This window comes from Paenibacillus rigui (assembly GCF_002234615.1).
GTDB lineage: Bacteria > Bacillota > Bacilli > Paenibacillales > NBRC-103111 > Paenibacillus_S > Paenibacillus_S rigui.
In genome coordinates, this window is sequence record NZ_NMQW01000047.1 from 1 (window position 1) to 57,671 (window position 57,671).

General features: G+C 49.9%; 48 protein-coding genes (1 of these 48 running past the window's edge). 34 read left to right on the forward strand and 14 right to left on the reverse strand.

Translation table 11 applies throughout. From position 1 onward, the window contains the following. The first annotated feature begins 132 nt into the window (after positions 1–132). The 8 genes from CF651_RS25630 (at position 133) to CF651_RS25665 (ending at position 9,965) form a co-directional block, all read left to right on the forward strand. A complete protein-coding gene (locus CF651_RS25630; protein ID WP_094017723.1) occupies positions 133–1,890 on the forward strand; it encodes a hypothetical protein in 1,758 nt (585 codons plus the stop codon). 42 nt (positions 1,891–1,932) lie between these two features. After that, complete coding sequence (locus tag CF651_RS25635) at positions 1,933–3,051, forward strand: oligogalacturonate lyase family protein (protein WP_094017724.1); 1,119 nt, start codon at positions 1,933–1,935, stop codon at positions 3,049–3,051. Between the two features lie 220 nt (positions 3,052–3,271). Then, the gene (locus tag CF651_RS25640) at positions 3,272–4,759 is read left to right on the forward strand and encodes an FAD-dependent oxidoreductase (protein ID WP_245856157.1); all 1,488 of its coding nucleotides are present in this window, start codon (positions 3,272–3,274) and stop codon (positions 4,757–4,759) included. Between the two features lie 66 nt (positions 4,760–4,825). After that, positions 4,826–5,422 carry a TetR/AcrR family transcriptional regulator gene (locus CF651_RS25645; RefSeq protein WP_094017725.1) on the forward strand — a complete coding sequence of 199 codons (597 nt, stop codon included), beginning with the start codon at positions 4,826–4,828 and terminating at the stop codon, positions 5,420–5,422. A 190-nt stretch (positions 5,423–5,612) separates the two neighbouring features. After that, positions 5,613–7,007 (forward strand): amino acid permease, encoded by a 1,395-nt coding sequence (locus tag CF651_RS25650; protein ID WP_094017726.1) that lies wholly within the window; start codon positions 5,613–5,615, stop codon positions 7,005–7,007. Positions 7,008–7,337: 330 nt separating this feature from the next. Further along, complete coding sequence (locus CF651_RS25655) at positions 7,338–8,030, forward strand: response regulator transcription factor (protein ID WP_094017727.1); 693 nt, start codon at positions 7,338–7,340, stop codon at positions 8,028–8,030. Then, the gene (locus tag CF651_RS25660; protein ID WP_245856158.1) at positions 8,023–9,582 is read left to right on the forward strand and encodes a sensor histidine kinase; all 1,560 of its coding nucleotides are present in this window, start codon (positions 8,023–8,025) and stop codon (positions 9,580–9,582) included. Before CF651_RS25655 ends, CF651_RS25660 begins: the two co-directional genes overlap by 8 nt. Before the next feature lie 14 nt (positions 9,583–9,596). Beyond that, on the forward strand, positions 9,597–9,965 hold the full coding sequence (locus tag CF651_RS25665) for a hypothetical protein (RefSeq protein ID WP_094017728.1): 369 nt from the start codon (positions 9,597–9,599) through the stop codon (positions 9,963–9,965). Positions 9,966–10,046: 81 nt separating this feature from the next. Here the strand turns inward: CF651_RS25665 and CF651_RS25670 are convergent, their stop codons facing one another. Next, positions 10,047–11,099, reverse strand: coding sequence for a LacI family DNA-binding transcriptional regulator (locus tag CF651_RS25670; protein WP_094017729.1), 1,053 nt, complete (start codon positions 11,097–11,099; stop codon positions 10,047–10,049). A gap of 167 nt (positions 11,100–11,266) precedes the next feature. Here CF651_RS25670 and CF651_RS25675 point away from each other — a divergent pair, with 167 nt between their 5' ends. The 6 genes from CF651_RS25675 (at position 11,267) to CF651_RS25700 (ending at position 19,964) form a co-directional block, all read left to right on the forward strand. Further along, complete coding sequence (locus tag CF651_RS25675; RefSeq protein WP_245856159.1) at positions 11,267–12,676, forward strand: FAD-dependent oxidoreductase; 1,410 nt, start codon at positions 11,267–11,269, stop codon at positions 12,674–12,676. Between the two features lie 142 nt (positions 12,677–12,818). Further along, entirely contained in the window at positions 12,819–14,444 is a 1,626-nt protein-coding gene (locus CF651_RS25680; protein ID WP_094017730.1) for a response regulator, read from the forward strand. Between the two features lie 16 nt (positions 14,445–14,460). Continuing rightward, positions 14,461–16,290: a cache domain-containing sensor histidine kinase gene (locus tag CF651_RS25685; RefSeq protein ID WP_094017731.1), complete on the forward strand. Its 1,830-nt coding sequence runs from the start codon at positions 14,461–14,463 to the stop codon at positions 16,288–16,290. A gap of 206 nt (positions 16,291–16,496) precedes the next feature. Beyond that, entirely contained in the window at positions 16,497–17,462 is a 966-nt protein-coding gene (locus CF651_RS25690) for an ABC transporter permease (protein WP_094017732.1), read from the forward strand. A 10-nt stretch (positions 17,463–17,472) separates the two neighbouring features. Beyond that, entirely contained in the window at positions 17,473–18,348 is an 876-nt protein-coding gene (locus tag CF651_RS25695) for a carbohydrate ABC transporter permease (protein WP_094017733.1), read from the forward strand. An 80-nt stretch (positions 18,349–18,428) separates the two neighbouring features. Continuing rightward, entirely contained in the window at positions 18,429–19,964 is a 1,536-nt protein-coding gene (locus CF651_RS25700) for an extracellular solute-binding protein (protein WP_094017734.1), read from the forward strand. A 247-nt stretch (positions 19,965–20,211) separates the two neighbouring features. Here CF651_RS25700 and CF651_RS25705 read toward each other — a convergent pair whose 3' ends face one another. Beyond that, on the reverse strand, positions 20,212–21,072 hold the full coding sequence (locus tag CF651_RS25705; protein WP_094017735.1) for a LysR family transcriptional regulator: 861 nt from the start codon (positions 21,070–21,072) through the stop codon (positions 20,212–20,214). Positions 21,073–21,258: 186 nt separating this feature from the next. On the opposite strand from CF651_RS25705, the gene CF651_RS25710 reads away from it, so the two are divergent. The 3 genes from CF651_RS25710 to CF651_RS25720 all read left to right on the forward strand — a co-directional run bounded on the left by CF651_RS25710 (position 21,259) and on the right by CF651_RS25720 (position 24,040). Then, positions 21,259–21,903, forward strand: coding sequence for an NADPH-dependent F420 reductase (locus CF651_RS25710; RefSeq protein WP_245856160.1), 645 nt, complete (start codon positions 21,259–21,261; stop codon positions 21,901–21,903). Between the two features lie 89 nt (positions 21,904–21,992). After that, positions 21,993–22,586, forward strand: a complete 594-nt coding sequence (locus CF651_RS25715) for a TetR/AcrR family transcriptional regulator (RefSeq protein WP_094017780.1) — start codon at positions 21,993–21,995, stop codon at positions 22,584–22,586. A gap of 71 nt (positions 22,587–22,657) precedes the next feature. After that, positions 22,658–24,040, forward strand: a complete 1,383-nt coding sequence (locus CF651_RS25720; protein WP_094017737.1) for an MFS transporter — start codon at positions 22,658–22,660, stop codon at positions 24,038–24,040. A gap of 9 nt (positions 24,041–24,049) precedes the next feature. On the opposite strand, the gene CF651_RS25725 is transcribed toward CF651_RS25720, so the two are convergent. Beyond that, positions 24,050–25,498: an aminotransferase-like domain-containing protein gene (locus CF651_RS25725; RefSeq protein WP_094017738.1), complete on the reverse strand. Its 1,449-nt coding sequence runs from the start codon at positions 25,496–25,498 to the stop codon at positions 24,050–24,052. Between the two features lie 154 nt (positions 25,499–25,652). Between CF651_RS25725 and CF651_RS25730 the strand changes: the two genes are divergently transcribed. Further along, entirely contained in the window at positions 25,653–26,267 is a 615-nt protein-coding gene (locus CF651_RS25730; RefSeq protein WP_094017781.1) for a LysE/ArgO family amino acid transporter, read from the forward strand. Positions 26,268–26,291: 24 nt separating this feature from the next. Here the strand turns inward: CF651_RS25730 and CF651_RS25735 are convergent, their stop codons facing one another. Both CF651_RS25735 and CF651_RS25740 read right to left on the reverse strand, forming a co-directional pair. Further along, positions 26,292–27,191 (reverse strand): hypothetical protein, encoded by a 900-nt coding sequence (locus CF651_RS25735; RefSeq protein ID WP_094017782.1) that lies wholly within the window; start codon positions 27,189–27,191, stop codon positions 26,292–26,294. A 93-nt stretch (positions 27,192–27,284) separates the two neighbouring features. Next, positions 27,285–28,151 (reverse strand): helix-turn-helix transcriptional regulator, encoded by an 867-nt coding sequence (locus CF651_RS25740; protein WP_094017739.1) that lies wholly within the window; start codon positions 28,149–28,151, stop codon positions 27,285–27,287. Between the two features lie 146 nt (positions 28,152–28,297). On the opposite strand from CF651_RS25740, the gene CF651_RS25745 reads away from it, so the two are divergent. The 3 genes from CF651_RS25745 (at position 28,298) to CF651_RS25755 (ending at position 36,504) form a co-directional block, all read left to right on the forward strand. Next, entirely contained in the window at positions 28,298–30,088 is a 1,791-nt protein-coding gene (locus CF651_RS25745; RefSeq protein WP_094017740.1) for an alpha-L-fucosidase, read from the forward strand. A 259-nt stretch (positions 30,089–30,347) separates the two neighbouring features. Beyond that, positions 30,348–30,956 carry a class D sortase gene (locus CF651_RS25750; protein ID WP_179232998.1) on the forward strand — a complete coding sequence of 203 codons (609 nt, stop codon included), beginning with the start codon at positions 30,348–30,350 and terminating at the stop codon, positions 30,954–30,956. Between the two features lie 19 nt (positions 30,957–30,975). After that, positions 30,976–36,504: an SdrD B-like domain-containing protein gene (locus CF651_RS25755; protein ID WP_094017742.1), complete on the forward strand. Its 5,529-nt coding sequence runs from the start codon at positions 30,976–30,978 to the stop codon at positions 36,502–36,504. A gap of 142 nt (positions 36,505–36,646) precedes the next feature. Here CF651_RS25755 and CF651_RS25760 read toward each other — a convergent pair whose 3' ends face one another. Beyond that, positions 36,647–38,203 (reverse strand): ABC-F family ATP-binding cassette domain-containing protein, encoded by a 1,557-nt coding sequence (locus CF651_RS25760; RefSeq protein ID WP_094017743.1) that lies wholly within the window; start codon positions 38,201–38,203, stop codon positions 36,647–36,649. 227 nt (positions 38,204–38,430) lie between these two features. Here CF651_RS25760 and CF651_RS25765 point away from each other — a divergent pair, with 227 nt between their 5' ends. The 3 genes from CF651_RS25765 (at position 38,431) to CF651_RS25775 (ending at position 41,033) form a co-directional block, all read left to right on the forward strand. Then, positions 38,431–39,240 (forward strand): helix-turn-helix domain-containing protein, encoded by an 810-nt coding sequence (locus CF651_RS25765; protein ID WP_094017744.1) that lies wholly within the window; start codon positions 38,431–38,433, stop codon positions 39,238–39,240. A gap of 68 nt (positions 39,241–39,308) precedes the next feature. After that, a complete protein-coding gene (locus tag CF651_RS25770; protein ID WP_094017745.1) occupies positions 39,309–40,712 on the forward strand; it encodes an MFS transporter in 1,404 nt (467 codons plus the stop codon). A 45-nt stretch (positions 40,713–40,757) separates the two neighbouring features. Further along, positions 40,758–41,033: a DUF2277 domain-containing protein gene (locus CF651_RS25775; protein ID WP_094017746.1), complete on the forward strand. Its 276-nt coding sequence runs from the start codon at positions 40,758–40,760 to the stop codon at positions 41,031–41,033. An 80-nt stretch (positions 41,034–41,113) separates the two neighbouring features. On the opposite strand, the gene CF651_RS25780 is transcribed toward CF651_RS25775, so the two are convergent. Genes CF651_RS25780 through CF651_RS25790 form a run of 3 tightly spaced genes read right to left on the reverse strand, consistent with a single transcriptional unit; the run spans position 41,114 to position 43,036 of the window. Then, the gene (locus CF651_RS25780) at positions 41,114–41,932 is read right to left on the reverse strand and encodes an SPL family radical SAM protein (protein WP_094017747.1); all 819 of its coding nucleotides are present in this window, start codon (positions 41,930–41,932) and stop codon (positions 41,114–41,116) included. Next, positions 41,929–42,459: a methylated-DNA--[protein]-cysteine S-methyltransferase gene (locus tag CF651_RS25785; RefSeq protein WP_144029110.1), complete on the reverse strand. Its 531-nt coding sequence runs from the start codon at positions 42,457–42,459 to the stop codon at positions 41,929–41,931. The genes CF651_RS25780 and CF651_RS25785 overlap by 4 nt, the downstream gene beginning before the upstream one ends. Continuing rightward, positions 42,452–43,036, reverse strand: coding sequence for a bifunctional transcriptional activator/DNA repair enzyme AdaA (locus tag CF651_RS25790; protein WP_425436330.1), 585 nt, complete (start codon positions 43,034–43,036; stop codon positions 42,452–42,454). The genes CF651_RS25785 and CF651_RS25790 overlap by 8 nt, the downstream gene beginning before the upstream one ends. A 259-nt stretch (positions 43,037–43,295) precedes the next feature. On the opposite strand from CF651_RS25790, the gene CF651_RS25795 reads away from it, so the two are divergent. Both CF651_RS25795 and CF651_RS25800 read left to right on the forward strand, forming a co-directional pair. After that, the gene (locus CF651_RS25795) at positions 43,296–43,913 is read left to right on the forward strand and encodes a DNA-3-methyladenine glycosylase family protein (protein ID WP_094017750.1); all 618 of its coding nucleotides are present in this window, start codon (positions 43,296–43,298) and stop codon (positions 43,911–43,913) included. A gap of 19 nt (positions 43,914–43,932) precedes the next feature. After that, positions 43,933–44,619: a DNA alkylation repair protein gene (locus CF651_RS25800; protein ID WP_094017751.1), complete on the forward strand. Its 687-nt coding sequence runs from the start codon at positions 43,933–43,935 to the stop codon at positions 44,617–44,619. Positions 44,620–44,819: 200 nt separating this feature from the next. Here CF651_RS25800 and CF651_RS25805 read toward each other — a convergent pair whose 3' ends face one another. Together CF651_RS25805 and CF651_RS25810 are read right to left on the reverse strand one after the other, a co-directional pair. Further along, positions 44,820–45,449 (reverse strand): LysE family transporter, encoded by a 630-nt coding sequence (locus CF651_RS25805; protein ID WP_094017752.1) that lies wholly within the window; start codon positions 45,447–45,449, stop codon positions 44,820–44,822. A gap of 85 nt (positions 45,450–45,534) precedes the next feature. Then, positions 45,535–46,284, reverse strand: coding sequence for a YqcI/YcgG family protein (locus tag CF651_RS25810; RefSeq protein ID WP_094017753.1), 750 nt, complete (start codon positions 46,282–46,284; stop codon positions 45,535–45,537). Between the two features lie 344 nt (positions 46,285–46,628). On the opposite strand from CF651_RS25810, the gene CF651_RS25820 reads away from it, so the two are divergent. Continuing rightward, complete coding sequence (locus CF651_RS25820; protein WP_094017755.1) at positions 46,629–47,300, forward strand: FusB/FusC family EF-G-binding protein; 672 nt, start codon at positions 46,629–46,631, stop codon at positions 47,298–47,300. 43 nt (positions 47,301–47,343) lie between these two features. Here the strand turns inward: CF651_RS25820 and CF651_RS25825 are convergent, their stop codons facing one another. Then, complete coding sequence (locus tag CF651_RS25825; protein WP_094017756.1) at positions 47,344–48,381, reverse strand: hypothetical protein; 1,038 nt, start codon at positions 48,379–48,381, stop codon at positions 47,344–47,346. Between the two features lie 108 nt (positions 48,382–48,489). Here CF651_RS25825 and CF651_RS25830 point away from each other — a divergent pair, with 108 nt between their 5' ends. Both CF651_RS25830 and CF651_RS25835 read left to right on the forward strand, forming a co-directional pair. Next, positions 48,490–48,783, forward strand: coding sequence for a hypothetical protein (locus CF651_RS25830; RefSeq protein WP_094017757.1), 294 nt, complete (start codon positions 48,490–48,492; stop codon positions 48,781–48,783). A gap of 30 nt (positions 48,784–48,813) precedes the next feature. Then, the gene (locus CF651_RS25835; protein ID WP_094017758.1) at positions 48,814–49,908 is read left to right on the forward strand and encodes a winged helix DNA-binding domain-containing protein; all 1,095 of its coding nucleotides are present in this window, start codon (positions 48,814–48,816) and stop codon (positions 49,906–49,908) included. A 7-nt stretch (positions 49,909–49,915) separates the two neighbouring features. Here CF651_RS25835 and CF651_RS25840 read toward each other — a convergent pair whose 3' ends face one another. Then, a complete protein-coding gene (locus CF651_RS25840; RefSeq protein ID WP_094017759.1) occupies positions 49,916–51,358 on the reverse strand; it encodes a magnesium transporter CorA family protein in 1,443 nt (480 codons plus the stop codon). A gap of 194 nt (positions 51,359–51,552) precedes the next feature. Here CF651_RS25840 and CF651_RS25845 point away from each other — a divergent pair, with 194 nt between their 5' ends. After that, positions 51,553–52,257 carry a TrkA C-terminal domain-containing protein gene (locus tag CF651_RS25845; RefSeq protein WP_245856163.1) on the forward strand — a complete coding sequence of 235 codons (705 nt, stop codon included), beginning with the start codon at positions 51,553–51,555 and terminating at the stop codon, positions 52,255–52,257. 87 nt (positions 52,258–52,344) lie between these two features. Here CF651_RS25845 and CF651_RS25850 read toward each other — a convergent pair whose 3' ends face one another. After that, positions 52,345–52,701 (reverse strand): group I truncated hemoglobin, encoded by a 357-nt coding sequence (locus tag CF651_RS25850; RefSeq protein WP_094017761.1) that lies wholly within the window; start codon positions 52,699–52,701, stop codon positions 52,345–52,347. Between the two features lie 402 nt (positions 52,702–53,103). Here CF651_RS25850 and CF651_RS25855 point away from each other — a divergent pair, with 402 nt between their 5' ends. The 4 genes from CF651_RS25855 to CF651_RS25870 all read left to right on the forward strand — a co-directional run. Further along, positions 53,104–54,420: an ABC transporter substrate-binding protein gene (locus tag CF651_RS25855; RefSeq protein WP_094017762.1), complete on the forward strand. Its 1,317-nt coding sequence runs from the start codon at positions 53,104–53,106 to the stop codon at positions 54,418–54,420. Positions 54,421–54,514: 94 nt separating this feature from the next. Continuing rightward, positions 54,515–55,363, forward strand: coding sequence for a carbohydrate ABC transporter permease (locus tag CF651_RS25860; RefSeq protein WP_245856161.1), 849 nt, complete (start codon positions 54,515–54,517; stop codon positions 55,361–55,363). After that, positions 55,363–56,187 carry a carbohydrate ABC transporter permease gene (locus CF651_RS25865; RefSeq protein ID WP_094017763.1) on the forward strand — a complete coding sequence of 275 codons (825 nt, stop codon included), beginning with the start codon at positions 55,363–55,365 and terminating at the stop codon, positions 56,185–56,187. The genes CF651_RS25860 and CF651_RS25865 overlap by 1 nt, the downstream gene beginning before the upstream one ends. Before the next feature lie 87 nt (positions 56,188–56,274). Then, on the forward strand, positions 56,275–57,671 hold the 5' portion of the coding sequence (locus CF651_RS25870) for a beta-galactosidase (RefSeq protein WP_094017764.1). Its footprint extends 547 nt past the window's final position; the window shows 1,397 of its 1,944 coding nt (coding positions 1–1,397); it begins with the start codon at positions 56,275–56,277; the stop codon falls past the right edge of the window.

Below are 57,671 nucleotides of genomic sequence, written 5' to 3' on the forward strand. Positions count from 1 at the left end.
TCTAAACACTTCGAGATTTGGGGAGGTACTCCTTTTTTCATGTCTTAAAAACTCAAGCTGCTCAAGGCATTCAATTTATGAAATTGATTCAATTATATAAATAATTAGTTTGGTTAAGGAGCTGTTGAGGTCATGGTATTGGATCCAAAGAGGTTGCTGCTGCGAGAGCTGGAGGCATGGCATCAGGACTACAATCCTGAGCTCCGCATGGTTCGGAGACCGTTCAGCTCGCCAGGCTATCATACGACATTGAAGCATACGACGCATACGCATCCGACGTTGGCTGCCGTCATGTACGCGTTGGCTCTGCTTGACAGCGGGGTTGAAGCTTATGTCCCGCGGGCGTCGGACATCCTGGAGCAAGTGATCAGCCTGCAGGATCAGAATCCGGCGAATGCCACCTTCGGCATCTGGTCCTGGTTCCAGGAGGAGCCTCTGGCCCAAATGGCGCCGCCGGATTGGAACTGGGCGGATTTTTGCGGAAAACGGCTTGTCTTGACGGAGCAAAGACACGGTTCTCTTTTGCCGGCGGACCTAAGGGAGAAGCTGCGTCATGCGGTATTTTGCGCGTGCGATGCGATCATGAAGCGTAATGTTGGGCCAGGGTATACGAATATCGCCATTATGGGCGCCTTCGTTACACTTGTTGCCGGAGAAGTCTATGGGATTGACAGGTACGTTCATTACGGGCTGGAGCGGCTGCGGAGGTTTCGGGAATACACGCATGATTTGGGAACCTTTCAGGAATATAACAGCCCGACCTATACGATCGTTGCGATTCAGGAGCTGTCGAGCATCCATACATCGACCCGGCTTCCGGATGCCAAGCTGTGGAGTGCCGATATGCTCGATGTGGCATGGCGTATGGTCGCCGAACATTATCACTTCCCGACCGGCCAATGGTCGGGTCCGCACAGCCGCAGCTACAGCACGGTGATGACCGAGTCGGTACGCTCCTTTTTGCAGATGGCGGTGGGTGATACACTCCAGCTTCAGTCGGAGTCGAAGCTTGTGTACAGCCTGGACTGGTACGGGAACAGCATAAGCTGTCCGGAGGCTTACATCGCTTCCTTTCACCATGCTCAGGTGGCAGAACATTCTCAAGTTGTGCAGCGTAGTCCGGAAGGGGTGGCGATCAATATCGCAACTACCTTCAAAAACGGGCAGGTAAGTCTAGGTACGTTCAGCCGGGACGTCATGTGGAACCAGCGGCGCAACCTGATTGCGTATGTGCCGAATGGGGACGGCTTCAGCTACATTCATTTGCGGTTTTTGCATGACGGATACGATTATTCATCTGCCGTTTATACAAGCAGGCAGGAACGGACGGATGTGCTGTTCGGAATCGGCTTTTGTACGGACGGGGGAGATACGCATATTGGACTGGATCCGATTAACGGTTCAATCGAGGCTGAAGATTTAAGGCTGAGGTTTGAGATCGGGGGACGAAGCGAAGGCGTGGAGGCTGATCTGTTGGCGCAGCACGGGAAGAAATCGGTTCAGGTCCGGTTGCCCGATGGTATAACCATGCAGACCGAGGTATTGTTCGCAGCCTTTGATGGAGAGACACCGAGATGGGAGATTAGCAGGGATGCAGATAAGAGCTGCATAGATTATATCGTGTATTCGGGAGAGAAGAAGCCGTTTGACTTCCGTAGTATGCAGCGGGCTCTTATGGTATTGGCATTTCGCTTATACGACGGGAGCACAGGAAAGGCAGAGTCATTGGAGGCATCCGCAAGGGTTGTCCAGGCACAGGACGATGCCGAAACAGCGAACGCGGATAAGGCGGCGGAACAGGTGTATGCCCGCTACAGGACTCTCTCCGGGACCGAGCTGGATTTAGGCTTACCGTTAAAGCCGGCAACCAAACAAGAAATGCTTCAATAGCATATAGAAGATCGCGGAACGGTGACGGAAAGGAGCAGGAAGATGGCTAAGGGAGAAAAGGTTGGCAACCGGTTTCACCGATATTCCGATGCCTATACCGGGCAAGAGGTCATCCGGCTTACGGAGCCGGGTCACGTTAACCACCATCCTTATTTTTATTACAAGATGGTAACGAATGACAACCGGTATTTGATCTATGCGAGTGACAGGGACGGCCAGCGAAATCTATATCAAATGAACCTGAACAACGGTTCTGCACTGCAGCTAACGGAAGGGGCGGGTATTCATGATTTCAGCTGCTCGCTCACTAGCGATGACCGATACGTTATCTTTTGCAGGGAACAGCAGGTTGTCCGATTGGATTTGGAGTCACTTAGGGAGGAATGCTTGTATGAAACTCCATCTGGCTGGAAATCGAATGCCAATCCCGCTTTGAGCTCGGATGACCGGTACCTGGTGCTGACCGAGATGAATGAAAGGGATGTTATACCAAGCCAGGGAGATTGGTCTACCTTCGAGCCGCAGTGGGCAACCAAGCCTCATTGCAGAATCGTGTATGTGGATATCAGGCAGAAGACAAGTCATATCGTTCATGAGGAGCTCAATTGCTGGCTAGGTCATCCGCAGCTTCGTCCCAATGATTCTTCAACCATATTGTTCTGCCATGAGGGTCCATGGAATCGGATCGACGCGAGATTATGGCTTATTCAATCGGATGGCTCCAACCTGAGATGTGCGAGACCTCAGACCCGTCAGGAGCTGATCACGCACGAGTATTGGTTAGCGGACGGATCGCGCTTTGCCTTCGTTTACCGTGACCATGAACAGGGGAAGCGGGAGAGCATCCGATTCATCGATCCGGCTTCGTTGGAAGAAGAGGTATGGATGGAGTGCTCAAAGTATTGTCATTTTATTTCGAATGCGAGGCATACGCTGATTGTCGGAGACGGGCAGTCGAAGGATGAACCTTTTATTTATCTCGTCGATGTGGAGAAGCGAAAGGAGGAGCGGCTGTGCTCCCATGGAACCTCCTGGAAAAGCTACGGAAATACCCAGGATGCCCATCCGCATCCGGCTTTCTCACCTGACGGCACATTTATTGTCTTTACTTCCGATTGGGAAGGCTCGCCATGCATTTATCGGGTGAACTTACCGTCATAACAGAAGCTGCATTCCGCTCCTTCGCGCCCGAATCCGGGTAGAGGGGGCTTTTTTCATGAGGAAAAGCTCACCATTTTTCCGGTTGACAGGAAGTGGGAAAAAGGTTATTTTAGTATTGATCGAATTAGTCAATCAAAAAATCCCGTTCCATTAACCGGAATATTTTTTTGGTTCAAAATTGACTGAATGGATCAATCGATAAATGGGGAGACGATGGATCATGTCATTTCAAGCTGGAGGAATAGATAACACGAACGAAGCATTGCTCGGAGGAAAGGCAATTATTATTGGCGGAAGTGTGGCCGGATTGATGACAGCCAAGGTGCTTTCTGCATTCTATCGCGAGATTCTTATTGTAGAAAAGGATGTGCTCCCCGACCAGCCGGTGAACCGGACGGGAACCCCGCATGGATTCCACCCGCACCGGTTTACGAACCGGGGGAAAATGATCACGGAACGGCTGTTTCCAGGCTATGAACAGGATTTGTTGGCACTAGGCGCACCCTCTTCATTTCAAAAGACCGTGCACAACATGAATCAATATGGAAGCGTAGTAGGGAAATATCCGCGCAACGATATCAAGTTCAGCCGCGCTGCGCTGGAGTGGGTGCTGCGTCGGCGCGTGCAGGAGCTGCCGCAGGTTCATTTTCTGACGAATCATGATGTGATTGAACTGGCTGCAGCACCAGATTCATCTGCCGTCACAGGAGTCAAGATCAGGAACAGAGCTCAAGGGGGGATGGATATCCGCATGGCAGCAGATTTGGTGGTCGATACCAGCGGCCGCCAATCCAAGCTGGCTGCATGGCTGGAGCAGTTAGGTTATGCGGTTCCCACACCGGATTTGTTAAAGGTATCGATCGGGTACAGCACCCGCCGGTATCAAGTGCCCAAGCACCTGCATCATCTTTGTGAAGAATGGGATGTCATTAATATTGCGGGTCAACCGGCGAATGGAACGTATACAGGAGTATTCTCCTTTATAGAAAATCATGTTGCCGAGATGGTGCTGTACCGCCCCGGCGGACAGTATCCTCCGACCGATGCCGAAGCATTCGAGCGATGCGTCGAGCGGCTTCCAACTCCGATTATCGCAGAAATATTGCAGCAGCTTGAACCGATTACTTCTCCCCGAGGCTACCGTGTCGAAGCGTTATACCGCCATCACTATGAACAAATGTCAAAATGGCCGAAGGGACTGCTGGTACTGGGAGATGCTTACTGCATCTTTGATCCGATCTTCGGTCAAGGGATGACCGTGGCTGCGCTGGAGGCGGAAGCATTGGAATCGTGCCTGAAAGAGCAGCGAAACGAGCCGGCGGCTGATTTCGAACGTCAAGTGCTGCACCAAATCCAGACAGTCATTGAACCCGCCTGGTGGTTGAATTGCGCCAACGATTTGCAGTGGGAAGACGTCGAATATGAGGGAACCGAGCCTTTGCAGGGCGTGGCTTTGGCTAGGAAATATATGGCCCTTTTGCTTAAGCAGGGAACGCTTGCGGATCCCAAGCTGTTCGGGCTGTACTGGGCCGTCAATACCTTATCCGTATCGCCTCGGGAAATATGGAACCCAGTAATGGTTGAAGCTGTTCTTTCTTCAACGGAGGAGGGCAAGCAAATCCTTCAGGAGCTGCTGCAGCTGTTCGATCAACCGCTTCGTGAAATATTGCCGCAGCTTTTACCTTCTTTTGCCTGCGAGGCGGTTTAAAAGATGTAACCAGAAGTGATATACTCATAGGCGACGTCCCTATACAGCAAAGGAGTTCGAATAGCATTGGCGCCTTTAAACGATGAACAATTGCACCAAATTCGCGATGAACGCAAGGAGCAGATTATGAAGGCAGCCCTGAATGTCTTTGCACGGCGAGGCATTATAGGAACCAAAATGAATATGATCGCAGCAGAAGCCGGCATCAGTCACGGGTTGCTTTACCATTACTTCAAGTCCAAGGATGAGCTGTTCATTACGCTTGTCGAGGGAGCTATGATAGAAGCGGACGATGAGATGAAAAAAGCAAATCTCATGCCGGGTACGCCGATCGAACGGATCCGTAAGCTTACGGAAATCATACTGGATGAGGAGGGCGCGCCTTTTTTCATGCTTATCCATCAGGCGCGCACGGCAGACGGTGTTCCCGATAAGGCCAAAGCGCTGGTTCAGCAATATTCGATGAAATCGTTTGTGGAACGGCTGCTTCCCTTATTTCTGGAGGCGCAGGACAAGGGAGAGATTGTATCGGGAGACCCGGCCATGCTTATTTCCTCTTATTTGTCGGTACTCTCGGGTCTTATGGTACTTAATGTACAAGATGACGAGGGCTTTCAAATTCCTGAGGCGGAATTCCTGCTGCGAATGCTGACAGGCCGTTAGATAGCGGCTCGCCAAGGCGACGATGTGCAGCCAACCTGAGAGGGGGATCGGCTCGCAGCACCGGGACTAAGTCACGGCCCTGACTTCTACGGGAGGCAGTATTGATTTGTAGTGAATGGTATGAAATGGAATTATCTAACGCATACTAACCCTGATCTTCACATGTCCTCGTGAGGTTAGGGGTGCTGGAATGAAATGGTGGCAGTTGTCTCTGCTTGGTGTTGCCTGTACGATTGGCACAGGTTATTTCCTTGGATCGGCCATAGCGATCCAGATCGGCGGAGGTTCGGTTGTCTTTCTGTTTATTGTTGCGGCCATTGGAACCTACGTTGTCTTTGATGCTTTATCCGCAATGACGGCGGATGACCCGCAGCAGGGTTCTTTTCGCGCTTACGCTAAAAAGGCTTTCGGCCGTTGGGCCGGCTTCAGCAGCGGCTGGATGTACTGGAGCTCCGAAATGATGATTATGGGCAGCCAATTAACGGCCTTATCCCTTTTTACCCGGCAATGGTTCCCAGCGGCGCCGATGTGGCTGTTGGCCACCGGATATGCTGTACTCGCCTTGGCAGTGATGCTGGCCGGGACGAAAGGCTTTGAACGGCTGGAGCATCTGTTTGCGGTGATGAAGGTTTCCGCGATCCTCATGTTTGTTATTCTGGCGATGGCGGCCCTGTTCGGCTGGATCCCAAGGGCAGGAGGGGCTTATGATCAACCACACGCTCCTTTCACAGCGGATATTTTATGGCCCGGCGGGATGATGGGTTCGTGGTCTTCGCTGATCTATGCCTTTTACGCGTTCGGCGGGATTGAAATTATGGGTTTGCTGGCAACGCGGTTAAAACGGCCAGAGGAAGCGCCGAGGGCGGGGAAGGTTATGATTCTCTCACTGACAACGATTTATATTGCGTCCCTGGTGCTGGCATTAACCTTAGTTCCGTTAGCCGCTCTTCAGGTTAAGGAGAGTCCTTTTCAAGTCACATTGAATCAATATCAGCTGCCGTGGGTGCCGCATATTTTTAACGCCATCCTGATTGTTGCGGGGTTCTCGACGATGATTGCCTCGCTTTTTGCGGTCACCACGATTTTGGTCACATTGGCTGAGGATCATGATGCACCGACGTTTTTGGCGAAAAAGTCGAAAGGGAAGAAGCGGGTTCCGTATGCCGCCATAGGACTGACGACGACAGGGATGGCCGTCTCCGTTCTTATGGCCTTACTTCTGCCCGAAGCCCTCTACGAATATGTGACAACCGCGGCCGGAATCATGCTGCTGTACAATTGGCTGTTTATTCTTGTCACTTCCCGAAAGCTGCTGCAGCGGTCTGTCTGGGGTTCCGTCTCGTGCTACCTGGGGATGGGGCTTATCGCAGCTGCCGTAACGGGAACGTGCTTTCATGCCACAAGCCGGCCGGGGTTTTGGATCAGTCTGCTGTTTATGGGAGGGATCGGACTTGTCACCTTAGCTATGCGGCCCAAGTGGAATCAACGATCCCCCAAGCGGCCGCAGGAAAAGATGATTTTATTCAAGCCCAGACATGCCTCTAGTCAGCTCCACAAACGAAAAAACAAGGACCCGCTGCGCTAAACATAAGCGGAGCTTTGGGAACAAAGTCTGAGCAATCAGGCTTTTTTGCTGTTTCTATGGGTATTAAGAAACTTTTAAGAATTGTCCACACAAACTATTAAGATTCGGCGGCTATACTAGGTTCCATACTCCAGCAAACTCAAAACAAGGGAAGGAGTGGCGCCTATGTGGAAAGCTGCAGCGGTCTCATGCTTGCGGTAGCATGGTTCGTCTACATCAAACGTTGTATTTCTTAAGATGACTTGGTACGCTTGTGGGAGATACGTGAAGGCACGCGAAGCGAATGTAGCCGTTGGCTGACGGCAATAACTAGCAGAAGGGGAACTATCGATGGCTCAACCTACCATACTCCTTGTGGATGATGAGAAAGAAATTATAGATATGCTTGAGATTTATTTGAAGAATGAAGGCTATAAACTGCTTAGAGCATCAGATGGGGCGGAAGCGCTGCAGGTGCTTCAGAAGGAAGAGATCGATTTGATCGTTCTCGATGTCATGATGCCTAAGATGGATGGAATCCAGGCTTGTCTCCAAATTCGGGAGCAAAAAAACATGCCGATCATTATGCTCTCCGCCAAGAGTCAAGATATGGATAAGATCTGGGGCTTAAGCTCGGGAGCTGACGATTATATGAGCAAACCGTTTAATCCGCTGGAGCTGATCGCCCGCATCAAATCCCAGCTGCGCCGTTACACCCGGCTGAATGTCCCTCATGTTCGCAAGGACCATGAAATTGAGGTGGATGAGCTCACCATCAATACACAGACTCACGAGGTTAAGCTGGAAGGCAAAGAAATCAAGCTGACGCCCAGGGAGTTCGCGATTCTTGAGCTTTTGGCACGGAACCGGGGGATGGTGTGGAACATTGAGAAAATTTATGAAGCCGTATGGCAGGAGGCTTATTTTGATTCCGATAATACCGTTATGGTACATATCCGCAAAATCCGGGAAAAAATCGAAATAAATCCGCGTAAACCGAAATTTATAAAGACTGTGTGGGGGGTTGGCTATAAAGTTGATTAATCGTTATGAATTGGATCCGTCCTCGAGACTGAACCGGTTTCCATTTACCTGGTTTCCGTTCAACCTGCTGCGCAGGGTGATTGTATTTCTTAGAAGGCTGTATCTTATGGCCATGAGCCACGTGGAGCGCAGCATTCGGCTGCAGCTGATGCTGACCATCGGGATATGCTTGCTGGCCTCTTCATTCACCTATGCCATTAGTGCACAAGTATTCGGTGAAATTCGTCGGGAGGCTAACATTGATTACACCTCCGGCATTGAACATATCGACAATCAAGCCCGCAGTCTTGTAAATGAGCTAAATCCTCCCTGGTTCCAGGAAGAACCTGAAGTGAATGTGGACGTACAGGACCGTATGCGCGAATTCGAAGAGCATGTGAAACGAATCGCTACGTACGATAAGTTCAAGGTGCTGGTCACCGATCTCGAAGGGAAGGTGATTTATCGGAGTGCCAATGCAGCGGAGACGAATGTTGAAATTTACCATGTCATCGGCAACGCGATGAATGCACGGACCGATGATACTTATGCGAGAAAAGAATTTTCGAGCTTTTATCCAATTAATTTTAAGGGTCAAAAGTCATACCTGATCGTCTCCGGCATCCCGGAGCCGCATATCACCTACCGGAAAGGCGAAAGTCCGATGTCCATGCTCAGTGCCGTCGCCGCGTTTATTTTCTTGTTTTACTTTCTTACCCAGAGAAAAATGCGGTATGTGGAAGAGCTTGCCGGGGGCCTGCGGATCATCGCGACAGGGAACCTGGATTACCGGGCTATCGAACGTAGTCCGGATGAGCTGGGTTCACTCGCTAGAGATATGAACCTGATGGTAGAGGATTTGCAGCGCAGAATTGAGGAAGAACGGCGCTACGAACGGTTGAAAAGCGAGCTGATCACCAACATCTCACATGATTTGCGGACACCGCTGACGCTGATCATGGGTTATTTGCGGCTGTTGCATGATAAAGGCTATGAAACGCCGGAGCAGGCGGCCGGTTATGTCAATATCGCTTACAGCAAGGCGGAGAAGCTGCAGTCGCTCATCGATGATTTATTCGAGTATACGAAGCTGTCTAATCGGGATGTACCGATGTATAAGGAAGGGGTTGCACTCAACGAGCTGCTGGACCAGCTGCTGGAGGAGTTTGTGACACTGGGGGAGGAGCAGCAGCTTACCCTCCACCGCCATATTCCTAAAGAAAAGCTTCTTGTCAGAATCGATGTCGACAAAATGATTCGCGTGTTTGAGAATTTGCTGACCAATGCGCTCAAGTACAGCTTGAAGCCGGGCGAGATTCAGGTGAATGTGTCTCATGATCAGCGCTTTGTCATTGTCAAAATCAGCAATAGGTCTGAAGCGCTCTCGGATGAAGACCTGCAGCAGTTGTTTGATCGCTTCTATCGGGTAGATGCTTCGCGCTCCTCCGATAACGGCGGGTCCGGATTAGGCTTGGCGATCGCCAAAAGCATCGTCGAATCGCATGAAGGCTCCATTTGGGCGGAGCAGGATAGCGGTCAAATTCATTTCTATGTCAAATTAAAGCTGGCGTAGCTGGGGGGCAGGGTATGAAAAAACAGGTGATGGGATTCCTATTTTTCGTATGCTTTGCAGGACTGACGGGTTGCTCGAGTCCGGTACAATTCAGCGGTAAAAGCGAGCATTGGAGTGCCGCTTCTTCGATCAATCCGTCTGCAAATGAAAAGTCGTATAACATCCGGTATATCGGGGATGACAAGGAGCAGCTGCAGCAGGTTAATTACATGTTTACCGGCAGCAAAAATTTTCACAACAGCGGAAAGACTCAACCAACCTCGAACCGGTTGAAAATAAGCGGAGCCTCGACGTTGGAAACACCTTATGCTGAAGAAGAATGCATGCTGCTGATTATGGAATGGAACGGTAAAAAAGAGACGATCACCTTAGTTAAAAATTAGCTTTTCCATCCTTCGATACTTACATAAAGACGCCTCTATATCCGCCAGATTCTGCGGTTGAAGAAGGCGTCTTTTCTCATGCTAAAAAGGCTCCTTTACCGGGCGCGTTGTCTCGCCAATCCGAAAATCGCATTGGATCCGAATATGCTCAAAGGGCAGCGTCGGATTGGCGATACGCCACAGCATGCGGTCGGCTGCCCGGTAGCCGGTCTCCCGGATCGGCAGCAGCGGCCGGGTGAAGGCAGGCAGTGGGCTATTGCTGTCCTGCTCATTGAGAAATCCAATGAGGGACAAATCCTCAGGAACTCGAAGCTTCAGCTTCTGGCAGTACCGGAATACCAGAGGCACTTCCCCGTCAATCCCACACAGAAGGGCGGTGGGCTTACCAACCTCAATCTTATCTCGAAGCTCATCAAGCCATTTCGGATGGGTCCTGCGCGGCTCAATAGAATGCAGGGCGGGATCGACCTCCAGCCCGAAATCGCTCATTGCTTGACGGAAGGCCTGCCATCTCAACGAGAAGCCGCGCTGGACATGAATGTCTCCGACATAGAGGATGCGGCTGTGCCCAATGCTGATGAGATAGGCAACCGATTGATAGGCCGCCTCGTAGACATCCCAGATGACACTATCGATCCGAACTCCCGGCGGAGGGAAGCTGAGAAGAATGCGCGGCATCGGCAGCTGGAAGAGGTAGGCTTCCCATGCCTTCGGTACAATGCTTGGAGCGATAAACAGTCCGTCTGCATATTGCACTTCACTATCCTCGAGCCAAGGCTGCATCGCCTTCTCACTGATATTTTTGGGCAGCAGCATCGTCTCAATGTGATGGCCGAAGGAAGCGAATCGGTGATGCAGACCTTCCAGCAGCAGTCGGTTATAGCTGACCGATTCCTCGGTCTGCACAAGAAGAAAGCGCTGCCGCTCGACAGGATAAGGGGCGATATTTTGCAGACGAAGACTGCGTATTTGGTCCTTGGTATAATAGCCTAATTGCTCGGCGGTTTGTACGATGAGCTGGCGGGTTGCCTCGGACATGCCCGGCTTTCCCTTAAGTGCTTTCGATACCGTTTGGACCGTGAGACCCAGCTCGCTGGCTATCGTTCTTAATGTTATTTGTTTGCGGACCGGCATCGTGTGCCCTCCCTGCGAAGGATAGGATGGGGGATACAAAGATGTCCTTATCGTACCACGATCTTATTTTTAGTTAAACTAAAATGAAACTAGTTCCCTGACATCGTGAAACTATAATGAGAGGTAGATAAGGATTTCACCCGATTAGGGTTAAGGAGGATTTTCTGATGGCAACGAGTGACAAGACGATGATTTCAATCCCTTCCCAGCAGCTTCCGGTTTCATCTACACCCGATGTAGTTATTGTCGGAGGCGGTCCGACGGGAATTGCAGCCGCCATCGCCGCAGCGCGCAATGGTGCAAACACGTTGTTGATTGAACAGCGCGGCTATATGGGAGGCATGGGTACGGCAGCACTGGTACCGGCGTTTTGCCCCTATACCGACGGAGAGAAACCGGTCATTCGCGGCATAGGGCTGGAGCTGCTTGAGCGGATGAAGCGCGAGGCAGGCGAGGTCTTTCATCAGCGGTATGAAGAGCAGCTGGATTGGGTGCCTATCGATGTGGAGACGCTGAAGCGGGTTTATGACGATGCGGTAGTGGAAAGCGGAGCGAAGGTATTGTTCCACACCTTCGCAGATCAGGTGCTGCTGGACGGTGAACGGATTACCGGTCTGGTGATCAGCAACAAAACGGGGCGATCCGTCGTGCAGGCGAAGCTGTATATCGATGCAACGGGCGACGCCGATCTGGCAGCGCTTGCGGGTGTGCCCTTCCAGGTCGGCGGTGAAGACGGGGAGCTTCAGCCGGGCACGATGTGCTATATTGTCTCCGGTGCCGACAAGCAGCGATTTGATGAATTTACCCGAACCAGCGGCCAGGGCAAGCAGCTTGAGAAAACGATCGTCGAAGCGCAGCAAAATGGCGATCTGCCGGAAGGGCGCAAGCGGGTATCCGGTATCGCATGGATTTCGGATACGGTGGCCGGCTTTAACTTTGGACATATCTTTGGCGTGGACGGCTCCAAGGCCGAGGATTTGACGCTCGCTGCGATAGAGGGACGCAAGCTGATCGACACGCAGATCCGTTTCTTACGTAAGTATGTACCGGGGTTTGAGCAGGTGCATCTCGTTCATTCCGGCGATCAAATCGGTATTCGGGAGACACGGCGTATTGCAGGCGATTATACACTTGTTGTGGATGATTTCTTGTCCATGCGCACCTTTGAGGACGATATCGCGAGAAACGCCTATTTTATCGACATCCATTTGGCCAATGCCGGCAGTACGATGACAATCAAGCATTTGCCGAAAGGCCAATCTCATGGCGTACCTTACCGCTGCATGCTGCCGCAGGGCAAGTCCAACCTGATTGTAGCCGGCCGTTCCGTTTCCTCCGATCGCCCGGTGCAGGGTTCGCTGCGGGTCATGCCCAATTGCTTTGCGATGGGGCAGGCGGCAGGCACGGCAGCGGCTATGCTCAGGGAGACAGGCGGCGGTTTCCGCGACGTATCGATTCCGGAGCTGCAGAGCAGGTTGATCGAGCAGGGGGCATGGCTGGGAGAGAGACCGGGCCAAGCCGGACAAGTGCAACCGGTTCCCGCAGGGCATATTGAGTACGAAGAAGAGAGCGAATAAATCATGGGATTTGACCAGAAATCGTAGGATTCCCCCTATGTACAGGTAACGTAATAGCCTATAATGGAAGCATAGGCACAGCCCTTGGAGGTTCACACCTTTGAGGGCTGTTTTCGCTATCTCGACAGGGGGGCCGATGGATATGTATAAATTAATCATTGTGGACGATGAGCCGACGGTCCGATACGGCCTTCGGAATTATTTTCAGTGGAGCGATTTCGGTATTGAAGTCATAGATGAAGCGGATGACGGGCTGACAGGACTTGCTTTGGCGGAGAGAACCCGGCCGGATATCGTGCTGACCGACGTGCGCATGCTGCATATGGACGGGATTCAGATGGCGTCGCAAATACGGAGCAGCTATCCCCAGACCAAAATTGTATTTGTGAGCGGTCACGACGATGTAGATTACATGAAATCCGCTCTGCAGGTGAACGCCGTTGATTATATATTTAAGCCTGTGAATATGCAGGAGCTGCACAAAGTCGTGGAACGGGTGATGGGCGAGCTGGAGGAGGAACGCAAGGAACGGCGGCTCATTGCCGATATGCAGGAGAAGCTGACCCAAAGCATGCCCTTGCTCAGGGAAAAATTTCTGATGTCACTCATCCGTGACGGGATTCAACAACCGCATCGGATCCAGGATCGGCTGGATTTCCTTGGCCTTCAGCTTCCGGAAGAAGCTCCGTACTGGGTCATTATCGTTCAGATTGACGACAACGCAGATGTGGTGGACGGACGCTCCGAACGGGATAAGCAGCTCTTGGCTTACGCCGTGCTGAACGTGTGTCAGGAGCTTGTCGAGCGGTACATGAACGGATATGCATTCGAGAACCGAAGCGGCGAATACGTCTGTATATTGTACGGCGGGGAAGAGCGAGAAGGCTTGGACTTGGAAGACCCGTTGGTCATGCTCGCCGGGGATATCCGGGAAAATTTGGCCCAGTGGTTGAAAATTAGCGTGACCATTGGTGTCGGAGAACGGATCTCGAAGCTCGCGGCACTTCCTCTTTCCTATACGAGAGCGCGGGAGGCCGCTGATCAGAAATGGTATCTGGGCAAAAACCGGATCATTACGATGGACAGTTTGGAGACGGACGAAGAAAGCCCGTACCGCTTCGACTCCTCGCAGCATGAGCGGTTTCTGTCCGCGTTAAAGGCAGGGGAGCAGGGGCCGTTATTTCAGGAGCTGGAGGTGTGGTTTGCAAGGGTTGCGCGAAACCGTAAAGACGGCATTCATTACGGTAAAATATTTTCGCTCGAGCTGATTCTTCTGGCAAACCGGCTTATGCTGGAGTTCAATATTCATGATGCCGAGCTGGAAAGAAAGGGAACGGATTTGTGGAGCCGAATTAATAAGCAGGAAACGATCCGTGACGTTAGGACCCTCCTGGAGGCACATCTTCTGGAGGTATGCAATCGGGTTCAAGACAAGCGCAGCGGCAAATCGAGGCATGTCATTGAAAGAATCCGGGCGGTGATGGAGCAGAGGTATGCGGAAAATTTAACGGTTAGCGACGTCGCGGAGAGCGTCTATTTGAGCTCGACGTATGTGAGCCTGCTGTTCAAGCAGGAGACCGGCGAAACCGTGTATGAGTATTTAACGAAGGTGAGGATCGAACGGGCCAAAGAAATGCTCCGGGATCCTCGCGTAAAATTTTATGAGGTAAGCGAAGCGGTAGGCTATGCCGATCCGAGCCATTTCAGCAAAATTTTCAAGAAATATACCGGGTGGACACCCAGCGGCTACAGGGATCAAATGACATAAGAGGGGAACGGTTCGGATGAAACGGCATGTCTCGAAGTGGTTTGCTCAAACGCCGTCCATGCTGCGCGGGCTTGTTGATGCAAGGTATTGGCTTTTGGCGTATGCGCTGTTTATATTGCTGCCGGCCGGGTTCCTTCTGTACTCCTATTACCAGAAGACCACCGCTATTCTTGAGCAGGAAGTCACCCGTTCCATGCTGCAGACGATGAAGCAGACGGGCATTAACGTGCAGTATCAATTGGATCGTGTGAAGGATACGTCCAACACGCTTTTTATGAACCCGAATCTGTACAGCTACTTGGCGGAATCGGATGAGGCGTACCCCATAGACGTGACCAAAAATTTAAGACTGCTGCTTGGCGCGGCCGAGAACAATGAAAATGTGTTCCGGGTTCGGCTATTCGTGGACGACACGAAGCTCTATGCGGGGGAGAAAATTAATTTCTTTCCTCTTGAAACGCTGAAAAGCCGACCATGGTATTCACGGGTCCTCGAAGCCGGAGGATCGATCGTCTGGACGGGGGCTTATGAGGAGCATTATATCGATAAAGATGATACGTATGTGTTTTCCATCGCCCGGATGCTGCGGGATCCAAGAGTGTATGACCGGTTCATCGGTGTATTGGTCATCGATATGGCGGAGCATGTGGTCAGTAATCTTCTGCATCAGGTGGAGCTGTCCAAGCATCAAACCGTGTATTTGACGGATAAAGACGGGACGGTCATCTGGCACCCGGATAAGACGCGAATCGGACAGCCTGCTTTGAGCGGGGAAATGGTGTCAAGAATGGCCGGCGCACAGGAAGGGATTGAGAAAGCGGTACTCGGCCATGAGAACAAGTACGCCGTGTATACGACCATTCGCTACACGGGCTGGAAGCTGGTTGCAGAGGTGCCTGCCGGCGAAATCGCACGTCAAGCGGTGACGCTGAACCGATTCTCTGGAGCGGCTTTTTTACTGGGGGTATCGGTATTGTTCCTGCTGCTTGTGTTCGTTCTGCTCGCATTTGTCATTCGGAGCTTGAACCGCAGGGTACAGCTTGTGATCCGGGCGATTCACAAGGAAGGCCTGGAGCACCTGGATGAGCCGCAGGGGAAGGTCGCGGGCAATCTGAATGTGCTGGAGCGAAGCGTCGACCACATGATCCATAAGGTGAAGGACTTGATGGAAGAAACGTATACGTCGAAGGTGCAGGAGAGAGAGGCGCAGCTTCGGGCGCTCCAGGCGCAAATCAACCCGCATTTTCTGTACAATACACTGGATACGATCAATTGGATTGCGGTCGGACACGGCGCAACGGATATAAGCCAAATGATCGATGCCCTGGCGAAGTATTTCAGGCTCAGTCTGAACAAGGGCCGAGATACGGTCAGTGTCGAGGACGAGTTGAACCTGGCCAAGGTGTATTTGGAAATCCAGCAGAACCGGTTCCCGCATCGCTTTGATCTGACGATCGAAGCGGATCCCGAGGTCATGGGCTTGATGATTCCCAAGCTGACACTTCAGCCAATCGTAGAAAATGCGCTGCTGCACGGCATCCGTAAGTCGCCGAAACAGAACGGCAGCATCCGGATCGAAGCGACCCGGACAGAGGAGGAGCTGCTGCTTTCTGTGAGCGACAATGGCATCGGCATGACGGAGGAGCAGGCAGCGAAGCTGCTGACGGAGCCTCGGCCGCAATCGCGCACGGACGGTTCGGGAAGCTCTTATGGACTGTACAACGTCCATGAAAGAATCCGCTTGTTTGCCGGAGACGGCTATGGACTCACCATCGACTCTGTAGCTGGAGAAGGCACGACGGTGCGGATTTTGCTGAAAGCAAGGCCTTCAGCCATAAACGAATAGTAAGGAATGGCCGTGCTTCGATAGAGGAAGCGCGGCCTTTTTCGCATAAATAGCGCTTCGATGGCCGGATGGGACGACATCACTCCAACTCATGTAAGCGATGCCAAACTCCATAGGATTTCACCAGAAAGTATAGCTTCACCCTCTACAGACGCTGCGCCGAGACTCCTATAATAAGACTATAAGCACTTGGAGGTGAAGCTACCATGAATTCTACAACGGCAACAGATCTTCGTCGAAGTCAAGAGACGGGAGCTGACGTCAAGCGTGACAGCCGCTGGAAGCTGTTCCGCAGCCATATCGACATGTACGTATTGCTTCTGCCGGGTTTACTTTTTCTTTTCCTGTTCAAGTATACACCCATGTACGGTATCCTTATCGCTTTTCAGGATTTCAACATATTTGACGGGATTTCTGGGAGCGCCTGGGTAGGACTGGAGCAATTTCGCAAGCTGATGCAGTCCGACGAATTTTATCAGGTGTTTACGAACACGCTGGTGATCAGCTTGTACAAAATCGTTCTGCTGTTCCCCGTCCCGATCATTGTAGCCCTGCTTTTGAATGAGGTTCGACGGATGTTTTTTAAACGGACGGTGCAGACCATCATCTATTTGCCGCATTTTTTATCCTGGGTTATCATCTCGGGCTTGTTCATCAACATTTTGTCGCCGTCCGGCGGACTCGTGAATCAGATGCTTCAATGGTTCGGTATGAACCCGGTTTCCTTTTTGCTCGATAACGATTTCTTCCGAAGTGTTGTCGTCTTTACCGCAGGCTGGAAGGAGGTCGGCTGGAACGCGATCATTTTCATTGCGGCGATTGCAGGTATTGAGCAGGAGCAGTACGAGGCCGCATCCATGGATGGAGCGGGTCGCTTGAAGCAGATGTGGTACATTACCCTGCCGGGTATTTTGCCGACGATCGTACTGATGTTTATTCTAAGGATCGGCAATCTGCTGGAAGCCGGAACAGAGCAGATTCTGACGCTGTACAACCCAGTCGTCTATCAGACGGGGGACGTTATCGGAACCTATGTGTACCGGATCGGACTTGGCAAAATGGATTACAGCTTCAGTACGGCCGTTGGTTTATTCAACTCGGTTGTCGGTTTCCTGCTCATCGTAATCGGCAACATGCTTAGTAAAAAACTGCTTCAGCGCAGCATCTGGTAGGAGGAAGAACATGCGAAAAAAAACATTCGGCGACATCGGACTGGACCTGTTTTCCTACGCCGTGCTGATTTTGATGGCGGCTGCTACACTGCTGCCCTTTGCCAATGTGCTGTCCAAGTCTGTCAGTGAAGAGTGGGCCGTCGTCTCCGGCAGAGTCGGTATTTTCCCGGTTGGCTTTCAACTGCACACGATTGGCTATGTCGTGACCTCCAGCCAATTCATTCAGTCATTTCTTATTTCCGTGCTCGTCACGGTTGTCGGTACGCTGCTGTCGATCCTGATTACGGCGGTAACAGCTTATCCGCTCTCGAAGCGCCAGCTGCCCGGAATGGGCGTCATTATGGTCCTGTTCGTCTTTACGATGATGTTTAACGGAGGAATCATTCCGAATTATTTGCTAATGAAAAATTTGGGTCTCATCAATAGTCTCTGGTCCCTTGTACTCCCTGCAATCATTAGCGTGTTCAACATGCTGGTCATCAAAAGCTACTACGAGAGCCTGCCGGAAGCGCTGGAGGATTCGGCCAAAATGGATGGAGCGAGCACGTATACGATCCTGTTTCGGATCATTCTACCGCTGAGCGGGCCAGTGCTGGCGACGATCGCCTTGTTCTATGCGGTGTATTACTGGAACGACTTCTTCCACCCGATGCTCTACATTAACGACCCGTCGCTCAAACCGCTGCAGCTGTATTTAAGAGATATTGTGATGGATGCGGACTCCTCGTCAGCGCTTAACAAAAGCGTGGATGACATGATGAATGTTTCCCCGGAGGGCGTTCGTGCTGCAACGGTTATTGCTTCGACGATTCCGATTCTTCTGGTCTACCCATTTCTGCAAAAATATTTTATCAAAGGTGTGCTGATTGGCTCGGTGAAAGGCTAAGCAGGCATGTTTTCCTGGAGCCGGCGGTGACGGCTTGACGGAATTCATATACAATAGATAGATTCCAAGGAGGGTTCTACATGAACAGGAACAAGAAGAAATGGCTCGTGCTATCGCTAACCGTTGTATCGCTTACCTCCGCCGCATGTTCGTCCAAGGGGGGAGAAGCCCCCGGAGCGGCCTCGTCCGGCTCGGCTCCTGCGAAGAATGAGGCGAAGCCTCAGCTCAAATCGCTCCAAATTTGGCAAAAGGACGATTATAATACGTACCCGGTTGCCAAGGTGCTGGAGGAAAAGACAGGCTACAAGGTTCAGTATGATATGCTGCCCCAGGATAAACCGCAGGATAAGCTCAACCTGCTCATTGCTTCCTCCGAGCCTTACGATGCCATTACGACGGTAGGCGGCAGTGATTTCAAGGCACTTTATGCGGATTATGCCAAAAAAGGCGCGTTAACCGATCTCGGTCCGCTCATCGATAAATACGGTCCCAATATTAAAACAGCCATTTCGCAGGCAACATTGGATGCAGCCAAGGTCGACGGCAAGCTGTACGCGATCCCGACGACGGCGATTTCCTTCGCAAGCACAAGCTTGATGATTCGTCAGGATTGGCTCGATAAAGTCGGATTAAAGCCACCGACCACGCTGGATGAGCTGGTGGCGGTATTGAAAGCGTTTAAAGAAAAAGATCCCGGCGGCAACGGCGACAAAAACATCCCGTTGACGATCAAAGGGGACGATCCGATTGTCGCCAACATCGCCGGCGCGTTCGGACTGGCTAATTTCTACAATGATGTCAACGGCAAGCTGACTCCGCGCGTGCTGGATCCAGGCTACAAGGAATATGTGGCGTTCATGACCGATCTGTTCAAGCAGGGGCTGCTGGATAAAGAGTTCGGCGTGAATAAGGACGCTACGATGAAAGAGAAATTTTCGAGCGGCAAGGCCGGTATGATTCCTCTGCATTGGGCCGATGTACCGACGGTAGCCGACGCACTGAAAAAAAATCAGCCGGACGGCAAAATGGCATATATTCCGGCACTCAAGGGCAAGGACGGCAAATTCGGATTGGCTGCCTCTGCCGGCTTTGACCGGATCACGTTCATTCCCAAAGCAGCCAAACATCCCGAGGATGCAATCAAGTGGATCAATGCGAAGCTGGATAAAGATACCTTCAAGCTGATGGCCATCGGGGAGGAAGGCAAGCATTACACGTTCAAGGACGGAGCTTATACGTCGATTCTGCCGATCTTCACGGATGAGCGCAACCAGGCCAACAACTTCCTGATGGGGGTCGATGAGAAAAATTATCCGACCTACTGGCAGGCCCGTGTTCGCAAAGATCCACGATTGTTCGAAGCATGGGAATATTTGAATGTCAAGCAGCCAGCGGAATCCAGAAAAGTCGATTTGCTCGGTATTTCGCCTTTTATGCCGGAATACTCGAAAAGCTTCCAGCAGCTCAACACCATGGTGAATGATTACACGGTCAAGCTTATTTTTGGGGCGGAGCCGATCAGCGGCTTGGAGACATTCCAGCAAAAATTCAAATCATCCGGCGGGGATGCCAGCCTCAAAGAAGTGAATGATTGGTACCCGACGGTGAAAAAATAATTTTGTCATCTAGGAGGATGGCAGATGCGGAAATGGCAGGGGAAAACCTGGGGGACACTCGGTGACAGCATTACATTATCAGCGCCGAAAGTACAGCAGGCATTAGGCTTCTCCGCGACAGCCTTCCTGCTGTTAATATAGAACCATGAGAAGGAGGGGCAGGCCCAAGGCTTGCTCCTCTTTCTCATCTACAGCTCTTCCTTGCCTGAACAAGAATGCCTACCTGAAGCGCCATACATAGAAGTGCTTAGCCTTGTTTGAAAAAGGGCAGAAGCCGCTTCCCGATCCTGCTTGTACGGGCTGCAAGGCAAATGGTCCGTTTGGCTCCCGCATCGTCGATTGGGATACAACGAAGCTCCGGGCCTTGCAAACGGGCCACCGCAATTTGCGGCAGAATTGTGATTCCGGCTCCCATCGCGACGTAGTTCGTGAGAAAATCCCCGAAGTTGACCTCCATTCGGATCTTCGGTATGAAGCCGTGCGCCGCCATCAATGCGGTAATTCGTTTGCGGATACTGCAGTTCGGCGGGTTGACGACCAGCTGCTCGTTTGCGAGATCGTTAATCGAGACCGATGATCGGACGGCCATTGGATGATTCGGATATACCACTGCGTAATAGGGCTCCTCGTAAAGCTCCATGCTCCATAGGCTTGTATATTCGGTCCAGCCTGGCTCACACTCCAGCAACGCCCCATCAATAGCGCCAAGACGAAGCTGCTCGTGCAGCTCGTGTGAGGTGCTGCGGACCATGACCTTGACATCCAGCTGCTCACGGCTCATCCTGTTTACGATTCGAGGTAAATCGTGCGCGGCAAGGCTGGGCAAGGAACCAATCGTAAATGTCTGCGATGCGCGGCCTGACAGCTCCGAACGGATCGCGTTCCATTCGGTGTAAACCGGCAATATTCGCTCATACAGTAATTTGCCTGCTTCCGTTAGCTCTACCCCCGTGGACGAGCGCTTGAACAAGGTCACATTGTAATAAGACTCCACGGCCCGAATTTGTTTGCTTAATGCAGGGTGCGATATGCACAGCTGCTCACTTGCCTTGGCAATACTTTTGTGACGAACGGTTTCAAGAAATCCTTCGATAAAATCAATATTCATCGCCGCTATACCTCACGTCTTTTTTAAGATAGGCTGCTTCCAACATACCAGAATGCGGACACGCTGGAAAGACGATTTGCGTGGGATCGATGCAACTTTTCGTTTCATCGGTGCTACTATATTGTCATTCGCATATCGTGCCCAAAAGCTTATGATATCCTCAGACCTGATGAGGAGATGATGAATATGAAAGTTAGTGTAATAGGAACCGGTCGAATGGGGACAGGGCTGGTAAGAAATCTGCACCCGGTGATGAGCAGACTTGTCTGGGGTTCTCGTAACCCGGCCGGGGCGCAGCAGCTTATTGAGAAGTATGGATTTAAAGGAGTCGAGGCCGCTGAGATTCAAACCGCCTTGCAAGCGGACATCATTTTTCACGCGCTTTGGTTTCGTGATTTGATTCCTTGGGCGGAATCGTGCAGGGAGCTCCTGAAAGGAAAAATATTGGTCGATCTCGTCAATCCGTTCACCGAAGATTTCAGTGATTTTACAATGGACTGGGGAACCTCCGCGGCCGAGGAGCTGCAGCACAAATTGCCGGAGACGAGCGTCGTCGGAGCCTTTAAAAATACATTTTTCCAGGTTCTCGAGAAACCTGTGCATCAAGGAACAGTAAGCGACGTATACGTCACATCGGATGATGAGAAAGCCAAGCTGGCAGTAATACAACTGCTTCAGGGGATCCCATTTCGCATCATGGACGCCGGCCGGTTAAGCAACAACCGAACCATTGAACGGATGACGTTGTTCGAACGGGAGCTGGCGATCCGGTATGGCCATTATCCTTATGTTTCATATCGTATTTTTGGGCAGGGTGATGAACAGGCTTAGAGGACATATTCCCTCTTGACTTCAATTTCATTCTAACATATTATGGAATGACAGTAAGTACTGACAGTCATGAGGATAGAGGGATGTTCATGAACAGCAACAGTCAAGTGGGCAGCGATGATAAGCTATTGTTGGCAGCCATTGATCTTATCTCGGAGAAAGGCTACAACGGTGTCACGACCAAAGAAATCGCGGCGGCCGCCGGTTTAAGCGAGAAAACACTGTTTCGTCATTTCGGAAGCAAGCAGAATCTGCTTGAAAGTGCTTTTGAGCGGTATCATTATGCCGCGGAGATGACAAAGCTTTTTCAAGAGAAGCTGGTCGGCGAATTGGAAAAGGATCTGCTTCTGATCAGCCGCACATATCACGAGCTTATGGACCGCAACCGGAAAATGGTTCAGATCAGCATCAAGGAAGAAGGCAATCTGCCGTGGTTCAAGGAAATCACGCAGAAGCATCCACGGCAGCTGCTCATTATTTTAACGGACTATTTCCGCAAGATGACAGAGGAGGGCAAGCTGGTCCGATCCAATCCGGAGCTGCAGGCACTTTCCTTTATGATGATGAATTTCGGGGCGTTCATGAACGATTTGAACTCGGGAGATAATTATTTTTCACATGTCACTTTGGATGAATTTACAACCGAAAGCGTACGTATCTTTGCTAGGGCTTTAACGCCCTAGCTTTTTAGCCCGTAATATGACAGTCAGTACAGACAGACATTTCTGGAGCTTGAAGAAAGGTGGATTTAGAGATGAAATCAAACGCTTCCCTTACCACAGGGGATAAATTGCTGCGAGTCTTGATGTTTACACTCGTCATTTCAATGATGAGCGGTTTAATGTTCAACATTGTACTGCCCGAGATTAGTGAGGAATTTCACCTTAGCATTTCTCAGGTCAGCTGGCTTTCCTCAGCCTATTTCCTTATTTATGCCATAGGGACGGTGACTTACGGGAAGCTGGCAGACAGCTATAAGCTGAAAAGCTTGCTTACCTTCGGGCTGCTCTTTTTTGCAGGGGGGTCTCTTATCGGGTTGGCTTCCCATACGTTCTGGATGGCACTGGCAGGCAGATGCTTGCAGGCTGTAGGTGCGGCCGCGATCCCGGCTACGGCGATGCTGATTCCTGTCCGTTATTTCACACCGGAGAAACGAGGAGCTGCCTTAGGCATGACAGCCGTTGGCCTGGCTCTGGGCAATGCGCTCGGTCCGGTCGTGGCTTCGCTTATCGTGAGTGTCGCTCATTGGCGCTGGCTATTCGCCGTGCCATTGCTGATCTTGATCACGCTGCCCTTTTACCGTAAATATTTGGGGGATGAGGAGCAGCAGGGTAATGGTGCCTTCGATGGAATTGGCGGCGGACTGCTTGCGGTTGCGGTGATGCTGCTCCTGCTAGGTGTAACGAACGGAGTCGGCTGGTATTTGCTCGGAGGCCTGCTGTGCATCGGATTATTTATAATTCGGATCCGTTCCGCAGCGAATCCGTTTGTTCAGCCTCGGCTGTTTGCCAATAAGAGGTTTACGCTGGGCTTAATCATCGCTTTTCTGGTTAACGGGATCGGCTTCTCGCTTTACTTTCTAAGTCCGCTGCTGCTCTCCCACGTACAGAAGCTGGAGCCGAGCTGGATCGGCTATGCTATGGTCCCCTCCGCAGCAGCCTCTGCGATACTGGGAAGAAAAGGCGGAAGGCTTGCGGATTTGAAGGGAAATCCGTATTTATTTTTCATTGCGTCCGGATCATTACTGGTCAGTTTCATACTGCTTTCCACCTTTACCGGAAGCTCTCCAGTATTCATTGCGCTGTTCCTTGTATTCGGTAATGTCGGTCAATCCTTTATGCTCATTGCCTTGTCCAACTCGGTGTCGACTACACTGCCCAAAGAGCAGGTCGGTGTAGGGATGGGGATGCTGTCGCTGCTGAACTTTATCGCAGGCGGTATGGCCACCGGGGTGTACAGCCGCGTGCTGGATGCCGGTGCGTCTATCCAATGGAACCCGGTGCAGCTGTTGGCAGGAGAGGGAACGATTTTCAGCAACATTTATTTCGTTCTTGCACTGATGCATGCAGCCATTCTTTTGTTCTACTATTTGCAATTTGGCCGTGCAAGGCAGGCTGTCGTTTCGGTTGAGGGTTGACGCTGCATTCTATAGAAGCCGCCGAATCATCGATGCCAAGCGGGCAATGCCATTGTCCAGGTCGTCCAAAGAAGCATAGGCATACGATATGCGCAAAAACGACTGCTCATCCTTCGCATACAGGCTGCCTGGATTCAGTATGATGCCTTCTCTCAGCGCGGTTTCGAACAATTTGTGGAGCTGAACCGCTTGAGGGAGGCGCAGCCAGATGTAGAATCCGCCTGATGGCGTCGTCCATGAGCCTAACGTCCCCACATATTTCGCTAAGGCGGCCATGGCGATGCTCCTGCGTAAGAAAAGCTGCTCCCGCACGAATCGGATGTGCTCTTGATATAACCCGCTGGACAGCCATTCCGCTGCCGCCCATTGCGACAACGCACTTGATTCGTAGTCCGTTTGCATCTTAATATCGGCAAGCCGGTTAATGACAGGCTCCGGGCCGATGACCCACCCGATACGAAGCCCGGGACTGCTTGTCTTGGATAGGCTCCCCACATAGAGTACGCTGCCGGTTGTATTCATAGCCTTCAACGGTTGAGGCGGGGGTGTATCGATCCACAAATCTCGGTAGACATCATCCTCAATCAGCGGCAGTCCCTCGGCTGTGCAGACTTCGAGCAGTTGGTCCCGCCTCTTCGGGCTCATGACAATGCCTGTCGGATTATGAAAGGTAGGATTGGTGTAGAGCAATGCACCGTTAAATTGTTTCTTATATTTAGGGATCAGCGAAGCTTGCAAGCCTTGTTCATCCATAGGCAGCCCGGTCAGTCTCATGCCTGCCGATTGAAAAATAGGCACCGAGTACAAGTAAGAGGGCTTTTCAAGCAATACGGTTGAGCCGCGGTGCAACAATCCGATGGATAGGAGATGCAGCGCCTGAAGAGCCCCTGACACGATAAGTATGGAGGAAGGGGAGGCCGTAATGCCGTACTCCTTCACGTATTGTGCGACCTGCTGTCTCAGCATGTAATTCCCTTTGGGCTCCTCATACCCAAGGGGAATTGTTTTTTGGGACAACGATTGAAGGATGCTCCTCATTTGTTGACCCGGCAATAAATCCGATGCCAATTCCCCTGTGCCCAGACGAATCATATCCGTACGAAACTCGGCCTCATTAATTTCCTGAACGGCATTCAGATTGGAAGCCTGGATGCCGCCGCGCACATACGATGTCCAATCCGGCGGCGGATTGGAGGTTAGCTGGCTCCACGAATAAGGAGCAACCGTTGTACCTCCTCCGCGGTTCCCCTCAACAAATCCGTCTGCGGTCAGCTCCTCCAGCGCCATCACGACGGTACTTCGGTTCACGTCAAATGCATCCGCCAGCTTTCGCTGCGAAGGAATTTTCGTTCCGACCGGCCATTCGCCATGTATGATTTTATCCTTAATAAATTGTGCAATTTGAATATGTAAAGAAAGAGGGGAAGTGCGGTTCGGCTTCCAGTCCAGCTTGTCCATGGGTGTTCCTCCGATCGGCGGGCCGAAGTCCGCGGTTGTCATGGCCCTATTATACAACTTGGTTGGTTTGTTATCCATCCAAATGGCTGGAGCCAAAAGCCGAAGTTTATTTTACAATGAATCGACATCACAACGAGAAAAGAGAGGCTGCAGCATGTGGGAAGCATCGATTCATGGATTTTTACTGGCGTTAGGCTTGATTTTGCCTTTAGGGGCACAAAATTTATTTATTTTTACCCAAGGTGCGTATCAGACCCGACTCATACGGGCATTGCCGTCGGTGATCACAGCGGCCGTTTGCGATACGTTGATGGTTGCTCTGGCTGTGCTGGGGATATCGGTTGTCGTATTTAAGTTTGTTTGGCTCCAAACGATGCTGTTCGGTATGGGCAGCGTATTTCTGTTGTATATGGGATGGGCGATTTGGAATAGGGGGCCGTCGAACGGACAAGCCGGGGAAGCAAAGCTCTACAGTGCCCGGAAGCAGGTCGTGCTTGCCGTATCCGCATCCCTGCTGAACCCCCATGCGATACTGGATATGATCGCCGTCATCGGTATGAATTCCCTTCGCTACAGCGGGATGGAAAAAGTCGCTTTTACGGGGGCGGTGATTTCCGTTTCATGGCTATGGTTCATAGGGCTGGCTGTGGCTGGAAGGATGCTGGGCAGGCTGGATCCAACCGGCAGTTGGATGAGGACAATCAACAAATGCTCGGCGGTGCTTATTTGGGGAACGGTTCTGTATATGGGATGGCAGTTATTGCGATAGCCAGTCACAATCCGACCTTGAATGTCAGTGAAGCATTGTGCCCGCCGGGCGCGGACCCTTCACCGTTGTCCACAGCACTAGAGCCCCGCTGGCCAAGGCGATAAGGAAACAGCTGCCGGCTATGATCGGAAGAAGCGACCATTCCAGTAGGGATAAGCCGAGCAAGGTTTGCCAGCCGATAGCGATTAATCCAAGCACGTAGGCTATGCCCGTGAGATGAACTACCGCCCGGCGTGTTTTTTGCGTCAAGCTGGCCTTTTCCGTGAGCCAAGCGACGAGTGGAATAGCTTGCAGAGCATGAAATCCGAGCCCGTGAAGCCAAATGATATTTCCGTGCAAGCCGACATACCGTCCCGCATTAATCGAAATCCAAATGCCTGCCGCGAACGAAAGCATAACAGCCAGCATGGAATAGCGGATGCTCAGGACAAGCAGGGGCTGACGCAAATAAGCTTTTCGCCGGAAATACGCAACCGCGAGGAACAGGTAGAACAATACGAGCAGCAGCGCGACAAAAGCAAATCCGGAGCCGACTGCGACGTCCCAGGGAGAGCCCCCTTTAACGAATCTGGGGTTGACCCCGCGAAAGTTTTGGATTGTCTCCGCTCCGTAAGAATAAAGGGCAAGCAGAATGTAAGACCCGCGGAACAAAGCCCGGCTTTTCGAGCCCAGTGCGGATAATGGACTGATCGCCGCTGTCGACAGAAGAAATATGCCCAATGCTGCGTTAAAGGAAACGGCCTTGGACACGTCGCCCTTGGGCGCGACCTCCCCGCCATACATCATCACCCATACCGCGCATATACCGGCAAGCAGGAATCCGAGCAATCCGGTCACAACAAGCCATTTTTCTCCTTGAAAAAGCTTCACGGCACCTTCCGACGTCTCTCTTGTATAGTCTGTTACCTGCACTTCATCCTTCATACTCATGGTCATTTCCCCTTTAGATCATTTCAAATTTCGATGACCTCATTGTAACTTGGGGAACATTTCCAACCTATTGGCGCAGGTCCAGACTTAATCCTGGACTTTGGTCGGGAATTCCGGGGTGGCGCGCGGCCAGCTGCGAAATTCGGAGGGCGCAACCCCGATTTTGTGCTTGAACGCTTTGGAGAAATGAAAAATATCATGAAAGCCCGTTGCATGGGCAATTTCTCCGATGGTCAGCTCAGAAGCAACCAGCAGCTGCTTTGCCTTTTCCAATCTTCTCTCGTACACGAAAGCCATAGGCGTCATACCCAGATGATTTTTGAAAAACCGGATGAAGTAATTCGGGTGGTGGTGAACCACCTCCGAGAGCTGGGCTACCGTCAGGTCCTGGGCCAGATGGTCATCAATATATTGAATAACGGAGCTCAATTTATGTTCGCTTCGGGGGGGATGAACCCCGGGAACCGCTTGTACCGCCTGTTCTATGAAATCAGCCGCAACATCCAGCAGCGCCGCCTGAATTCGAATGGACCGTGCGGGGCCCCGTTCCTGCTGGTAGGCGTTCACGAGTTTTTCGAAGGCCGACACGATTCTATCCGGGCTGGAGGCATCCAGACAGTAAGGCAGTTGGAACAAGGAAAACAGGGGAATGAAGCTCAGATTGGAAGTAAAGTGGCACCAATACATGGAGTATGTATTATCAGGATCTGTGACGGAATAAAACTGGGTCAAGCCAGCGGGGGCGAACACCAGCTGTCCCGGCTTTGGAGCAAGGGTTTGGCCGTTAATCATCATACGTCCTTCACCCTCTGTGATGAAGTAAATTTTGCTGTAGGCCGGCTTGAACGGACCTTGTGTCCAATTCGGTTTGCATTTGCTTAGCAGCGATATGATCAGTTCAACCTTCACTTCGGCCAAAAAATGACTGATGGCAACATGATTTTGAGGTAACATGGGGATTTTCACCTTTGTCTAATAGGATTAAGGACTGCTGTAAAAAGTTAGTTTGGTACAAATTCGGGTTAATCGCATCCATATGGATTATATCACAGCCATCATACAATAGAGGGGAAGGTTCAAGAAGACGGAGGTATAACCAGATGACTCATAAGGATATGTATATGGATAATGCGGAGGCTGAAGCAGCGGAGCAGCTCCTGACGGATGCGGAGTACACAGGGGAGGTGCAGGACCGCCGTCTCGCCTGGTGGCGCGAAGCCCGATTCGGAATGTTCATTCATTGGGGACTGTACTCCTTACTTGGCGGGATGTGGAAGGGGAAGGCGGTACCAGGGGCATATGGGGAGCATATTATGCTGCGTGGACAAATCCCTGTAAAGGAGTATGAGAACCTCGCGAGCGCATTTCATCCCGTTCATTACAACGCTGAGGCATGGGTCCAGGCTGCCAAAGCTGCAGGAATGAAATATTTGGTGATTACCGCCAAGCATCATGATGGGTTCGCCCTGTATGATTCTGCCGTATCGGATTTTAACATCGTGAAGCGAACGCCTTACGGGAAGGATCCGATGAAGGCATTGGCGGCAGCCTGCCACAAGGAAGGCGTGAAGCTGTGCTTTTATTATTCCCATGCGATGGACTGGCATCATCCCGATTCACAGGGCAATACCCATGATTATCCCAACAATATCGGAGCGTGGGACCCGCTGGAGTCCTGGGTAGATGATGAGGACAAGAGGACGCGGTACGAGCGGTATTTGAACGAAAAGGCATTCCCTCAGCTGAAGGAGCTGCTGACGCAGTACGGTGAAGTCGCCGTCATCTGGTTTGATTGCGGCCATAAGATCACTGACGAGCAGGGACAACGCTTTGTTGATTATGTCCGCAGTATTCAGCCGAATTGTTTGGTGAACCGTCGGGTGCGAAGGGACGGCTTTGGAGATTACGGCAATTCCGGAGACAATCAGCTGCATATCCGCATCCATCGCAAGGATTGGGAATCCATCCATACGATGAATGATTCCTGGGGTTATAAGAAGAATGATCACCATTGGAAATCCGTAAAGTCTATTTTGCATAACATGCTTGATGTATTTAGCTTGAACGGCAACTACCTGCTCAATGTAGGACCTACACCGGAAGGGGAGTTTGATGCAAATTCAAAGGAGATTTTGCAGCAATTGGGGCGTTGGATGGCCATGAATGGAGAAAGTGTGTATGGTACGGTCGGTTCGCCGATAGCCAAGCCGCAATGGGGACGCTGCACGGTGAAAGGTCAGAAGCTGTTCTTGCATGTGTTCGATTGGCCGTCCAACGGCAAGCTTATTGTTTCAGGGCTTCGGAATCGCATCGATAAAGCTTATTTATTAGCTGATCCTGGACGGATGGCATTGGAGCATCGCCGATTGTATAAGGAGGATGTGGAAATCATTGTACCTTTCGAGCCGCTCGATCCGTATGCAACGGTCGTCGTTATTGAGGTGGAGGGAGAGATTGATGCGGATCCCATACCGCTTTTGTATCCCTCGGAAGGCGGACATGTGCTTGGTGCCTTTGACGGGGACATCGAGGGCGATATGCTGCGTTACGATACCGGCAAAGAGGGGCGCGATGTGGTTACGAACTGGGTGAATGCCGCAGACAGTATCCACTGGACGTTCCGTACCGAGGAGCCAGGATATTATGAGGTGAGGATTGTTTATGGTGCGGCTGAGGGGAAAGCAGGAGGCACCTATCGTATCGAATGCGGGGGACAGCGATTGGATGGGGTGGTGACTCCGAATGGCGGGGGCTACGATTTTATCGAGGCATCTGTCGGAAATCTGGATCTTCGGCAGCCTGGTACGTACCGGCTTACGGTGTATGCGGCTGAACTCATCGGTGAAAACTTAATGAATCTCAAGGAAGTCCGTTTACTGCATGCTACCTGAATAGGATATTATTTAACGAACCGGGATGTGATTTTAGATCATACCCGGTTTTTGCCGTTCTCATCGTTGTTACCGTTCTATTCTAGCTTAATCCTCATTGAAAGTCTGTCATATTCTTGCTGCCTACCCAGTATCCTGTAAAGAGTCATTCACATCATGGGATCACTGCAAATTTCAGGGATGGGGGGGCTGCACTATACGTCTATCCAGGCTGCGGATTTATGCAGCGATCATGCTTTTCGCGGTCGGGATCATCTTCATGCTTCAGCCTTGGTGGGAACGCAATACCCTTGAGAAGCAGCGGCTTGCCATACTGGACGGGTGGGACACGCAGCAGCAGGCGATATCTTCGGCGATGGAGTCCAGGGAGCTGCAGCAGCTGCAGCCCGTTACGCTGAGCCATGCGGGCAAGTCTGCTCCATCCGAGCCTCAGGTAAAACCGATATACCTGGATGGCTACGCCGTACTGGGGACGCTGTCCATCGAGAAGCTTAACCTTCGGGAGCCAGTGCTGAAGGGTGCCGACCCTGAGTCGTTGAAAGTAGGCGTCGGCCTGGTGGAGACGGATCGTAAACCGGGAAGGACTGGGAATGTAGCGATTGCAGGACACCGAAGCTGGACCTTCGGGAAGCAATTCAGCCGTTTGAATGAGCTGGCCACAAAGGATCGTATCGTGCTTTCAACGACCGATCAATCTTATGAATACGTCGTCACATCAACGTTTCTTGTTGAACCGGACGATCTGTCCGTTCTGGAATCAACGAAGGATAAGGCTGAATTGACGCTTATTACTTGCGAACCTAAGTACAATCCAACACACCGACTCATTGTAAAAGCAGAATTGATAAAGACAGGCGCAAAGGAATGAGTAAGGGGAAAGGGCTAAAATGAGGCGATTGATAAAGGGGCAAGCATGGATATGGTCGCTGCTGCTTCTTTGGAATGCTGTATTCGTCCCGATGTCTGCTTTGGCGGCTGATCTGGCTGCTGAAGGAATCCAGCTCGAGATGAGAAGCACAGCGTCCGTTGTGGATTCCGGCAATAAATTCACCTATGAACTGGATTACAGTGTGTCCAGTACCACTCAACCGTTTACGGACGCCAACATTGTTTTGCCGCTTCCGAAGGAGCTGAAATTTGATTCTGCGTTGGATGCGGGTGACACAGCCTATTCCTATGATGCTTTGACCCACACCGTTACCTTTCATTTCAAGCAGGCCATTAAAGCCGGTACAACGGGAACGCTTCAGGTGAACGCTTTTTTTCCTAATTACGTTACACCTGACGGAACGTCGGTTAAGGCGCAGGGGCAGTTTCAAAGCGGACAAGGCAGCAAGCTGTCCAATACCGTGACAGTTACCTCGCGCGCCTCTGTCGAATGGCAGCTCACGAAGGAAAGGAGCCGACCTGTGAAGGAGGTTCTGCCTGAGCCGGGAGGTGAAGTGGAATATAAGCTGACGCTGCGGGATATCAAAACGAGCGCATCCGGCAGGCTGGAGCTGCGCAATGTTGTTTTGCAGGATAATTTGCCTCAAGGAGCCCAGTTGATTTCAACTCGCCCGACGGCCGATCTGGTGGAAGGCAGCCGAATCACTTGGAGATTGGGGACATTCGGGGAGAGCGTAAGCTCCAAAGATGTCTGGGTCAAGGTCAAATACCCTTCCGATATCTCAGGAGAGGTTACCAATGCAGCAACAGCGACGTTTACGCCGCTAAACAAGCCTGAAATGACATTGAACGCACAGACGAGCCACGGGTTCACGAATCAACCTGGGCATGTGGAAAGCGGGTTTCTGAAGTGGGTGCATGACGGTCAAAAGGAAGTGTCGCCTGGACAAGAGGTCAATTTTTATATCGGTAATCTGTACAGCCAGTCCAATATTGAGCTGCGAAATTATGAGCTGATCGATAGGACACCGGATCACTTGACCCTGCTTCAGATGTTTACGCCGACCTTCAACGGTATCGCTTCGTATGCCGTCGAATATTCGGTTACGGATAGCGTCTACGGTCCTTGGATTCCATGGAAAACCGTCAGAGCGGACCAGAGGCAAACCCTAAAGGTCAGTGATGTGCCCGTGTCCGGTGTTGAGGTGAAAGGATTCAAATTGGTGTTCGGGAACGTTCCTGTCGACTTTAGCCAATCGGGGAATTTCGAAATCCGGTATAAGCTCGATCCGAATTTAAGTGTTCCTGTGACACCCGACGAGAACGTCAAAATTACGAATACGGCGCTTCTGAAGTACAGCTTTGAGGGCAAGCCCTATGAGGAGAGCCGAAGCGCTTCTGTTTACGCGGTGCAAAATCGTCCCTTGGTTGAAGTGATCAAAAAGACGATCAATGGCACGAATTTCATTCCGGGCGATACAGTGAAGTACCGAATCTCGGTACGCAACACCGAATTCAGCAGCAAGGACTTGACCAACCCGATCATCGAGGATCTGCTGCCGTCCGCATTGGAATATGTTCCGGATACTGCAATCCTGCTCCAGGACAGCGGACTTCAGCTTCCTTCACCAAAGCTGGAGCAGCTAACGGATGGTGCAACAGGACGAACCTTGCTGCGATGGAGCTGGAACGACGCAAATCCGGCAGTTCTTGGTGTAAATAAGACCGTAGAGCTTGAATTCCAAGCGAAGATCAAGGCCGGCACGAGTACCGGTTACATTGACAATGTGGCGGAAGTGACCTCAGAGCAGGATGCGTACCTGAACAACGCCGATTTTGTCAAAAAGATTTATAAAGGCGGTAAATGGTATCTGTATAACAATGCACCAATATATGTGAATTCCGCAGTGAAGCTGGAATCTGTGAAATGGGTGCAGGGGGATTTGGACGGAACGAATTGGACCCAGTATCCGAACAAAGGAATCACGACACCCGGAGGCAAGGTGGAATATAAGCTGCAAGTCACCAATGTCGGCAATATTCCGGTAAAAAGCCTGCTGCTGATCGACGCCCTCCCCAGGGTTGGCGATAAAGGGGTCATTGACAGTTCGCCGCGCGACAGCGGCTGGAGTCCCGTGTTAACAAGCAAACTAACGACCGAGAATTACATCACAGTGTACTATACCTCCGATACGTCCATTTCCATGAGCGGAGGCCATTGGTCCTCGGAACCGCCTCAAGACTTGACTACGGTCACAGGACTTAAATTCGTCTTCTCCGATCAGCATGTGATAGCTCCGGGAGCGCAAGAGGAATTGAGATGGGTGATGCGCGCCCCCGTTCAAGCACCTGCAGATGGGCAAGCTGCCTGGAACTCCTTCGGTTACACCGCCAAGCGTGCAGATAACGGAAAATCACTCTTGGCCACCGAGCCGCTTAAAGTCGGGATGGTTGTGCAGGAGGATGATAACGGCGAAATCGGCAACTATGTTTGGCGTGACAGAAACGAAGACGGGATCCAGAATGAACCGCCTGAGCTCGGAGTGAACGGGATTCCGGTGGAGCTGTACAACGCCTCCGGTACCAAGGTCCAATCGACCATTACTGGCAATGATTATAATGGGAACCCGGGATATTATCTTTTTACTAATCTGGCTGCCGGCACGTACAAGGTCAAATTTATTTTACCTGAAGGCTATGAAGGATGGGTGACACCGAACCGGGCGGACGACACGGCTGACTCGGATCCGAATGCCGAAGGATGGACAGAGGATATCCGGCTTCGCGCGGGGGAGAAGAATGTCACTGTGGACGCCGGGCTGCTTCCGCCGAAGGGCAGCATTGGAGACAAGGTTTGGCTGGACTCGAACGGGAACGGCTCCCAAGATCCGGGGGAGGCCGGCAAGGACGGCGTAACCGTTGACTTGTTCGACAGCCATGGCTTTCTGCTGGCATCTACGCTAACCTCTAACGGGGGAATCTATGCATTCAACGGACTGCCTCAAGGTGTTTATGAGGTACGGTTCCAGCTTCCAGCCGGGTATGCGTTCACGAACCAGGGAGACGGGAGCCAGCCTGAAACGGACTCCGATTCGGATGCGGCCGGGAAGACGAACCCTGTCCTCCTGCACTGGAAGGAATCTATTGCTACCATTGATGCCGGATTGATTGAGCCCAAGGCAAGCCTAGGCAACCGTGTATGGATCGATGCGAACGCGGACGGGAAGCAGGATGCCGGGGAGTCCGGGCTTAACGGAGTGACTGTCCGGCTGCTGAACGAGAGTGGAGCGGAAGTTCAAACGACGTCAACTGTACAAGATACTGTATACGGTGACGGCTACTATTTGTTCGATAAGCTGTGGGCTGGGAAATATAGCGTACAGTTTATACTCCCGGGCAGCTCCTACCGGTTCACGGCGCAGGGGACAGATCCGCTGTCCGATACAGATTCCAATGCGGATCCGGTAAGCGGGAAAAGCGGACTTCTGGTATTAGGCCAAGGAGAGGCCAATCCAACCGTTGATGCAGGTTTAACAAGGGTACAGCAGCCGCCAACGCCGGCCAGCTTGGGGGATTATGTCTGGATCGACGAAAATGGCGACGGAATTCAAAATGACGGGAACACCGGCTTAAACGGAGTTGTTGTCAAATTGTACGATAGCGGCGGCCTGCTTCGCGGCTCGACGGTTACGTCTTCTGTCTATCAATCCGTATATAACTCCGTCTATCACTCTGTTTACAGCAGCAGCGGCTATTATCAATTCCTGAACCTGCTGCCTGGAGACTACACCGTAAGCTTCGAGGCACCGGACGGATATACATTTACGCAAAAAGGTGCAGGTTCTGACAGTGCGAACGATTCTGACGCACATGCGGATGGCATCACCGACCTCATCAGGCTTGCGGCAGGGCAGACGAACTTGACGGTCGACGCAGGCCTGAAGCGGACTTCGAATCCCCCTGTACATGGAAGCCTCGGAGATTATGTCTGGATTGACGAGAATGGGGACGGTGTCCAAAACGGCGGGGAAGCAGGGCTTAATGGTGTACCTGTTCAATTGTACAATGACACCGGTCAACTGCTTGGCAGCACGGTGACAGGCTCTGTATATGGCAGCACCGGGTACTACGCATTCGGCGGCCTGGTGGAAGGAAGGTATAAGGTGAGGTTTGAGCTTCCTTCCGGCTACGCATTTACCGTTAAAGGAGCAGGAGATAACCGTTCGGCTGATTCGGATGCGGATGCCTCCGGTTGGACGGAGGATATCCTGCTGGCTGCCGGCCAAAACAATAGATCCATCGACGCCGGAGTGAAGAAGCTGGCCGAGCATCCTCAAGAGAAAGCAACCCTCGGGGACAGAGTCTGGATTGACTCGAATCTCGACGGCGTACAAAACGATGGTGAGCCGGGAGTGAAGGGGCTTTTCGTACATCTGCTGAGTGAGGATGGGCGCCAGCTGGCATCGACGGTGACAGGCTCCGTCTATGGCAAGGAAGGGATATACAGCTTCGGCCAACTCGATCCGGGCAAGTATACCGTGCAGTTTGAGCTTCCGAGCGGCTATGAATTTACCACGCCGTACAAAGGCGCAGACAGGTCAGCAGATTCCGATGCGTCGGCCGACGGAAGGAGCGGGAGCATCGAGCTTGCTGCCGGAGAAACGAACCTGACGATCGACGCCGGCTTGATTCCAGCGGATGACGGCGGTGGCGGCCCTGGGCCAGAGAAGCCGAACGCAAGACTGGGCGACTTTGTTTGGGTAGATACGAACGCAGACGGCATGCAGAATGAAGAAGAGCCGGGATTGAACGGAGTGCTTGTTAGGATTCTAAGCGCAGATGGTATTCCGATCACTTCGACGGTAAGCGGTGCGGTGTATGGCCAATCCGGGTATTATTCCTTCGACAATTTGCAAGCCGGTAAGTACATTGTGAAGTTCGATCTTCCTTCCGGGTACCTGTTCACGCTTTCCGGTACCGGACCTGACAAGCAAAAGGATTCCAATGCTTCTGCGGAGGGGAGAACCGATGTCATTCAGCTTGCTGCCGGAGAAATCAATCTGGGTGTCGATGCAGGGCTGCGGATTAGAAAGCATGACTCCGGCTCCGGGTCAGGCGGTTCCGGCGGTTCGGGCGAGCCTGGAGGCTCCGGTGGCGGCAGCAGTCCCGGTTCTCCTCCAACGGGAGGAGGGGGACAGCCGGGGCAGGAGAATCAGCCGGGAACGAATAAACCCGGTAATCCTGATCCTGCACAGCAGCCTGGAGGGGAGCAGCAGGCCAAGGATCCGGATAAAGAAGAGGCACCGGGCAATGTCCCTTCCCAAGTACCGTCATCCGGTTCTGACAACGGGCAGGGCGGCGGAGGAGAGGAAGCCCCAGCCGGAAGCCCGGATCGGGCTGAAGAGATGCATTCGAAAGGCAGCCTGCCGTTAACGGGTGAATCCTTACCGCTAATCTCATTTATCGGCATCGCGTTGTGCGCGGCTGCCATCCTATTGGCAGCAAAAGGGAAACGGCAGCGAAGCTAACTAGTTTAGATTTGGCACCTGTTTCCACGGGAGAAGAGCATTTCTCGCCTTTTTTGGCGGGGGATGCTCTCTTTTTTTACAGTATGAAAAATGAAAAAAAGCCTACCCGCAATAGGGTAAGCCTGGTGTGTGTTTGTGCATTCTAAAATACTTTCGTTGTCCACGACTCGCAATTCCATGTGTCGGTTACGATATCGCGATAAAATTCGGGTTCGTGGGAAATCATCAGGATGCTGCCTTTGTACGCTTGGAGCGCCCGCTTCAGTTCATCCTTGGCATCGACGTCCAAATGGTTGGTCGGCTCATCGAGCACCAGCAGATTCGTTTCCCGGTTGATCAGCTTACACAAGCGAACCTTCGCTTTCTCGCCGCCGCTAAGAACAGCGATCTTGCTTTCAATATGCTTGGTTGTCAGCCCGCATTTTGCAAGAGCAGCCCGCACTTCAAACTGGGAGAACGAACGGAACTCGTTCCAAATCTCATCGATACAAGTATTGTAATTCGTTTCTTTCATCTCTTGCTCGAAATAACCGATTTGCAGAAGGTCACCGAGCTGTACCGATCCTTCCAATGCTTTAATTTCACCCAGAATGCTGCGAAGCAGCGTTGTTTTACCGATCCCGTTGGCACCGACAAGCGCAATCTTTTGACCACGTTCCATCCGGAGGTTAAGGGGCCTGGAAAGAGGGGAGTCGTAACCGATAACCAGATCCTTCGCTTCAAAAATAAGCTTGCCGGATGTTCTCGCCTCCTTGAATTGAAACTGTGGCTTCGGCTTTTCCTTCGCCAGCTCAATGACGTCCATCTTGTCGAGCTTCTTTTGTCTGGACATGGCCATGTTGCGGGTAGCGACACTGGCTTTGTTGCGGGCCACGAAGTCCTTCAAGTCCGCGATCTCCTGCTGCTGGCGTTTATAAGCCGATTCCAGCTGCTGTTTTTTCATTTCGTAGACTTGCTGGAAATGGTCGTAATCCCCGACATAGCGGTTCAATTCCTGATTTTCCATATGATAGATCAAATTAATTACACTGTTGAGGAAAGGGATATCATGTGAAATTAGAATGAATGCATTCTCATATTCTTGCAGGTATCGCTTCAACCAATCAATATGCTGCTCGTCGAGATAGTTGGTCGGCTCGTCAAGAAGCAGAATATCCGGCTTTTCCAGCAGCAGCTTGGCAAGCAGTACTTTCGTCCGCTGACCGCCGCTAAGATCGTTGACGTCCTTGTCCAGTCCGATATCGGTAAGTCCCAAACCACGGGCCGTTTCCTCGATCTTGGCATCTATCATGTAAAAATCCTGATTGGTTAATGTATCCTGAATGGTACCGACATCCTCAAGCAGCTGTTCAAGCTCCTCGGGCGTAACGTCGCCCATTTTGGCGTACATATCGTTCATCTCTTGTTCCATATCGAACAAATATTGAAATGCCCCTTTCAGGACATCCCGGATGGTCATGCCCTTGTTAAGCACGGCATGCTGATCCAGATAGCCGACACGCATTCGTTTGGACCATTCCACCTTGCCTTCATCGGGCTGCAGCTTCCCGGTAATGATGTTCATGAAGGTTGATTTACCCTCACCGTTAGCGCCGATAAGTCCGATGTGCTCGCCTTTGAGCAGGCGGAAGGATACATCGTTGAAGATTGCGCGATCTCCAAATCCGTGACTTAAACGTTCTACATTTAATATGCTCATGAGTGACACCTTTTCTTTTATCTTTTTAGTCTCATACATTATAAGCCAGAAGGGGGGATCAACTCAATGCGGTATGCTGCGGTTATAGTATTTTTATTCGGTAAAGCGGCTGAATTACCATCAATTGGCTTTCCTTAATATGTAGAATATGGTAATATGTTTACGAACGAATGTTCTGTGATGTTACGAGGTTCGAAATATTAGCCCCTAGGGAAGAAGGTGCTGTAATGAACACGACACGCTATTCGGAAATCGATGAGGTGATCTCATTCATACATGAGAATATTTATGATCCGCTTCCGCTCTCGCGATTGGCTTCTTATGCAGCCTATAGTCCGTATCACTTTTCAAGAATATTTAAGGAAAGAATGGGACTATCCCCGTTGTATTACGTATCTGCGATGCGGCTTCATAAGGCAAAGGATTTGCTGCTTCGAACGAATCTGAGTGTACGTGATATCGGATTGGAGGTCGGCCAACAAAGCCTAGGGACATTCACGACCCGGTTTACGGAAAAGGTAGGGGTAACACCGTCGGAGTTTCGCAACTCAAAGCTTCAGGCGAACAACCCACTGCAAATGCTGCAGGAAATGAACCTGCAACAGACTTCCTTTTCCAACCGGAGCCGACAGCTCTGTGTTGAGGGTTCGATACATTCCGATGTCCCTTTCAAGGGAGTAGTACTTATCGGTCTTTTTGCCAAGCCAATTCCCGAGGGGCTTCCCCTGTACGGTACGCTGGCTTCTTCTGAAGGCAGCTTTCGCTTTAGTAACGTGAAGCCGGGTACTTACTATTTGATGGCGACTTCGGTTTCCTGGGAGATGCAGGCAATGGATATTTTGCTGCCGCAAACAACCTTGCGTACCCGTTCAAGGACGCCCATCGTCGTTACTCCCCACTCTCAGGTTCCTTACCAGCAAGTCATACTTTATCCGCCGAGTCCGGACGATCCTCCGATATTGGTTTCCTTGCCAGTATTAATGAATAACTATATTGCCAAAGCTGCGCGGCATAGCAGCCGTAATAGCAATCGGTAAGAAATCCTTTCTGTGAAGACGGGTTAGAATGAGAAATATATTGTTAAGGAGAGGAAGAGAGAATTGAAATGATACATACGGAGAGTCAAACTAAGCCTGCTGTTGACCATGCGGATCTGAAGAAAAGTGTTTTATGGATTTATTATGTTATTTTTTTCGCTGTTTTGAATGAATCGGTTTTTAATGTATCGACTCCAAGCATCGCTCAACAGTTCGGGCTGGATGCAGCCGGCGTAAGCTGGGTGGTTACTATCTTTTTTATCGTCTTCGGCATGGGAATGGTCATTTTTGGGAAGCTTTCTGATATGTACAGTATCAAGAAGCTGATCACCATCGGAATTACGTTGTACACCTGTGGCTCGGTTCTAGGCTTCGTACTGCAAAACTGGTATGCTGGCGTCATTATAGCCCGGGCGATTCAAGGAGCAGGCGGTTCGGCCATTCCTGCGTTGGTTTTTGTCATGGTTGCCCGATTTTTTACAGCGGAGCAGCGGGGCAAAATGTTCGGCATCATCACCTCAACCGCATCCTTTGCGGTAGGAATTGGGCCTGTGCTTGGCGGTTATATCGCAGGCTCGTTCCATTGGGCCTTCTTGTTTCTCATTCCGCTCCCTGTGTTCGTTGCCGTTCCTTACTTCAGGAAGCTTCTTCCCCAGGAACAGCGTAAACCGGGGAAACTGGATTTTCTCGGTGCCATATTGCTTGGATTGGCTGTGTCCATGGTTATTTTATTTACGACAGAAGGCAATGGATTGTATTTGATTGTCGCTCTAATTGCCTTGGTACTTTTTATCGTTCAGATCAGAAGAGTGAAGGAGCCTTTTGTTGAACCGGCACTTTTTACCATTGCATTATATCGGTGCGCACTTATTCTAGGCTTTCTCATCTTCGGAACCGTCATGTCGGTCATGTTCGTCATTCCTCTTATGCTGCACAAGACATATGGATTAAGTACGGAAAGTATAGGCCTCATCATGTTTCCCGGCGCGATCAGCGCTGTGTTGTTCGGAAAAGTGGCGGGCAATTTGACTGTCAAGCGGGGCAGCCATTTCGTGGTCTATTTTGGTCTATCCTTAATAGCGCTCAGCCTCTTGCTTCAATCCTCGTCTGTCGGTCTTTGGGTGTGGTACATCGGAGCGGCGCTAGTCTTGATGTATATTGGCTTTTCCTTCGTGCAGACGGCACTGTCGGAGAGTGTAACACAAATTTTGCCGAAACATCAGATTGGTGTGGGTATGGGGCTCTTCAATATGATTTCGACCATATCAGGTGCCGTGGTAACAGCCTTCGTTGCTAAAGTGATGGAGAAAGAGATACTCAATTTTCCGATGCATCCTTTGCTCACAACGGCCAATGCCTACCTGTATGGGAATCTGATATTGCTGTTAAGCTTCATTGTTTTCTCAAGCGCGCTGATGTATTTCTTCACATTCGGCAAAAGCACTGTACAGCCGGTGAATGAAATGAGCTGACTAGATAATTTAAAATGATCATCATATTAAGGAGAGCATGGAGCTATGTGTCGTAATATCAAAACATTGTTTAATTTTGACCCGCCTGCCACGGATATGGAAATCTATGCAGCTTCACTCCAATTCGTGAGGAAACTATCGGGTTTTACACAGCCTTCGAAAGCTAACGAAGAAGCATTTGACCGTGCAGTAAAGGAAATCGCCGTGGTGGCCAGTGAACTATTAAGTTCTTTGGTCACGCAAGCGGATCCTCGAAACAGGGAAGTGGAGTTGGAACGTGCCCGGGCGAGAAATGCCAAAAGATTCGGAACCATGGAATAGGTTTCATTGGAATCTAGCTAAAGGACCTCTATCCGGTCGTTGGAAGAGGTCCTGTTTTATTTGAACGCCATGCAGACCCATTACGGCTCAAAGCCGCTTTGGCTTACATAAATCTGATCTTCAGGAAATACGGCTTTAAATCGTTCAAGAACGATTTGATAGGCCGCAGGATCATACCATGCTTCCAGCCCTAACGCTTTATACAAGCTTTCTAAGCCAAGTCTGCGTGTACGCTTGCCGCCGCTGCCGTCACCCATGAAATAATCGTCTACACATACGCGGTTCACTAATGGCCTCAGGATGTGGGCAAACATGTCACTGCTGGGCAGCACAGGAGCTATGGTAGCCTGAGTCGGTATCCCTTCATGTCGCAGCTTTTTTAATGTATGGAGTCGGGCTTGGATGGGAGGAGCTGCAGGAGAAAAGTGCTTTCTGATCTTCTCGAGGTCAGTTTCCATTGTCATACTGACACGAACCCGGTCGCCTAGTCGTACGAAGAGGTCTATGTCCCTGCTGACAAGCGGACTTCGAGTTTGCACGAACAAGAAATCAGGCGGCTCCTCAACCATCACTTCAAGCAGTGAACGGGTGATTTGTGCCTTATACTCAATCGGCTGGTAGGGATCAGTACTTGATGACATAAAAAGGGTAGCCGGCCCCTTGGATTTGGCTCTCCTTAGCTCTTTCCTTAATAGCTCCGCAGCATTGTATTTCATATCGACCCATGAACCCCACGCCTCATTGCGAAAAACGGACACGGGCATTTGACGCACATAGCAATAGGAACAAGCAAATGAACATCCTGCGTAAGGATTAAGTGAATGGCTGTAGCCTCTCAGGTAGCCGTTGCCTTTGTTCAGTATGGACTTTGCTTGCTTGGGGGTGTAAGTAGTCTTCACTTTGTTAGTGATGCCTCCTGTTCAAGCTGCAGCAATTTCCTTTTCATATCCATTCCGCCGCGGTAGCCGGTAAGGGCGCCATTTTTACCAATGACACGATGACATGGAATGGTAATCAGAATAGGATTGGCCCCGATCGCCGTTCCCACAGCGCGAACAGCTGCCGGTTTTTGAATTTGCATGGCAATGTCCGTATAAGACTTCGTTTGGCCATACGGGATGCTGCACAGGGCATGCCACACGTTCACCTGAAACGGGGTACCTCGATAGTCGAAAGGAACCGTGAATTGACTCCGGCTGCCTTGCAAATATTCGATAAGTTCATGTACATAGGGGCGAAGCTGCTCGTCATTTTCCGTTAATGTGCTGTTGGGATAACGTGCCTGTATCCATTGCTGCATCTCATCGATGGGCTGATTCGGAGTTCCGACATAGCAAAGTCCTTGCGAAGAAGCGGAAATGTGCATTGACCATTGCTCATGGGTTAATCGCGTCCAATAAATCCGTTGAATTTCTGCGTTATTCATCCGATAAAGCCTCCTCATCGTTGGATCGGTTCCGTTGTCGATATTCTGCCGGGGTGTGTCCGGTATTTTTTTTGAATATCGTAATAAAATACGGCGTGTTATGAAGGCCTATCATCTGGCCTACCTCTGTGACGAATTTGTCAGTTTGAATCAATAGCTCTTTCGCTTTCTCGATACGCCGCTGCTGTATATATTCTATCGGAGTTACCGACTGGACGCGTTTAAATATCCGATGAAGATGGTAGGGGCTGCCATGACTTATTTCCGCCAGCTTTCCCAAGGTTAACGGCTCCATATAATGATTGTCGATAAATTGTGTTATAAGCTGGATCCACTCCTCATCCGGCATGCGTGTGCCAGACGGCTTGCATCTTTTGCACGTGCGAAATCCGGCAGACAAAGCCTGTTCAGCCGTATGAAATATATGAACATGCTCTTTTTTTGGGGGTTTGGATTTGCAGGACGGACGGCAAAAAATCCGCGTTGTTTTGACTGCGTAAAAAAACTGACCGTCATAGGCAGCGTCATTGTTCAAGATGGCTCGCCATTGTTCTTCCATTACGGCTTTTGCATGCATTGGTTTTGCGGCGGATGTACTTGTATGAGGCACCGTCTCGCTATTCCCATGGTTTAAATCGGTCATATCGCTCACCTCCATGTCCAGTATACCCTCTAATGTGAACAGATGTACTCATTTTAGAGTATAAGAGCAAGATAATGAAATCATTTCAATATCTTGCTCTTATGTTCGACTGCCCTTACGATCGTGGAGGTAAACCGTTATGATTATATGTGAAGTATAGCACGGCAAATGATAGAACAGGAGGAGGATGCGCTTGCAAACCGTTCAAACGAAATATTTTCAATATGGTGAAGAAGAAATAAATCATTTAAGCCGTGTGGATGAAGTTCTGGGAGCAGCAATACAGCGAATGGGGAAAATAGAGCGCGTCATTATTCCCGATTTGTTCGCAGCACTCGTCCATGCTATTGTCGGGCAGCTTATTTCTGCGAAGGCGGCCCATACCATTTGGAACCGAATGCAGGATCGGCTGGGAGAAATCACACCTCGTCATATTGCGGCCCAATCGGTAGAACATATTCAGCAATGCGGTATCACACGAAAAAAGGCGGTATGCATTCATGAGCTTTCCCAACTCATCTCTGAAGGGACTTTTTCATTGGATGCTTTGTCTGATTTATCCGATACGGATGTCATCAACAAACTGACCTCCCTTAATGGCATTGGAAAGTGGACAGCGGAAATGCTGTTAATTCATAGTATGGAGCGCCCCGATATCGTCAGCTGGGGAGATATTGCCATTCGCCGCGGCATGATGAAGCTGTATGGGCATAGTTCAATAACCAAACAACAGTTCGATCATTATCGGCGCCAGTACACGCCGTTTGGTTCGGTTGCTTCCATATACTTATGGGAAATCTCATTTGAATAAATCGACAAGGAGACATTCGGTGGAGAGAACAATTCGAGAGCAGCTGCAAGAGCGCGCGGAGGGAGCCTATCGACAATTTGCCGCCGCCTTAATTCCGAAAATTGATAATATCATCGGGGTGAGATTACCGGAGCTGCGCAGGATGGCCAAACAAATCGCAAGAGGGGATTGGCGTACTTACTTAGAGGAGGCTGAGGCTGATTATTTCGAGGAGGTGATGCTCCAGGGGATGGTCATTGGCTATGCCAAGGCGGATGCGGATGAGCTTCTTCAATACATAGCCGCTTTTGTCCCCAAAATAAATAATTGGTCGGTATGTGACAGCTTCTGTTCAGGTTTGAAATTTACCAAAACGGATAAGCAGAAAGTTTGGAGCTTTATCCAGCCTTATTTGAATGCAACAGATGAATACGCTATTCGATTCGGTGTCGTTATGCTGCTGAACTATTACATAGAAGAGGAGTACATTGATGCTGTATTCGAAAGATTCAACCAAATCAAGCACGAGGGATACTATGTGAAAATGGCCGTGGCTTGGGCAATCTCGATCTGTTTTGTAAAGCTGCCTTCACCAACCAGAGCATACCTGACCCATAACGTCTTGGACGATGTTACCTACAATAAAGCATTGCAAAAAATAACGGAGTCGAACCGCGTTGATCAGCGTACAAAAACGTGGATACGAAGCTTAAAACGAAAAGGATAGAGTTCAGAGAAAACTGTGAAAATCTTATTGTTTCATTGCATAACGGGCAAATTTTAACTCCACACGCATCAATTCGATGATTCAAGTACGGGGATATGGGTACATGATTCGAAGTGGAATGCACTCAAATAACGAACGATCCAACGAAGCTCAACGGATGGTTCGTTTTCTTTTGCCCCCATAGATTCGACTATGGTTGGTTACAGAGCCAACAATTCAGCAATGGCTTGCCAGCCGAAAAATAATCCGAAGCCAATCAAAGAAATCCCAGATATGACGGAGATTAAGGTAAGTACACGGCTCTTGAGAAATCGCTGGAAGCTGCTGGACATGACCGCCATGAAAAAATCCCAGCTCACAATGCCGATAAGGATAGCAAGTGTATAGGTCAGCAGCTCCTTCATCCCGAACGTTTTGGCCGTCTCCGCAAGCACGGAGCCGTAAATGCCCAGCCAGAACATAATCGTAAGCGGGTTCAATAGGGAGAGAAGGAAGCCTGTCCCGAACGATTTTGCTAAGGATTCCTTTTGCTTGTACATATCCGTTGTGATTTGCTTAGCTCCTTTCAGCCCATCCCAGCCCGTATAGATCAGGACAAAACTGCCGAACAACCATAGGAAGGCTTTCATAAAGGAAAGCTCAAGAAAATGAATGGTACCGAAATAGACGATCACGATAAAAATCAGATCAGCCATCAGCGATCCGAGCCCGAGCAGCCAGGAATTCCAAAAGCCGCCCCGAATGCCCCGATCCATCTGTGCGGCATTGATAGGACCAATGGGTGCGGCCAAGGATAATCCTAATAAAATATAACTTAGAAATAAGTTCATCGGTTCAAGCCCCCTACATCCCGTGTGGAATAGACACAGACTTGTACCAGTGTATTCATGAAGGGGGGATTGTAAGACATGGAACCTAACTTTTTTTGAGGTGAAGGTGATGGAAGGGACAGCGGGAAGCTGCCGAAGAGCTGGTATCATCGCTTAGGAAATATTGCTTCCATTCGAAATTGTGTTCACTTCCATATAAATTCAAGTCCGGATGAATCCCGATGTTGTCGTATGCGGTTATTCTCTCTCTGATCTTGCTTTTCACTTGCGCTGCAGCCTCAGGAGCCGAATTGAATTCGACAAGCACCCAGCGAGGCGTGATGGCAAAAATAAAGTAAGGAAAATGGCGACTCTGACGTAATTGATGGGCTGGCGTAGCACAATACATAAAATATTGCTCGCCGCCGTAGCAAAATTCCCATACATGATGGTGGGGGTCCATCGGAATGTGCGACGGCCATTCTTCAGGATCCAGCTCGTTGACTGTATTGAGAAGGCTCCAGAACAAGTTGCGGTATTGATCAACGGTATAGGCTTGGATTAAATCCTCCGGGGTTTGGAAAAAGGTGATCAAAGATGTATATTTCCCGAAATGCTTGCACTGATCCCCAAATTGTTTAAGTATTTGAGCCAGCTCGACCGATGCATTCTCTGTCCGTGGGTCGCTCAAAAATGCGTAGCGAAAATGATTTAATTTAAATCCGACGGTGGCGGGAATACATGGAAACTTATGTGTTGTATCGGATAATTTTGCTGCAAACTGCCGGAAGGCATCATACCCCCAATCCTCCTTCAAAGGGGCGCGATCTTCCAAATCCAATTTATCGAACAGCATGTTTCTCACTCCTCCTCCTTTTTCATACAGTATTAACGAGGAGGAATATGTGTGAATGTCCCTACACAAAGTTGGCCCGGTCGAGAAATGGTAATAGAAGTGTCTCCGTTGAAGCAGACGTACACTTATAATATAATATGGGTTACACGAGGAGGTGTTACTAGATGGCAAATCAAGTTGCCGGGACTCGAAATACTCATGCAAAGCCTGGTATTGGAGGCGATACTTTGCATGGGGCGGAATTAAGAATTAACTCTATCGCCCAACCTTAGCTTATGTCGTTTCTAATGCTTGGTTTTGCACCTTATTAATTATTTTCAATTATTATAAGGGGCTGAAACTTCATGAAACCATTTATTAGAAACCATCAATATAACTTAATTAACAAACAAATCGGGATTTTGCAGCACACCTACAGAACGGTTTCGGATACGAAGATTGTGGAATCGGTAAGGTACAGCGCACAATCCAAAATCATAGATGCATTCGTTACTTTGACCGACGCAGAGCATCAGATGCTAACCCAAGTCACCGACATGCAAACGGCTGAGGATTTTCAAGCTTATCTTCGTTCGCTGGAATTCGTTCTCGAGCCATTCCCGCAAGTGACAGGACAGCAGATGAAGAAGCTTTTTCACAAAAACAAGAAGCTCGTTATTCCTAATGTAGCCGCGCTAGATTATGGGCACATGACCTACCTGGGCTGGTCGGATATTGCTACGAATAAAATGTTTATCGTTTATCCTTTGAATGGAAGTATTGTTGGGATCGAAGGCAAGTATACCCCGACCCACAAGAAGGGCGTCTGCTTTATTTGCAATAAGCACGAGGAGGTTGCCTTATTTTCAGCCGTATCCAAGTCCAGACCTGCTAATGCATCTCCGGACTATTATAAAGCTGTCGGCAACTATCTATGTTTGCATAGTAATTTATGTAACAAGAACATGACGGACGTAACTGCGTTGGAAAAATTCATTCATCAGGTTATTGGCGATGATATCCATCGTTACCGATGATCCGTTGAGCTTCAGAAGACTCCCTGAAAAGGGAGTTTTTTTGTCAATCTGAAATACGTTCATTTGCTGCCAGAATAGCCTCGGTCGTGGTCCACAGCTCGGGCACATAGTCCAGGACAGCCTCGGCTCGCTTCAAGATCGCTTCTCTGGAAGTCAAGCCAAGATCCGCTATGACCGCTTCAAAGTCCGATTGAAACGGTTGCTGCAGGTTAGGCGCATCGGCTGCTAGAATGGTAAGGCAGCGTGCATACGTTGCGACGATCCAGAAAACCGCCTCACGGTGATGTCCGGATCGAATGAGTTCAAGGCTGCCGTCTATAGCGATGGAACGAGCGGCAGGAGCAATGTCGGAACGGAAGAAAAAAGGAGTTGTGGAGACGGCGGCAGCCGTATCAAACAAAGGAATGAGCTGATGAAGGTGATGCTCGACCTGTTCAGCTGTCAGATGGGTGCAGCCCAGCAAGCTCAGCAAATCGGGATAAAGTCCGATGTGTCCGTAGCTCTGAAGCACTTCTCTTGCGGCAAGGTAACGAAGCCGTACTGTGGGGTTCCGCAGAGCGGCGACCAGCAGCACATGGGTAGTAATGCCGGTTGGAAACAGCCATGAAGTCACCAGAGTATGTAATGGAGCCGAAGGATCTATTGATTGCAGGCCATTGACGATTTTCTGTCTTGCATCATCGCATCTGCGCCGAACCCAAGCCATTTCCGCAAAATGGGCTGCTACCTGTCCCTGCAAAATGCGAAGGCGGCCGGAGGGATCTGCGATGAGGGTATCGACGCGGAAGCTGCCTGCCAGATGATAGGAGGCCAACACCTCTTCAGCAGAGGTAAACAGGTTCGAGGATAAATAAGTTACCTCCAACAGGACACCTTGATAAATAAACTTCCCAAGCTTGAGCGGGGGGTCAGCCTGATCCAGGACGATCACAATATCGACATCGGAAGCCGCAGGAAGCTCGGATTGTTCCGGAAGGGCTACCGTCGATCCGCTGAAATAAGCTCCAACAAAACCGCTTTCTTGGGCGGAGTGCAGCCGGACCCAGTCCGCAGCATGGCTACGTGCAGTTCCTACTTTCATCGCTATCAGCCTCCATTTCTATACCTTTATTATACCATCTATTACTTTATTCTTATTGTTTTCCTGACCTCACATATTATATAATTAATGTCAAACGGAGGGGAACGTATGAGCGTATATCAGACAGAGAAAGAAAAGCATTTACAAATGGTCTACAAGAATAATGTCGTTGTTGCCATGGACGGGAGCAGAATGATTGTGGTACATAGCAAGAGATCGATCAAACCGCTGCTGCCTTTTGAAATATCGGAAGAAGTGTTGAAGCAGTGGAAACAAAGAGATAATCGAATTGCTGTTACAGAAACATCTTATAAGGAACTGTTCGCTTCGGCCATTCACCAGGCAGATCATAAATTGGAGTACATACATGATTTTAACGATATCGAGTTCAGTGAGCATTAGTTTGTAGGCAGGGATGTTAGGAGGCAATCCATGAAGGAGCAAAGGTTACCTTACCGGAGGTTATTTAATTTGGGAATCAGCGGAGCCAGAGCCACTTGTCCTGAGCAAGTGGTCAAGCGTCTCGGCGCACTGCAAGCACAAGATTACCATCAAGCACTCTGGGCCATCGGTTTGCGAATGAAAGCCTCCACCGCCCAGCTTATCGAGCAGTCCATTGCAGACCGGAAGCTTGTACTTACTTGGCCCATGCGCGGTACGATACATTTTGTACCCCCGGAGAACGTAAGATGGATGCTGCAGCTTTCCGCTTCACGCCTCCTTGCTCAGGACGGCCGGAGGCTGATGCAATTGGAGCTGACCCTGGACATCCTAGAACAATGCAAACGGATGATTTGCGATGCTTTAGAGGAACGCAAGCGAATGACTCGCCCTGAACTCATGCAGCTCTTGGAGGAAGCCGGTATTCGGACGAATCATCAAAGAGGCTATCATCTGCTCTGGTATCTCGCCCAGTCCGGCATACTATGTATGGGACCGAGGGAGGGGAAGCAGCAAACATTCGTGTTATTGGACGAGTGGGTTCCAAGGACCCGAGAAGTCCATAAGGACGAATCATTGGCAATGCTTGCCGCAACCTATTTTACGAGTCATGGACCGGCGACTGTACATGATTTTGCCTGGTGGGCTGGCATTACGCTTTCGGATGCCCGGAAGGGAGCTGACGCGGTTCAGTCCCGATTGGCATCGTTCAAGGTGAACGATCAAATCTTTTGGCAAGGCACGTCTGATGTTCCGGAAGCTTCCCATGCGGATTCTTCTGTTTATTTACTCCCGGGCTTTGACGAGCATCTGCTGGGCTACAAGGACCGTACCGCCGTATTAAAGGCGGAATATGCGCCCCATATTATACCTGGGAATAACGGCGTATTTATGCCGACGATCGTGATAGACGGGCAAGTTGCAGGGATATGGAAACGTACGAGCAAGAAAAAGGGCTTGGAGATGGAGTTCCATCTATTTACCCCTCATCATGGTAGGGAGGACGAGATCGTAGAGTGCGGCCGTAAGTACGGTGAGTTTATGGGGCAGCCTCTAGTATCTACTGCTTTCCAAATCAAGGTCTAAGCGTCGCTTACTCCGCCTTAGCTCTTTTCCGTTCTTTTGCCAGCCGGTACAACGTGGCGATCCCAAGTCCCGCGGCGATGCAGATTCCAGATACGGTGACGCCGAGAGCAATATATTCGAAGATGGAATAAGCTTTCAGCTTTCCCCAATCAATTGGTGCCTTCAAATCCTCGATAACCTGGTTCATCCCGTAAATACCGCTAATGACCGTATAGATCGTCAGGATCAGCAGCAGGTAATTGGAACGCTTGGTCCTGAAGGTCTCCTGATATTTGTACAAATCGGATAGTGTTTTTTTTACATCGCCAAATAGCTCATCAATTCCAAGATGATGGCGCAGCTGGACAAACAGCTCCTTTCCTTGTGACTTGGATATAACCTCAAGGAAATAGTATCTGGCTGAGAAGGTTGTAATGGAACGGATCAGGTCTTCGATCTCCTCCTGGTTTTGATCCAGCTGCACATGGGAATAGCGGTTGGACAATTTGAGCAGTACAATTTTATAAAACAGGTTAATCAGCACTCCGTAGTAGTACTCCCCGTACATATGATTCCCTAGAGCCGTGGAGACTTCTTTCGACTCCTTCGTCAAGCAAAAAAATGAACTTTCCTCGCTGACATAGTAGGTGTTCGGCCCCCAACGATCGTATAGATGACCTTCCAAATATTTTCGAATGTAATCCATATTCGTAGCACTGATATAGGCATTTCCCTCATCATCCATCCCATCGATTTTGGAGGCGCGATAACAATCGGCTTCATGGATTTGACTCTGATCGGTAAACGAAATCAAGCCTTGAACATACATGCACTCATCCACAAAAAAGGGTAGCTTTTCAAAATAGGATGCCTCCAGCTCAGTTTTATCGACAAAAGGAAGCATGCCTGGCACCAGCACTTTGAATATAAAATCCTCCATTTCATCAAAACGGCTGCTTGCTACCGACAGCTGAACTAGTTTATCGTGTTCATTCCTATTTTGAAGCACGCGAAAGCGGCTGGCGACTTCCAAGGCTTGGGTAAAAGCTAAATCCTCGCACGGGAGCTCGACCCGAATCGTAATAAAGCCCAGATCATACGGACAAAGCACAACATCGACCGAATGGATATGCAGCTCGAACGACCATTTGGGCGATTCCAATGAGCATATGAGCTCCAAGCGCTTCGAATATCTTTGAAACCCGTGCTTGGATTCCTCATGAGGAAAGATGACACTATTGGTAAAAGGTAAATAATAGCGTTCCAGGCTTTGATGGGAAATCCGGTATCCAGGGCCATAGAATGCGTCCTCTAATTCCAAATGATCCAATCGAAAGGGGATATACCCATCTGCCGTAAGCTGTTTTTTTAGCTTGAGCTGACAATCACTATGGAGCGAGAAAGGAAATATGAATTGCAGCAGAGCCGATTTGAGTTTCTTTTCTTCCAAGAGCGGCTGTTCGTTCTCCATCCACGACACTCCCGTTCGCACAAATTTATGTATAGTTAGTAATACACCAGGAAGAGCCGCGTCAATCATAGACTCGCAAATCATTGTGCATTCGCTTCGGAATTAGCGAAGGTTCATTCTCTTTCAAGGAAGGTTAATATAGTGGGGAGGTACATGGAGCAGAACAGATCATAGGGAGGCGAGCACACGTGGGAATGCTGTTTATCCTAATCTATCTTTTGTTCATTATGATCGTAGTTGAAATCTCTTCGGTGCTTTTGATTTTGTCCGGATTGAATGAGGAGATAGCACGGTTTCAAGCCATATCCATGTTGACTGCCACCGGATTTACAACAAAGGAATCGGAGTTAATCTCACGACATCCGATTCGTCGAAACATTGCGATGTTTCTTATTTTGTTCGGTGTTTTTTCACTGGCCGTGTTGATTTCAAGTATCAGCAGCCTAATCGAGCAAAATTTCAGACTTCCACATGTAAGTCTGATGGCAATCGGGATGATTCTGATTTTGACGGTGATGAAAAATAAGATGGTGATGCGATTGCTCCGCAGCAAATTTCAGCATCACCTAAGGAAGGAATTCGAGCTGCATGAGCTGCCTGTGGAGGAAGTGCTTTACACCTGTGAAAATGACATGCTCAAGGCCATTTCCATAGGGGCACAATCTAAGACGGTGAACCAGCCTCTACAATCTATTTTCGATCCGGAGGAAGATATGATCGTCCTGTTCGTTCAAAGGGGCATCGAGAAAATAAGACATCAGTGCTTGAAGTTAATCGTTCAAGAGGGAGATGTCTTATTCGTATATGGGAGTAAGTCAGCGATTGAAGCAAAATTCAGCTTTGAATTAGACAAAATGAAAGAGGACATGCAAAGTGAAGAGCATGCTGTTGAGCTGTAATTTGGTAAGTCAGCCAGCTCCCTCCGACATAACAAAAAGAGGCCAGTCTGTTGCATTCAACAAGCTGGCCTCACTTCTTTGGAACAGTTACTTATAAATGATGTCCCCTCGAAGAGACTCCACTTTTGCCAAAGCAGTATGTATATCATCCTCTCCTACACCGAAATGCGCAAGGGCAGCATGGAGATGCTTGACAATGGCATCAAAGTGCTCAGGCTGCAAATTCATGCCTTGATGAACCTTGGACATGGCTCCACCCGTGTATTGATTCGGCCCTCCTAAAGCATAGCTAATAAACTTGGTCTGGTGCTGACGCTGCTTCTCCATATCCGTATGTTCAAAAAATGTATTGACCGTATCATCGGCCAAGACTAATTCGTAGAAGTAATCCACAACCTTGGCAATGGTTCCTTCCCCGCCAAACTTATCATATAACGTGCTCATCGCTTCCTCCTTAAAAAAGTTGTTAAGCTGTAGGATACCCTGCAAGGTGTAAAATATTCCTGCACCAGGTCTTGTCCGCTTAAATCGTTCCGATCAGCTCAATCGTGGATAAAGCTTGAATTAAACGTGGGTGGAGCTCGCGGCTGATTTGGATGTTTTATAAAGGAAATGGGTAAATTAGTCGATGGAGAGGCGGACTCTCTTCCATAAAGGGATTTTGTTAAGTAAAAAATTAAGTAAAAAAATATTGATTTTAAGTAAAAAAGGTGGTTAAATGTGATTAGTAAAAGAGATCGCTTTCAGCCAATGATGACGCTGAAATAGGCATCGATTTCATTTTACTAAAATTTTATCCTTTTATCACAGATGGTCTACCCAATTATGAGAGGAGAAAGACAACAAATGAAAAAAGCTTCAAAGTGGGTCGTATCGTTAATGACGGTTTCCTTGGCATTGACTGCTTGTTCAAGCGGCAATAAAGAAGCGGGGCAAGGGAACAATGCAGGTGCAGGTGCGGGAGGCAAAGTCACTCTTACCGCATGGGCATGGAACGTCAATGTAGGCGCGTTGAAAGAAGCCATGGCAAGCTACCAGAAAACGAATCCGAATGTAGATTTGAAAGTGGAAGATATCGGCCGTCTTGACGTGTACGACAAGCTTTCAACAGGACTTGCTGCCGGAGGTGCCGGCTTGCCAGACATCGTACTGGTTGAGGATGACCGCATACAGGGCTATTTGAGCGCATTCCCTAAGGGTTTTCTGGATTTGACGGCTAAAGGCTACGATAAAAAAATTACCCAATTCCCTAAGTTCAAACAGGAATTGGTATCCAACGCCGGCAAGATTTACGGCTTCCCATTCGATGCAGGTCCAGCAGGGATGTTTTATCGCACAGACTTGTTCGCCAAAGCAGGGGTAGACGCTTCCAAGATCGAGACTTGGGATGACTACTTGGCTGCAGGCAAAACGATCAAGGACAAAACGGGTGCTTCCATGCTTCCGATGGATAAATTCAAGGACGACGCCACCTTCCGTATTATGCAGAATCAATTGGGCGTGTTCTATTTCGATAAGGACGGCAAAATTGATCTGACAAATCCTAAAGTGGTTCAAGCCATGGATATGCAGAAGAAGCTGAACGATGCCGGTCTCATTAAAGATGTAAACGGCTGGGACGGTACCGTTTCCGCTACAGTAAACGGCTCTGTTGCTACGATTCCATTCGGGGCGTGGTACTACGGAACGATTATTGACCAAGCGAAGGACACCAAGGGCAAATGGGGCGTGTTCCAAATCCCTGCCTTTGAAAAAGGCGGCAATCGTGCAGCGAACCTGGGGGGAAGCAGCTGGTATATTACAGCGAACTCCAAGCAAGCGGATGCAGCTTACCAGTTTATGGACTACTTCTCCACAACGCCTGACGTTCAGCAAACGGCTATGGAGAAATACGGCTTGTTCCCGTCCCTTTCCAGCGTATACAGCAAGGATGTATTCCAAAAGCCGGAACAGTTCTTCTCGAACCAGACAATCTGGAAGCTGTTTACAGAGGAAATGCCGAAAATCCCAACGCCATACTACACCAAGGATTATTCCATCGGGAACGATGAAGCTGTCAAAGCGCAATCCGATGTATTTAACGGCAAAAAGCCTGCCGACGCGTTGACGGAGGCGGCCAACAGACTGAAAGACCGCAGCAAGCGTGAGGTCGCTGCTCACTAATGGATGTGCAGTACAAGAGATTCAGGACCTCCTGAATCTCTTGTGCTTACAACAACGAACGAATCATCCCAGTTTTCATGCAGGAGGTACGAAAGTGCAAAAAAAATCATATGTGCCCTATTTGTTTCTGCTGCCAGCCGTCGTATTATTTGCGGTGTTTATGGCATATCCGATTATTTATTCCTTCCTGCTCAGCTTTCAGAAGAGTGATGGGGGCGTCATGGTTTATGCCGGTGTAGAAAATTACAAGCGGTTGTTCAGCGATAAAATATTTTGGAAGGCGCTTTGCAACACCTTCATCATTCTGATTATCCAAGTGCCGATCATGCTGCTCCTGTCGATGCTGCTTGCATCGATTTTGAACTCCTTAAAGCATTGGAAAGGCATTTTCCGAGTGTCTTATTTTATGCCGGCCGTCACCTCGCTTGTGGCCTGCTCGATTATCTTCTCCATCATGCTGATGGGAGACGGAATCGTGAATCAGGCACTCAGCCAGCTGGGGATTGCTCCAGTGCCGTGGTTATCCAACCCGATATGGGCGAAGGTTGCCCTCATACTCGTCATGACATGGCGTTGGACCGGCTACAACATGATTATTCATTTGGCCGCGATGCAAAATATTTCTGAATCTCTGTACGAAGCGGCGGATCTGGATGGTGCGGGGAAGCTGAAGCAGTTTTTCAGCATTACGATTCCACAGCTGAAACCAGTGCTGCTGTTTACGGCCATTTTATCCACGATCGGAACCTTACAGCTGTTTGACGAGCCTTATACGCTTACCAAAGGCGGTCCAAGCGATGCTACGCTTACCATCGGTATGTATTTGTATCAGACAGGCTTCCGGTTTTTCGATTTTGGCTATGCCTCTACTTTAGCTTATGTGATTGTGGTGCTGATCGGAATTATTTCATACGTGCAATTTAAAGTAACGGGGGATGAATAATGAGACAGAACAGCTTTGGTTCTTTTCTGAAGTATTTATTGCTCATCCTGGGCGCAGTGGTTTCCTTATTCCCCTTCTATTGGGCGGTCATCGGCGCAACTAACCCGAGCGGTAAAATATTCGCGAAGCCTCCGGTGCTGTCGCCAGGCGATATGTTTATACAAAACATCAAAAATTTGAACAATGCCATTGGAATCGGTCAGGTGGTGCTGAACTCGGTTGTCGTGGTAATTATTTATACGGCGTTAAGCTTGACGATTTGCTCTATGGCCGGCTACGCCTTCGCTAAGTTCCGTTTTAAAGGGCGTGACCTCATTTTCGGCATCTTTTTGATGTCCATGATGGTGCCGACGCATGCGCTAATTATTCCATTATTTAAAATGATGGCTGCCTGGGGCTGGCTGAATACGTATCAGGCGCTTATTTTACCCAACCTGGCTTATCCATTCGCAATCTTCCTGATGAGACAAAATATGCTGGCTGTTCCCGATGCATTAATGGAAGCAGGGCGGATTGACGGAATCAGCGAGTGGGGCTTGTTTACAAAAATTATTTTACCATCGATGAAATCCGCTTTGGCAGCAACGGCTATTTTCCTGTTTATGTATCAGTGGAACAGCTTTTTGTGGCCGCTGATCGTAATTAATACCAAAGAGATGTACACGCTCCCGATTGCTTTATCCAGTTTGTTCGGATTATCCCGGATCGACTACGGTCAAGTCATGGCGGGTGTTACCATTGCGACGGGACCTATCGTACTATTTTTCCTGCTGCTGCAGCGGCATTTTATTTCGGGTATGCTGGGGACGGCTGTCAAGGAGTAGAAACCTCAGGCGGCAAAAGGTTTGCCTGGCAACCAGAGCAGGCTTTCGTAAGGTTTTTTTGGCAAACTTTTAGGAGGAGATTCAATTATGTATCTTGGAGTGGACTATTATCCGGAATATTGGCCTCTGGAGCTGATAGATGAGGATCTGGACGGGATCAAGGGCTTGGGCGCCAACATGGTGCGTATCGGGGAATTTGCCTGGCATTTGATGGAGAGCAAGGAAGGGGAATTTGACTTTTCCTTTTATGATCAAGTGATCACAAAAGCAAAGCAGCGCGGGCTGGAAATCATGTTCGGCACACCGACAGCTACATTTCCGGCATGGCTCGCAAAGAAGCATCCTTCAATTTTATCCCGTGATGAAGCCGGACTGACCAGAGTATACGGCGGCAGACGCCAGTATTGCTTTAATTCCGAGGAATACCGCATATATAGCGCGAGAATTACAGAAAAGCTGGTCAAGCATTTCGCAAATGAACCGACGATTGTGGTTTGGCAGGTCGATAATGAATTCGGGCATGAGGGCAGCGACATGTGTTACTGCAGTCAGTGTCATACGGCTTTTCAACAGTATCTATCGAAGAAGTACCCGAATATCCGTGCGCTGAACGAAACTTACGGCACCATTTTCTGGGGACAGACCTACAACGATTTTTCGGAGATTCCGATTCCATCCAAAACGATCACAACGCACAATCCGTCGCTTCAGCTTGACTGGGCCCGTTTTCGTTCTTATTCATTGAACCGTTATGCCCATGAGCTGACAGACATCGTGCGATCCCATAAAGGTGAGCATCAGCAGGTTACAACCAATGCCTCGGGGGGCTTTTTCAGTAAATGGTTTGATCACGATGAGCACATGAAGCCGTTCGATTTTGTGTCTTACGATAATTATCCCGTGTGGGGCGGGCTGGCCGAGCCGATTCCTCCGGCAGAAATTGCAATGACGCTGGATTTCAACCGGGGGTTGAAGGGTCAAAATTTTTGGATTGTGGAAGAGCTGATGGGAGCGCAAGGGCATAACGTGATTGGATACTTGCCTAGACCGGATCAAGCGAAGATGTGGTCGTACCAAGCCTTCGCGCATGGCTGCAGCGATATGCTGTATTTTTGCTGGAGAGGCATGACCCGGGGGGCGGAGCAGTTCTGCTACGGAATCGTGGATCATGATAACAAACGCGGGCGCAAATATGAGGAAGTGCAGCGCGTGTTCAGCGGTATTCAACCTTATGCAACGCTTCTGCAAAGCGAGATCGTCTCCGAGGTTGCCGTGCTGTATGATTACGACAATGTTTGGTCATGGCGCTTCCAGCAGCAGAGCGAAGCGTTCGATTTCAAATCGGAGCTGATGCGGCTGTATGCTCCATTTCACGGGCTAAATGTGCATATGGATGTCATTCCTGCGGACCGGGATTTTACTAAATATAAAGTGTTGGTCGTCCCTGTACTGCAAATAATTGATCAGCGCCTCGGCGAGCGGCT

Excerpts from the sequence above, each read along its gene's own strand:
- CF651_RS25850 (WP_094017761.1), bottom strand. The coding sequence starts at position 52,701 with ATGAGCACGTTATATGATAAGTTTGGCGGGGAAGGAACCATTGCCAAG.
- CF651_RS25700 (WP_094017734.1), top strand. The coding sequence starts at position 18,429 with ATGAACAGGAACAAGAAGAAATGGCTCGTGCTATCGCTAACCGTTGTA.
- CF651_RS25740 (WP_094017739.1), bottom strand. The coding sequence starts at position 28,151 with ATGTTACCTCAAAATCATGTTGCCATCAGTCATTTTTTGGCCGAAGTG.
- CF651_RS25705 (WP_094017735.1), bottom strand. The coding sequence starts at position 21,072 with ATGAATATTGATTTTATCGAAGGATTTCTTGAAACCGTTCGTCACAAA.
- CF651_RS25665 (WP_094017728.1), top strand. The coding sequence starts at position 9,597 with ATGAAAAAACAGGTGATGGGATTCCTATTTTTCGTATGCTTTGCAGGA.
- CF651_RS25840 (WP_094017759.1), bottom strand. The coding sequence starts at position 51,358 with ATGGAGAACGAACAGCCGCTCTTGGAAGAAAAGAAACTCAAATCGGCT.
- CF651_RS25835 (WP_094017758.1), top strand. The coding sequence starts at position 48,814 with ATGAAGGAGCAAAGGTTACCTTACCGGAGGTTATTTAATTTGGGAATC.
- CF651_RS25640 (WP_245856157.1), top strand. The coding sequence starts at position 3,272 with ATGTCATTTCAAGCTGGAGGAATAGATAACACGAACGAAGCATTGCTC.
- CF651_RS25730 (WP_094017781.1), top strand. The coding sequence starts at position 25,653 with ATGTGGGAAGCATCGATTCATGGATTTTTACTGGCGTTAGGCTTGATT.
- CF651_RS25770 (WP_094017745.1), top strand. The coding sequence starts at position 39,309 with ATGATACATACGGAGAGTCAAACTAAGCCTGCTGTTGACCATGCGGAT.
- CF651_RS25685 (WP_094017731.1), top strand. The coding sequence starts at position 14,461 with ATGAAACGGCATGTCTCGAAGTGGTTTGCTCAAACGCCGTCCATGCTG.
- CF651_RS25760 (WP_094017743.1), bottom strand. The coding sequence starts at position 38,203 with ATGAGCATATTAAATGTAGAACGTTTAAGTCACGGATTTGGAGATCGC.
- CF651_RS25775 (WP_094017746.1), top strand. The coding sequence starts at position 40,758 with ATGTGTCGTAATATCAAAACATTGTTTAATTTTGACCCGCCTGCCACG.
- CF651_RS25675 (WP_245856159.1), top strand. The coding sequence starts at position 11,267 with ATGGCAACGAGTGACAAGACGATGATTTCAATCCCTTCCCAGCAGCTT.
- CF651_RS25755 (WP_094017742.1), top strand. The coding sequence starts at position 30,976 with ATGAGGCGATTGATAAAGGGGCAAGCATGGATATGGTCGCTGCTGCTT.
- CF651_RS25655 (WP_094017727.1), top strand. The coding sequence starts at position 7,338 with ATGGCTCAACCTACCATACTCCTTGTGGATGATGAGAAAGAAATTATA.
- CF651_RS25650 (WP_094017726.1), top strand. The coding sequence starts at position 5,613 with ATGAAATGGTGGCAGTTGTCTCTGCTTGGTGTTGCCTGTACGATTGGC.
- CF651_RS25790 (WP_425436330.1), bottom strand. The coding sequence starts at position 43,036 with ATGCATGCAAAAGCCGTAATGGAAGAACAATGGCGAGCCATCTTGAAC.
- CF651_RS25745 (WP_094017740.1), top strand. The coding sequence starts at position 28,298 with ATGACTCATAAGGATATGTATATGGATAATGCGGAGGCTGAAGCAGCG.
- CF651_RS25830 (WP_094017757.1), top strand. The coding sequence starts at position 48,490 with ATGAGCGTATATCAGACAGAGAAAGAAAAGCATTTACAAATGGTCTAC.
- CF651_RS25820 (WP_094017755.1), top strand. The coding sequence starts at position 46,629 with ATGAAACCATTTATTAGAAACCATCAATATAACTTAATTAACAAACAA.
- CF651_RS25785 (WP_144029110.1), bottom strand. The coding sequence starts at position 42,459 with ATGAATAACGCAGAAATTCAACGGATTTATTGGACGCGATTAACCCAT.
- CF651_RS25635 (WP_094017724.1), top strand. The coding sequence starts at position 1,933 with ATGGCTAAGGGAGAAAAGGTTGGCAACCGGTTTCACCGATATTCCGAT.
- CF651_RS25715 (WP_094017780.1), top strand. The coding sequence starts at position 21,993 with ATGAACAGCAACAGTCAAGTGGGCAGCGATGATAAGCTATTGTTGGCA.
- CF651_RS25810 (WP_094017753.1), bottom strand. The coding sequence starts at position 46,284 with ATGCTGTTCGATAAATTGGATTTGGAAGATCGCGCCCCTTTGAAGGAG.
- CF651_RS25725 (WP_094017738.1), bottom strand. The coding sequence starts at position 25,498 with ATGGACAAGCTGGACTGGAAGCCGAACCGCACTTCCCCTCTTTCTTTA.
- CF651_RS25710 (WP_245856160.1), top strand. The coding sequence starts at position 21,259 with ATGAAAGTTAGTGTAATAGGAACCGGTCGAATGGGGACAGGGCTGGTA.
- CF651_RS25695 (WP_094017733.1), top strand. The coding sequence starts at position 17,473 with ATGCGAAAAAAAACATTCGGCGACATCGGACTGGACCTGTTTTCCTAC.
- CF651_RS25735 (WP_094017782.1), bottom strand. The coding sequence starts at position 27,191 with ATGAAGGATGAAGTGCAGGTAACAGACTATACAAGAGAGACGTCGGAA.
- CF651_RS25750 (WP_179232998.1), top strand. The coding sequence starts at position 30,348 with ATGCTTCAGCCTTGGTGGGAACGCAATACCCTTGAGAAGCAGCGGCTT.
- CF651_RS25680 (WP_094017730.1), top strand. The coding sequence starts at position 12,819 with ATGTATAAATTAATCATTGTGGACGATGAGCCGACGGTCCGATACGGC.
- CF651_RS25630 (WP_094017723.1), top strand. The coding sequence starts at position 133 with ATGGTATTGGATCCAAAGAGGTTGCTGCTGCGAGAGCTGGAGGCATGG.
- CF651_RS25690 (WP_094017732.1), top strand. The coding sequence starts at position 16,497 with ATGAATTCTACAACGGCAACAGATCTTCGTCGAAGTCAAGAGACGGGA.
- CF651_RS25825 (WP_094017756.1), bottom strand. The coding sequence starts at position 48,381 with ATGAAAGTAGGAACTGCACGTAGCCATGCTGCGGACTGGGTCCGGCTG.
- CF651_RS25865 (WP_094017763.1), top strand. The coding sequence starts at position 55,363 with ATGAGACAGAACAGCTTTGGTTCTTTTCTGAAGTATTTATTGCTCATC.
- CF651_RS25855 (WP_094017762.1), top strand. The coding sequence starts at position 53,104 with ATGAAAAAAGCTTCAAAGTGGGTCGTATCGTTAATGACGGTTTCCTTG.
- CF651_RS25720 (WP_094017737.1), top strand. The coding sequence starts at position 22,658 with ATGAAATCAAACGCTTCCCTTACCACAGGGGATAAATTGCTGCGAGTC.
- CF651_RS25805 (WP_094017752.1), bottom strand. The coding sequence starts at position 45,449 with ATGAACTTATTTCTAAGTTATATTTTATTAGGATTATCCTTGGCCGCA.
- CF651_RS25845 (WP_245856163.1), top strand. The coding sequence starts at position 51,553 with ATGCTGTTTATCCTAATCTATCTTTTGTTCATTATGATCGTAGTTGAA.
- CF651_RS25670 (WP_094017729.1), bottom strand. The coding sequence starts at position 11,099 with ATGCCGGTCCGCAAACAAATAACATTAAGAACGATAGCCAGCGAGCTG.
- CF651_RS25765 (WP_094017744.1), top strand. The coding sequence starts at position 38,431 with ATGAACACGACACGCTATTCGGAAATCGATGAGGTGATCTCATTCATA.